Genomic DNA, 54,737 nt, shown 5'->3' with positions numbered 1-54,737 from the left:
GTCGAGGGGATAGTGGCCAGCGCTACCTACCGACTAAACACCTCTGTTCTGGAGGGCATGAACAACCGCATCAAGGTGATCAAGCGCACGGCCTACGGATACCGGGACAACAACTACTTCTTCCTAAAGATCAAAGCCGCGTTTCCCGGTAAAGTGCGATGAACCTTTTTTATTGCAGCAAATCGAATCAGCGGCGCGGGCGACCGCGCCCGCCGCCGTGACCGCCCCCGCGGCGCCCGCCGCGGCTGTCCCGGTCACCGTGGCTGCGCTGCACCTTGACCTTCGGCGGCGCCGCCAGCAGTTCCTCCGGCGGCACCTCGCATTTCAGCTTCTGGCCCAGCAGTTTCTCGATCGGCTCCAGGCGCATGGCGTCGTCCTCGCAGGCGAAGCTGATCGAGGTGCCCGTCTTGCCGGCGCGGCCGGTGCGGCCTATGCGGTGCACATAGTCTTCCGGCTCCTCCGGCAGCGTGAAGTTGACCACGTGGCTGATACCGTCGATATGGATACCGCGGCCGGCCACGTCGGTGGCCACCAGCACCTTGGTCACACCGGCCTTGAAGTCCTCCAGTGTGCGCACACGCTTGTTCTGCGCGATTTCGCCGGACAGCAGGCCGGCGGAGATGCCGTGGGCGATCAGGTTTTCGTGCAGGCGGCGGCACTGGTCGCGGCGGTTGGCGAATACGATCAGGCTGTCCACGGCGTCGCTCTGCAGTATGTTGTACAGCAGCGGGTACTTCTCCTCACTCGCGACCAGATACACACGCTGCTCGACACTGTCGGTGGCGACCCGCTCCGGCTCGATTTCGACAATCACCGGATCGTCGGTCCACTGCTCCACCAGGGAATCCACTTCCGGCGTAAAGGTGGCGGAGAAGAACATCGTCTGGCGGTGGGTCTTGCGCGGTGTCTGGCGGACGATGCGGCGCACCTGGGGGATAAAGCCCATATCCAGCATGCGGTCGGCCTCGTCGATCACCAGTATCTCCACCTGATCCAGGTAGCAGTCGCGGTTGCTGGCGAAGTCCAGCAGGCGGCCGGGGGTCGCGACGAGGATATCCACCAGGCGCTCGTTCAGGTTGCGCTGCTGCTTCTGGTAGTCCATGCCGCCCACCAGGGTGTGGATCTCCAGATCGGTGTATTTGCACAGGGCCTTGGCGTCGTCGGCGATCTGCATCACCAGTTCGCGGGTCGGTGCTATGATCAGCGCGCGCGCCTCGCCGGCGTAGCGCTCGCCCTCGAAGGGGTTCTTGAGCAGGTCGTCGATGATCGTGATCAGGAAGGCGGCGGTCTTGCCGGTACCCGTCTGGGCCTTGCCCACCAGGTCGTGGCCGTTGAGGGTGTGCGGCAGGGAGCGACCCTGGATCGGCGAGCAGTACTGGAAGCCCAGGTCGTGGATAGCGCGCATCAGCGGCAGCGGCAGATCCAGGTCGTGGAAGCGTACCTTGCCCTCCTGCTCCGGGACCTTGAAGTCGTCCAGGGACCAGGGCGCGCCCCGATCGGCCTTGGCTTTCGCGCCCTTGCCGGTGCGGCGGGAGCGGCCCTTGTCCGCACCGGCCCGGGCCGCCTTCTCGCCCCGGGGCTCGGCGCCTTCGGGCTTCCGGCTCTTTTCGGGCTTCTGGCCCTGCTTGCCTTTAGGCTGGGGCTTTTTCTCCCCCCGCTGAGGGCTCTCTTCCCGGCGCTGAGGGCTCTCTCCCCCCCGCTGAGGGCTCTCTCCCCCCCGCTGAGGGCTCTGCTCGTCTTTGGACGCGGATCGGCGGAACAGCTTTCCTATCAAGTGCAATACTCGCTCAAATGCTTAATTAATCGGCGAGTATACCACCTATCCCGTAAGGTTCAGCTTTCTGTCCGGCCGCAGTGGCGGCAGATCCAGTAGTCCAGGCTGAAGAAACGCCCGGCGCCGCTGAACAGCAGAGACAGCAGCATGATGAAGTAGGTGGCGGCGAACTCTATGCCGTTCTTCAGTATCGTGAAGTTACCGGCCTCGGTCAGCCAGTCGTAGTGACCGTACTCCTTCAGCAGTTCCACCGCCTTCTCCTTGCGCACCGCGGCCTCCGCGATCAGGTCCTTGCGCCACTCCCAGGGCATGACCAGCGTCTGGTCCGGCAGCGCGGACCAGCCGTACTGCCAGTGAGCGGTTGCCGCCGCCACCGCCATCACGAACATCAGTGGTATCGCCGCCAGGCGCACCCCCAGGCCCAGCAGCAGCGCTATGCCGCCGAGCAGTTCCGTCAGCGCCGCCAGCCAGGCCATCAGCAGCGGCGCCGGCAGCCCCAGCCCCCAGTCCGGATTGCCAAACCAGGCGGCCACATCGCCGATATGCTGGACCTTGTTCATGCCGGAGAGAATGAATATCGGTGCCAGATAGATGCGCAGCGCCAGCGGCCCCAGCCAGTCCACCTTGCGCACCCAGCGCAGAAAAACCCCGTACAGCCGATTGAACCAGCCCATTGCCGCCTCCATAATTCGCTCCTCATCGTTAGCGTCGTTTTCCCTTTGTCGGCGCGACGCTCCAGCAGTTACACATCCCTATGCCGAAACTCTTCCGCCGGGCCACCGCCACCGAACTCTCACACCTGACAACGTTGGGCGGACCACTGGTGGTCAGCAACCTGGCCGTGGTGAGCATGGGTGTGACCGATACTATAGTCGCCGGCCGCGCCGGCGAGGTGGATCTGGCCGGACTGGCGCTGGGCTCCAGCATCTGGGCGGTGTGCGCGGTGACACTGATCGGCCTGCTGGCGGCGGTATCGCCGCTGGTGGCACACCTGCGCGGCGCACGCGACGAGCAGGGCTGTGCCACGCAACTGCAGCAGGCGCTGTGGATTGCGCTGGTGGGCGGCCTTGTCGTCGTTGGCGCCCTGCTGGCGGTGCCCTGGTGGAGTCAGTGGATAGATACCGAGGAGCCGGTGCGCCGGGTGATGCAGCAGTATCTGCTGGCGCTCGCCACCGGCACCCTGCCCTTCGCCGCCGGCACGGCCCTGCGCGGCTACTGCGAGGGCATGGGCCAGGTGCGCCCGGTGATGCGCATCTACCTGACCGCGGCGGTGCTGAATATCCCCCTGGATATCCTCTTCGTGTTCGGCGCCGGCCCGATACCGGCCATGGGCGGCGCCGGCTGCGGCTGGGCCACGGCGCTGGTGAGCTGTTCCATCGCCGCGGCGCTCTTCTGGCACGCGGGCAGCGATCCCGTCTACCGCGCCCTGCAACTCCGGCTGCTGCCACCGCGGCCGCACTGGCCGACGCTGCGGCACCTGCTGGCGGTGGGCCTGCCCATCTGTGTCGGCGCGGCCAGCGAGGTGACCTTTTTCGCCAGCCTGACGGTACTGCTGGCCTCCTATGGCGCAACCGTGGTGGCGGCGCACCAGATAGGCCTGAATATCGGCTCCATCTTTTACCTGGTGGCGCTGGCGCTGGCGCAGGCGCTCTCCATCCGCACCGCGCAGCTGCTCGGCCAGGGGCGTCCGAAGCGGGCCCGCTTCGCCAGCTTTGTCGGTGTCGGCAGCGGGCTCGTCTACGCGCTGGGCACCGGGATACTGCTGATCGCCCTGCGCCACCCGTTTGTGCTCGCCTACACCAGCAACACCGACATCATCGCCGTGGCGGTCAACCTGCTGCTGCTGTGCGCCGCCTTCCAACTGGTGGACGTAGCCCAGGCCATGGCCTGGGGGGCGCTGCGCGGCTACAAGGACACCCGCATGCCCATGTACCTGCAGCTGTTCTCCTACTGGCTGGTGGGGCTGAGCTGCGCCTACTGGCTGGGGGAGAACTACTGGGGCGTCTACGGCTACTGGGTCGGCATCTGCATCGGCCTCGGCACCGCCTCAGTGCTGCTCGGTCTGCGCCTGTGGCGCACCAGTCGCAAGGCGATCGGAACCGCCCGACGGCACTGACGGCCATATTTCGTCGCCGGCGCCGGGAACGCTTTCGCTATAATCGCGCTCCAACCCCTACGACTGGCGCCAATTGCCGCCGATAGCCACAATCACCGGAGTCTTTGAATGTTGTTGCGCTCGCCTTTGAGCCGATTTCGCCACACCACGCCCTTCCCCCGACTGACATTGGCGGCCCTTCTGCTGATCTCCGCCCAGGCACTGGGCCTGACCGAGGCGGAGGAGGCCCAGGACACCCCCGAGCAGCAAACCGAAAGCCGGCAGCCGGACCGGCCTCAGGCGGAAACGCCGGAAGCGGCCGCTGCGGATGGGGATCAGGCGCTCCAGCAGGGCGCCACAGAGACGCTGCCCCAGGCGGAAAATCTGCAACTGGACCAGCCGATCGAGGAACTGGAGCCGGCGCCGGCACAGCCGGAGCCGCAAAAAGCGCAGGCCGCGGAGGAAAAGAAGGAGGAGCCAAAAGCCACCAGCGAACAGCGCCAGACCGACGCAGCCGCGGAGCAGGCCAAGCCCCTGCGCCTGCTCGGCGCCGAGGTGCCGCCGGCCACCGCGACGCGCCTGGCCTGGTCCCCGTCCCAGCATTTCGAGGGCGTCTACAGTTCCACCCCGGTACTGGTGGTCAACGGCGCCAAGCCGGGCCCGACCCTGTGTCTGACCGCGGCGGTGCACGGCGACGAACTGAACGGCATAGAGACGGTGCGCCGGGTCATGTACGACCTGGACGCCAACAACCTGAGCGGCGCCGTGATCGGCGTGCCCATCGTCAACCTGCAGGGCTTCCACCGCGGCTCCCGCTACCTGACCGACCGCCGCGATCTGAACCGGCACTTCCCCGGCGACCCCAACGGCTCCTCGGCGTCGCGCATCGCCTACTCGTTTTTCCACGAGGTGGTCAGCCACTGCAACGCGGTGGTGGACCTGCACACAGGCTCCTTCTACCGCACCAACCTGCCGCAGCTGCGCGGCGACCTGAAGAACCCCAAGGTGGTCAAGCTGACCAAGGGCTTCGGCTCCACCGTGGTACTGCACAGCGACGGCGCCAAGGGCACGCTGCGCCGCGCCGCGGTCGAGGCCGGCATTCCCACCGTGACCCTGGAGGCGGGTGCGCCGATGGTGCTGGACGAACCGTCCGTCAGCCACAGCGTCAAGGGTATCCGCACCCTGCTGAACCAGCTGGGCATGGTGGCCAAATTCCGCCTCTGGGGCGATCCGGAGCCGGTCTACTACAACTCCACCTGGCAGCGCGCCACCACCGGCGGCATCATCTTCAGCGAGGTGGAACTGGGCGAGTTTGTACGCAAGGGCGATCTGCTCGGCACCGTCACCAACCCGATCACCAATGTGCGCACCGAGATCCGCTCCCAGTACAACGGCCGCATCCTCGGCATGGCCATGAACCAGGTGGTGCAGCCGGGCTTTGCCGCCTACCATATCGGCATTCAGGCGCCGCAGGAGCAGATAAGCCCGCCGGAGGAAGTTACCGCGGAGAGCGAGCAGACGGAATCCGCCGCGGACGCGGCGCCGGCGGAAGACGAGAGCCTGTCCGACGAGACCGCGAACGGGGCCGAGCCGCTCGAGAGCGAGTCATCCGACAGCGACGGCAGGGACGAAGACTGACCGGAATTGGCGTAACGAGACTTGCACAGGCTGGGCAAAGCCCATTCCCAGGCTGCTGACAAAGTCCGGAAACCGGAATTGAAGGCAAAGTGCTAGGGAACCTCTGATTAAGTCCGTGATGTCTCTGCGGGGCTTTCAGAGGTTCCCTAGGACGGGTATTTCGAACCGTCGCCGACGGAACGTACAGGGATGTATTTACAGCGTTTCGAAATACCCGTCCTAGCGCTTTGCCGCCACAGCCCTGCCTGGAGCGACGGGAGTCATTTATCAACGCCCAGAGGATAAGCAAAGCCCATCCCCCATTCACGCCTCGGTGAGCGCGGTCAGCCGGATCGGTTCCGGCTGCAGCGTGATATGCTCGATATCGAAGCGTTTGATCAGCGTCTCGCGCAGCCGCTCCAGCACCGCCGGCCAGGCCTGTAGATCGTCGACGACGATATGCGCCGACAGGGAGATGGTGCTGGAATCGAGGCGCCAGATATGCAGGTCGTGCACCGAGCGCACCCCGTCCACCGCCGCCAGCGTCTCCCCCACCACCGGCAGACTCAGCTCCCGCGGCACCCGCTCCATCAGCACGTCCACCGCGTCGCGCAGCAGGCGAAGGCTGGAAAACAGGATCAGCAGGCAGATCAGTATTGACAGCAGCGGGTCCACCGGCAGCCAGCCGGTGAAATAGATCACCGCGCCGGAAACCAGTGCCGCCACGGAGCCCAGCAGGTCGCCCATCACATGCAGCAGCGCACCGCGGATATTCAGCGTCTGCTCGCCGCGGTGCAGCGTCCAGGCCACCAGCAGGTTCACCAGCAAACCGATAAACGCGATCAGCATCACCGTGCCGCCGGCAACCGGTCGCGGGTCGCGCAGGCGATCGACCGCCGCAATGCAGATACCGATCACGATCAGCAGCATAAAGACCGCGTTGACGATCGCCGCCAGTACCTCGGCCCTGCCCCAGCCGAAGGACATCTCGCGGTCCGCCGGCTTCTGCGCCAACAGCGCAGCCACCGCCCCCAGGGCCAGCGACAGGGAATCGGTGGCCATATGGCCGGCGTCGCCCAAGAGCGCCAGGGAGCCGGACAGCCAGCCGCCGACCGCCTCCACCATCGCAAACGCAAAGGTGATGACGAGCCCCCAGACCAGCGGGCGCAAATGGCCGCTGCCGCGGCGGTGGTGGACGTGATCGTGCACGAATTCCCTCCCGGTGAGTTCAGTTTTTTGTAGGAGCGGCCCATGGCCGCTCCTACGGGATGCATTTCCGGCCCAGTGCCAGCCGCTCCCAGCCGGAATAGTCCCTGCGGCTCTCGATATTCTCGAACCCGGCAGCGGCAAAAATATCGCGCACAGCCTGCGCCTGCTGCCAGCCGTGCTCGACCAGCAACCAGCCGCCGGGCGCCAGATACTCAATGCTCTTTTGCGCGATCAATTCGATATCCGCAAGCCCCTGACGCCCCGCCACCAGCGCCGAGCGCGGCTCGAAGCGCACGTCGCCCTGGCCCAGGTGCGGGTCCGCGGCGTCGATATAGGGCGGGTTGCTGACAATCAGGTCGAATTGCTGCGGCGCTATATCGGCGAACCAGTCGCTCCGCACCATCTCGACATTGTCGAAGCCGAGCACGCGGCGGTTCTCCCGCGCCAACGCCAGTGCTTCGGGGGACTTTTCCGCGGCGACTATCCGCCAGCCCGGCCGCTCCGAGGCCAGCGCCAGCGCGATCGCGCCGGTGCCGGTACCCAGATCCAGCGCGCGCAGTTTTTCCTGCGGGCACAGCGCCAGCGCGGTTTCCACCAGCAGTTCGGTCTCCGGGCGCGGTATCAAGGTGGAGGGGTCTACCTTCAGCGGCAGCGACCAGAATTCCCGCTCGCCGGTCAGATGCGCCACCGGCTCGCCGTTCTTGCGGCGCTCGAGCAGCGCGTCGAACCGCTTCTGCTCGCTTTCCGTCAGTTCGTATTCCGGCCAGGTATAGAGCCAGGTGCGCGGGCGGCCGAGGATGTGGCCGAGCAGGATTTCCGCATCCAGGCGGGCGCTGTCGCTTTCACTGAGCTCCGCGCTGCGGGCGAGGTTTTGTTTAACGTTGGCCATATTGGTTCTGCAGGAGCGGCCCGCGGCCGCGATCGGATTTTCAGTAATCGGCAAGCTCAGATCGCGGCCAACGGCCGCTCCTACGTGGTGTGCATCCGGTCACTGACCCAGCGCCGCCAGCTGATCCGCCTGGTGCTCGGTGCGCAGCGGCTCTATGACCTCTTCCAGCGCGCCCTGCATGATTTCGTCCAGCTTGTACAGGGTCAGGCCTATGCGGTGGTCGGTGACGCGGCCCTGGGGGAAGTTGTAGGTGCGGATGCGCTCGGATCTGTCGCCACTGCCAACCAGGTTGCGGCGCGCGTCGGAGATCTCCCGGGCTGCGGCGGCCTCCTGCTCGCTGGAGAGCTTGGCCTGCAGCAGCGCCATGGCCTTGGCGCGGTTCTTGTGCTGGGAGCGCTCGTCCTGACACTCAACCACTATGCCGGTGGGAATGTGCGTCAGGCGCACCGCCGAATCCGTTTTGTTCACATGCTGGCCGCCGGCGCCGGAGGCGCGGTAGGTGTCCACGCGCAGGTCCGCCTTGTTGATCTCGACGGCGTCGCGTTCGTCCGGCTCCGGCATCACCGCCACGGTGCAGGCGGAGGTGTGGATGCGCCCCTGGGACTCGGTCTCCGGCACCCGCTGCACCCGGTGCGCGCCGGATTCGAATTTCAGCTTGCCGTAGACGCCCTCGCCGGCCACGCGGGTGATGATCTCCTTGTAGCCGCCGTGTTCGCCCGGGTTCTCGCTGATAATCTCGATGCGCCAGCCCTGCTTCTCGGCGTAGCGGGAGTACATGCGAAAGAGATCGCCGGAAAAGATGGCCGCCTCGTCGCCGCCGGTGCCGGCGCGAATCTCCAGGAAGACGCTCTTGCGGTCATTGGGGTCCTTGGGCAGCAGCAGCGTCTGCAGCTCCCGCTCCAACGGCTCCAGCTGCGCCTCGGCCTCGCGCAACTCCTCCTGCGCCATCTCGCGCATCTCGGGGTCGCTCTCGTCGAGCATCTCCCGCGCCGCGGCCATATCCTCCTGCAGCTGCCGGTAGCGGTTGTAGCACTTGACCACCTCCTCCAGCTCGGCGTACTCGCGGGACAGATCGCGGAACTGCTCCTGGTCGGAGATGACACCGGCGTCGCCGAGCAGTGCGGACACCTCCTCGTGGCGCTCCACCAGGTTGTCCAGTTTGTTTAACAGCGAGTCTTTCATCCGTCTTTCTTCTCAAATTCGATCTCGGGGAGCGGTTCCAGCCCGACGATTTCCCGTGCGATGCGCAGCCGCTCCAGATCCCCTTCGGCGGTGGCGCGCTTGAGGCTGACCGTGGGCGCGTGTATCAGCTTGTTGGTCAGCGAGCGGGTCAGCTGCTCGAGCAACCGCCGCGGGTCCTCACCTTTTTCCAGCTGCGCCAGCGCCCGCTCCAGCTCGGCGCCGCCGATCTCCTGGGCGCGCCGGCGATAGGCTCGAATGCTGTCCACGGCGCCCAGGGCGCGGTGCTCGCGCATATAGTCGGCGGCGGCGGCCTCGACGATGGCGTGTGCGGCCTCGGCGGCCTTCTCCCGCGAGCGCTTGCCCTCGTCGATCACGCCGCGCAGGTCGTCCACGGTATACAGGTAGACGTCGTCCAGCTGGCCCACCTGCGGTTCTATATCCCGCGGCACGGCAATATCCACCATAAACACCGGGCTGTGGCGGCGCTGCTTCAGCGCCGATTCCACCGCGCCCTTGCCGAGAATCGGCAGCTGGCTGGCGGTGGAGCTGATAACGATATCCGCGCGCGGCAGATGCTCGGGGATATCCGCCAGCAGTATCGCCTCGGCGCCGAAGTTCTCCGCCAGCTGCTGGGCCCGGTTCAGAGTGCGGTTGGCGACGATCAGTTGTTTGACCCCCTGCTCCAGCAGGTGGCGCGCCACCAGCTCGATGGTCTCGCCGGCGCCGATCAACAGCGCCGTCTGCTGGCCCAGGTCGGTGAAGATACGCGAGGCCAGGGACACGGCCGCGTAGGCCACGGACACCGGGTTCTCGCCGATGGCGGTCTCGGTGCGCACCTTCTTCGCCACCGCAAACACCTGCTGGAAGACACTGTGCAGCAGGCTGCCGACGCTGCCGCTCTCCCGCGCCACCGCGTAGGCGGACTTGATCTGGCCGAGGATCTGCGGCTCGCCGAGCACCAGCGAGTCGAGCCCGCAGGCCACCCGCATCATATGGCGCACCGCGGCTTCGCCGCTGTAGCTGTAGCTGCAGCCCTGCAGCTGCTCCCGCGGCACCCGGTGGTAGTCGGCCAGCCAGTCCAGCAGCCGCTCGCGGTCCACCTCGCCGTAGATCTCGGTGCGGTTGCAGGTGGACAGTATCGCCAATTCGGAACAGTTCAGCGCCTTGCGCGCGTCCGCCAGGGCGCCGGGCATCACCTCGGGGGCAAAGGCCACCCGCTCGCGCACCTCGATCGGCGCGCTGTCGTGGTTGATACCCAGGGCGAGGATAGGCATAGATTCCCGTCGCGTTAAATCTCGAGGTGCGAATAGACCCGGAAACCGCACAAAGCGCCCGCTGTGCGCGCTGGAACCGCCCCGCCGGGGGCGCTGGTGAGAATTCCGGGCCGACGTTGGGGGCGCATTTTCCCGGGCGGCCGCGCCGCTTGCAAGGTCGGCGGGCGGTTTAATTTGACGCAGACTTGGCTGCGGCACCGCCGCCGGTCGGCCGGCGCAGGCAAATCGCGACTAGAATTATACGGCGATAAACGCCACTCTCGCCGCGCAGGGGCCCGCGCGCCGCCAAAGTACGGATACAACGCTATGCACCCTTCTCTTCGCCGGCACTCCGCCGGCCAGACAGTTCCATCCCTCCCGTCGCGCAAATTGCTGGCCGCCGCCCTGTGCCTGCTGGCAGGCGCCTGCGCGCAGCAGCCGACGCAGGACCAGCCGCCCGAGACACAGAGCGCGCCGCAGGCTCTGGCCGCAACGGAAGCGGCGGCCGAGGTCCAGGCGCGCCCCTTCCCGATCGATACCTTCTACACACTGCTGGTCGCCGAGGTGGCGGGCAATCGGGAGCAGTACGACGTGGCCCTGGCCAACTACTTCCACCAGGCCGAGCGCACCCAGGACGCCGGCGTCGCCGCCCGCGCCACGCGCATAGCGCGCTTCCTGAACGCGCGCCGGGCCGCCCTGCGCACCGCACAGCTGTGGGCGCAGCTGGAACCCGAGGACCCCGAGGCGCAGCTGGCCGCCACCGCGGAGCTGACCCTGGCCGGGGAGCTGGACACCGCCCTGGTGCACGCCGCCAAGGCCCTGGCGCTGGGCGGCGACGCGCCGCTGCAGTCCCTGGCCGCCACCGCCGTCTCCAACCGGGAGCAGGCCGAACGGGTGATGCCGGAGTTCCGGCGCCTGGCGCAGAAGTACCCGGAAAACGGCGAAGTGGTACTCGCCTACGCGATGATGCTGCGCGCCACCGAGCAGTACCCGCAGGCGCTGTCCCTGGTGCGCAGGGTACAGGAACAGAGCCCGGACCTGCTGGACGCCCCGCTGCTGGAAACGCACCTGCTGGTCGACCAGGGCCGGCGCAAGGAAGCCATCCAGCTGCTGGAAAAACTGGTCGCCATCCACCCGCGGGAGAGCCGCCTGCGCCTGCAGTACGCGCGCCTGCTGATACGGGAGGACCTCGGGCTGGCGCAGCAGCAGTTCGCGGAGCTGGTGAAACAGCACCCGAACGACGGCAACCTGATACTGTCGCTGGCGCTGATCCGCTTTGAGACCGACAGCCTGGGCGAAGCCAGGCCGCTGTTTGAGCGGCTGCTGCACCTGGACCAGCACCAGTCCGCGGCCCACTTCTACCTGGGCGCCATCGCCGAGCGGGAGGAGGATATCGCCACCGCCGTGACCCACTACCGCAAGGTGGAACCCGGCAACGACTACGTCGAAGCCATCACCCGCGGCACCAAGCTGTTGGCCGCCGCGGGCCGGGTCGACGACAACCGCGCCTGGTTTGCCGAGCTGCGCCAGCGCCACCCCCAGCAGGCGGAGCACTTCTACCTGATGGAGGCCGAGCTGTTGAGCGACAACGACCACCACCGGCAGGCGCTGGAGCTGGTGAACCAGGCCCTGGAAAGCAACGCTGACAGCGGCCGCCTGATCTACACCCAGGCCCTGCTCAGCGAACGACTGGGCAACACTGCCGCCTTCGAGCGGGGCATGCGCGCGCTGCTGCAGCGGGATCCGGACAACGCCACGATACTCAACGCGCTGGGCTACAAGCTGATCGAGGACGAATCCCGCCACGAAGAGGCGCTGGCACTGATCAGCAAGGCCCTGGAACTGCGCCCCGACGACCCGGCAATCATCGACAGCATGGGCTGGATACAGTACCGTCTCGGCAATTACGACGAAGCGGTCAAATATCTGCAGCGGGCACTGGAAAAACTGCCGGACCACGAGATCTTCGCCCACCTCGGCGAGGTGCTGTGGATGCAGGGCAACCGCGAGAAGGCCCGGGAGATCTGGCAGCGGGGCCTGAAGGTCAACCCGCAGAGCAAGATAATCCCGGCCGCGATGAAGCGCCTGCAAATCAACGAATCACTGGAACAGCATGTATCCGACAACTGAACCTTTCCGCGCGGCCGAGCGCCTCCGACTTCTCACACTGGCGGTGCTGGCCGCTTTGCTGAGCGCCTGTGCCGGCCAGCAGCCACAGCCCCCCACCAGCGCGGAATCCCCGGCGGCCCAGCTGCAGCACTGGACCATCAAAGGCAAACTCGGCGTGCGCTCGCCCAGTGACAACGGCAGCGCCAACCTGACCTGGCAACAGCAGTCGGCCCCCAACTACCGCATTCACCTGAGCGGTCCCCTCGGCGCCGGCGCGACGGTAATCGCCGGCTCCCCGGGCGGCGTCAGCCTGCAGCGCGGCGACGAACCGCCGCTGCAGGCGCGCAATCCGGTCGAACTCACGATGCAGACACTCGGCTGGCCGCTGCCGATCAACGAAATGTTCTACTGGGTGCGCGGCCTCCCCGCCCCCGGCCCCGCCGCCCAGCAGCAGCGCAACGCCCAGGGGCAGCTGCAGAGCCTGCGGCAGGCCGGCTGGCAGCTGAATTTCAGCGGCTACCAGAACCGCGGCCCCTATGTGCTCCCCACGCGCATCAACGCATCGACGCGCGGCGCGGCGGGGCCGGTGACGGTGAAGCTGGTGATCAAGGAGTGGCTCTTCTGAATGATGAATGATTCGGAAACATTTATATTCCGCATTCAGCATTTGCCACTCTGCATCAACTTATGTCTTTTCAGCTTCCCGCTCCCGCCAAACTCAACCTGATTCTGCGCATCCTCGGCCGCCGGCCCGACGGCTACCACGAATTGCAGACGCTGTTTCAACTGCTGGATTTCGGCGACTGGCTCGAATTCGAGCGGCGCGGAGGCAGTGAAATCAGCGTGGATGCCGGCAGCCTGGATATTCCGCTCGAGGAAAACCTGATCTATCGCGCCGCGCGGCTGCTGCAGCGGAAAACCGGCTGCGATAAGGGCGCGCATATCCGCCTGCAGAAAAAGCTGCCCCAGGGCGGTGGTATCGGCGGCGGCAGTTCGGACGCGGCCACTACACTGCTGGGGCTCAATCACCTGTGGGGCTGCGACCTGTCTCTCGACGCACTGGCGGAGCTGGGCCGGCAACTGGGGGCGGACGTACCGGTATTTGTGCGCGGCCGCACCGCCTGGGCCGAGGGTGTCGGCGAAAAACTGACGCCGGTGGTGACCGAGCCGCGCCACTACCTGGTGCTGGTGCCCGGCTGTCAGGTCAGTACCGCGGCAGTTTTTGGCCACCCGCGTTTGACAAGAGATTCCGCCGCAATTACATTAGCGCACCTTCGCGAGGGGGGGCTGGAGCAACACGCCGGCAACGACTGCCAGGCGCTGGTCGAAAGCCTCTACCCGGAAATCCGCGCAGCCAGAGAGTGGCTGCAGCAGTTCGCCAAGGCGCAACTGACCGGTACCGGAGCCTGCGTTTTCGCAGCTTTTGACTCGGCACAGGCAGCCAATTGCGCGCTCGCCGAACTGCCGGCGAAATGGCGCGGCTTTGTCGCCGCCGGGGTGCAGGAATCCCCCGCCCACCGGCAACTCGCGAAGATTGCGTCCACCACTTGAGGCGCAGACTTTACTGGGGCGTAGCCAAGCGGTAAGGCAGCGGGTTTTGATCCCGTCATGCGTAGGTTCGAATCCTACCGCCCCAGCCACTCTTTTAGTTTTGCCGGATTCATCCGTGAATCCGGCAAAAGCGCCAAGCGCGGCGCATGTCCGCACTTGGCTCGCGACAAATCAACAGGTTGATTTGCGGGCGACACATCCCTGTGCCGCTGTGAGCTCCGAATCGGGCTTGTATCAATTTTCCTTCGCGGCCGCCTGTGCCGCCGGCATAAAGGTGACGCAAACGCGCGCTAAGGAACCTTTGAAAAACGTAGCGAGCGGGCGGCTGGTGGTGGCCGCCGGAGCGCAGGAAGCGGAATGTACTTTTAGTACATGAGCATTCCGAGCACCGCCGGACGCCGCCAGGCGCACGCGCAGTAGTTTTTCAGAGGTTCCTCAACAGCTTTCACAATCGCAGGCATCTACACTTCACTTCCAGACAGAACCAAAGGAACTCTCAGTGGCTGACTTAATGGTCTTTACCGGCAACGCAAACCCGGAACTGGCACAGAAAATTGTCGACCATATGGCGATCCCCCTGGGCGAAGCGGTGGTCAAGCGCTTCTCCGACGGCGAGATTGCGGTGGAAATCACCGATAACGTGCGCGGCCGCGACGTCTTCGTGGTGCAGTCCACCTGTCAGCCCACCAACCGCAACCTGATGGAACTGATCCTACTGGTGGACGCCCTGCGCCGCGCCTCCGCCGGCCGCATCACCGCGGTGGTGCCCTACTTCGGCTACGCGCGCCAGGACCGCCGCGTGCGCTCCCAGCGGGTGCCGATCTCCGCCAAGGTGGTAGCCGACATGATGGTCAGCGTCGGTATCGACCGGGTACTGACCGTGGACCTGCACGCGGAGCAGATCCAGGGTTTCTTCGACGTGCCGGTGGACAACGTCTACGGCTCCTCGGTGCTGCTGGACGACATCGAGCGCCAGAAGTACGAGAACCTGGTGGTCGTATCCCCGGATATCGGCGGCGTGGTGCGCGCCCGCGCGGTGGCCAAGAGCCTCGACTGCGACCTGGCCATCATCGACAAGCGCCGCCCGGCGGCCAACGTGGCCGAAGTGATGAACATCATCGGTGAAGTCGACGGCCGCACCTGCCTGCTGGTGGACGATATGGTCGATACCGCCGGCACCCTGTGCAACGCCGCCAATGCGCTGAAAGAGCACGGCGCCACTAAGGTGGTGGCCTACTGCACCCACCCGGTACTGTCCGGCAACGCCATCGAGAATCTGAACAACTCAGTGCTCGATGAATTGGTGGTCACCGACTCCATCCCGCTCGGCGACAAGATGGAAAAGGCCCCGAAGATCCGCCAGCTGACCCTGTCCGCCATGCTGGCCGAATCCATGCGCCGCATCAGCAACGAGGAATCCCTGTCGGCGATGTTCCGCTGACCCCACTTTCCCCCCAAGGGCGAACCTTGCGTTCGCCCGGGGTGGGGCAACCCCACGCCCAATTCCTTGGCGGCTCTGCTACCGGGCTTGCGGGACACGCCGTGAATACATCCCTGTACGCTATCCACGGCCATCCTTGGCCGTGAAAGGTCCCGCAAACGAATACCGGCATCAGAGCCTTCGCATCAATCATACGAACTCTATCGGGCTTCCTCGTGGAAGCTGGATAAGTATCGGGACTAGATGCGAAGCCCCTGATGCCGATGGCTTTTTGCGGGACTGTCTGCGAGAGGGACCTCGCAGACAAGCCTACAGGGATGTATTCACGGCGTGTCCCGCAAAAAGCCATCGGTAGCAGGGGCGCCAGGGAGCTGACTGACTGCTGACTGGAGGGAGCGAAACCCGAGAACGCCCCACTGGCGCCAGCCCGCCACATCCCGTAGAATACGCGCCCGCCCGGCAGCAGCGCCGGGCTTTTACTATTGGATCGAAGCAATCCAATTTACAGCAACGCCAGGGCGGTCCGGTCGCAGGTCGCTCTGGGCAGACAACCCGAGGTTTACCCCATGTCTGATATCAAACTGAACGCCAGCGTCCGCAGCGACGAAGGGAAAGGTGCGAGCCGCCGCCTGCGTCGCCTGGAAGGCCGTGTCCCGGGCATCGTTTACGGTGGCAAGGCCGAGCCGCAGTCCATCTCCGTACTGCAGAAAGAACTGTTCAAGGCCCTGGAGAACGAAGCCTTCTTCTCCTCCGTCCTGAGCCTGGACATCGACGGCAAAGAAGACAAAGTGATCCTGCGCGATCTGCAGCGCCACCCGGCCAAGCAGCAGCTGCTGCACGTCGACTTCCAGCGCGTTTCCGCCAACACCAAGGTGCACATCAAAGTGCCGCTGCACTTCCTGAACGAAGACACCTGCAAGGGCGTCAAGGCTGGCGGCATCGTGTCCCACACCCTGACCGAGCTGGAAATCAGCGCTCCGGCCTCCAAGCTGCCCGAGTTCATCGAAGTGGACCTGGCCGACCTGGAAATGGACGGCGTGCTGCACATCTCCGACATCAAGCTGCCGGCCGGTGTCGAGTCTGTGGACCTGAGCCACGGCGCCGATCACGACCTGGTTGTAGCCTCTGTACACAAGCCGCGCGGCGCCATCGAAGCGGAAGCCGAAGGCGAGGCCGCTGAAGGCGAAGGCGAAGAGTAAGGGTCAACACCTTGACCAAGGCACCGGACACGCCAATCCAGTTGATCGTGGGCCTGGGCAACCCCGGCCCCGAATACGACCGGACACGCCACAACGCCGGTGCCGACTTTGTCGCCGAGTTGGCGCGCCACTACGGCGCCCAGCTCGCGCCGGACAGCAAGTACCGCGGCCTCAGCGGCCGCGTACGGATCGGCGGCCAGGAAGTGCGCCTGCTGATTCCGACCACCTATATGAATCGCAGCGGCCAGTCCGTCGGCCCGCTGGCAAACTTCTTCAAGATTCCCGCCCAAGCCATACTGGTCGCTCACGACGAGCTGGACCTGCCCCCGGGCACCGCGCGCCTGAAAGCCGGCGGCGGCCACGGCGGCCACAACGGGCTGCGGGACATCATCTCCGCGCTGGGCAACAATCGCGACTTTATGCGCCTGCGCCTCGGCATAGGCCACCCGGGCAGCGCCCGCGAGGTGGTCAACTATGTACTGCAGCGCGCTCCCAGAGCGGAACAGGAACAACTGGCCGACGCCATCGACCGCGCCGTCGATGTGATGCCCACTGCCGTATCCGGCGACTGGGGCGCGGCCATGAAAACACTGCACACCAACAGCAAATCGTAGGATGGCGTAACCGCGCGGCGGCCTTCCCCATCCATTCAACAGGATTCAGACCATGGGTTTTACTTGCGGTATCGTCGGCCTGCCCAACGTGGGCAAATCCACGCTGTTCAACGCCCTGACCAAGGCGGGCATCGACGCCGAGAACTTCCCCTTCTGCACCATCGAGCCAAACGCCGGTGTGGTACCGGTGCCGGACCCGCGCCTCGACAAGCTGGCGGAAATCGTCAAACCGCAGAAGGTGATCCCCACCACCATGGAGTTCACCGATATCGCCGGCCTGGTCGCCGGCGCCTCCAAGGGCGAGGGCCTGGGCAACAAGTTCCTGGCCAATATTCGCGAGACGGACGCCATCGCCCATGTGGTGCGCTGCTTCGAGGACGACAACGTCATCCACGTAGCCAACCAGGTGCACCCGGTGGCGGATATTGAGGTGATCAATACTGAACTGGCACTGGCCGACCTGGACACGGTGGAGAAGGCGCTGCAGCGCTACAGCCGCGCCGCCAAGGGCCAGGACAAGCACGCCATCAAGATGAAGGCGCTGCTGGAGAAAATCCTGCCGCACCTGGACGAGGCCAAGCCGCTGCGCTCCTTCGGCCTGTCCGACGACGAGCTGGCCGATCTGCGCGAGCTGAGCCTGCTGACCATCAAGCCGACCATGTATATCGCCAACGTAGACGAGGACGGTTTCGAGAACAACCCGCACCTGGACGCGGTGGCCGCCATCGCCGCCGAGGAGAATGCGGTGCTGGTGCCCATCTGCAACAAGCTGGAGGCGGAGATCGCCGAACTGGACGACGACGAGAAACAGGAGTTCCTCGAAGAGCTGGGCATGGAGGAGCCGGGCCTCAATAGAGTCATCCGCGCCGGCTACCAGCTGCTGGGCCTGCACACCTACTTCACCGCCGGCGTCAAGGAAGTGCGCGCCTGGACCATCCCTGTCGGCGCCACGGCGCCGCAGGCCGCAGGCAAGATCCACACCGACTTCGAGAAGGGCTTTATCCGCGCCGAGGTGGTCAGCTACGCCGACTTCGTCGCCCACAAGGGCGAGGCCGGCGCCAAGGAGGCGGGCAAGTGGCGCCTGGAGGGCAAGGACTATATCGTCGCCGACGGCGACGTGATCCACTTCCGCTTTAACGTCTGATTCAGATCGCGGCCATGGGCCGCTCCTACACCGATTCAAAAAAACTTGTAGGAGCGGCCCATGGCTGCGATCAATCCCGGGCAGCCCGCCCTGACCGTCACCTCTATTTTCGCGCCCCATCGATGACCCAATCCAACTGGAAAATCGGCCTCCCCCTGGCCCTCGTCACCGCCTTTATGTGGGCCCTGCTGCCCATCGCCCTCAAGGGGCTGCTGGACAGCATCACCGCGACCACAGCCACCTGGTACCGCTTCGTCGGCGCCGCGGTGCTGGCGGGTGGCTATTACGGCTGGACGCGGCGCCTGAACCTGCGCCAGCTGTTCGACCGCGCCCTGCTGCCCTTCACGCTGCTGGCCGTGGCCGGTCTGCTGACCAATTACCTGACCTACGCCACCGGCCTCGGCTATATCACCGCCGGAGCGGCGCAGATAGTGATCCAACTGGCGCCCCTGATGCTGCTGACCGCCAGTGTGCTGTGGCTCGGCGAACACTTCTCCCCGCGCCAGTGGCTGGGCGTGGCCATGGTCGTCGCCGGCCTGCCGCTCTTTTTCAACCAGCGGCTGCCCGAACTGGCGAGCGGCGAAGGCGGCGACTACCTGCTGGGTCTCGGCTTTATCGTCGTCGCCGCGGTCGGCTGGGCCCTGTACGGATTTTTCCAGAAAAAACTCCTGAGCCGCGCCTCGTCCCAGGATCTGCTGGTACTGATCTATATCGCCGGCACCCTGTGCTTCCTGCCGAAAGCGGATCCGCTCAGCGTGATCGGACTGGACTGGCTCGACTGGGCGCTGCTGATCTTTCTGACCGCCAACACCCTGATCGCCTACGGCGCTTTCAGCAAGGCCCTGGCCAACTGGGAGGCCTCCCGCGTCAGCGCCACCCTGGCCCTGGTGCCGCTGATGACCCTGGCGCTGAGCGCGCTGATAGGCGCCCTCTGGCCCGGCTATATTGAAGTGGAGCCCCTCAACTGGATCAGTTGGCTGGGGGCTGCAGGAGTGGTCTGCGGCTCGCTGTTCGCCGCTATCGGCAAAGGCCGCTAACGGCGGCGGAGGGCGCTTCCGCCGCCGCCGGCACGAGTGCGAAGAAAATCGCTAACTTACTGAAAAGACAACGAAAACAGGGGTTGACAGCCCCGCCCCAGCGCCCGATAATGCGCGCCCTCGGTAAGGCCCCAAGGGCAGTAATTATCGGGAACAAAAGTGGCAAGGTAGCTCAGCCGGTTAGAGCGCAGCACTCATAATGCTGAGGTCGGGAGTTCAAGTCTCCCCCTTGCTACCATTTTCAACTCGCGAATCTTCGATTCGCAGTCCTACTGGGGCGTAGCCAAGCGGTAAGGCAGCGGGTTTTGATCCCGTCATGCGTAGGTTCGAATCCTACCGCCCCAGCCATTTCCCCCTAACCCAGACAAGACCCGGGCCGCGACAGAACCAGGCACTAGGCCGTGCCAGACAGCTCCGCACGCCCTCCGGGCAGCTCCCGATCCGCCGCCTTGCCGGCGGCCATACGCAGTCCCAGGCGCCGCAAACGCTCGAAGCCCAGCAGACAGACACCCACGGCGATCAGGGCCGCCAGCAAGCCCGCAGAACCCAGCGCCTGCCGCTCAGCCACACAGGTCCAGACAAACTGCACCACGCACAGTACGGCCACGACCAGCAGCGTCGGCCGCCGCCCTATCAGGCCGACAATAAACACACCCAGCGGCGCCCCCAGGGCCACCACCGGCGCCGCCGCCAGCCAGTTGCCGAACACCTGCGGCTGCCAGTCGCCGGCCAGACTCTTGACCACAACCCCGACCAGCGAAGTGAAGGCCATAATCACCACCGAGGTCGGAATCGCAACCTTCAGGTCCACCCGACACAAAAGCACCAGCGCCGCGTAGATCACCATATCGATTCCGACACCGGTCACCGCCGCCGCAAAGGCAGCCGCCAGCACCCCGAGCAGCAGGCCGACGCGAAAGTCCCGCAGCGGGCACTGCCCCGCACTTTCGCTGTGGGAGGTGATCTCGCCGAGGCGGTACAGGTGCAGAACGCCGAAACTGCCCCAAATCACCGCGAACGCCAACTTCACCCAGAGCTCGGGGACCAGCGGCGCGACAAACAGAATCCCGAGCGGCGTCCCGACCAGAGCCCCCAGCATAGCGCCGCGCAGCATCGACCAGGCCAGCGGCTGCCGGCGACAGAGGATAAAGACACTGGCGCTGACCATGCCGATGGACTGCACCGCGAAACTGAAGTCGCGACCGAGGCTGGCCGGGGTATCGAAGAGCAGCACGAGGACCGGGAAGCCCACGGTGCCGCCGCCCATGGGCGTGGAACCGGCGGCATAGCTACCGATGGCCATGGCGAGGGCCATGGGCCAGTTTTCGCGGGCCATATCCCAATAGCCGAAACCCGCCACCAGAATCAGCCAGGCGCAATAAAATGCAGTCAGAAAAAGCAGCCACACCCACAGAGGGTTGCGCGTAAATCGATGCTGGAAACGGGACAGGCGGTGCATGAGATGAGAGTTGCGAGCTTTGCCGAAAGCGGAGCGCTTCAGGCGGGCGCGCCGCAGTCAGCGACTGCGGCGCGCAGACTCAAACCGGACTCAGGCGCCGGCCTGCATCTTTGCCAGCTTGGAGAACTGATGCAGGGAACCCAACTGCGCGTACAGCGGCGGCAGGAAGCCCCGCTTGCGGAAGTCGGCGAACTCCTCTTCGCTCAGCTCGCCCAGCTTCTTCTCGTCGACAATGTACAGGCCGCTCAGGTTGATCTTCTCCTCACCGGCGTTGACTGTCACCGTCTGAGAGGTCAGCAGCTCCTTTTCCGCCAGGACATTGACGAAAGCCTTGGTCATCTGATCGCTCTCGAGGAAGCTCACCAAGGTCTCCTTCTTGGCCTTCAGGTAGTCCGTCTCCTCGCCGGAGTCGGAGAACAGCGCATTGCCCTCCTCCTCACTGACCAGCGGGCTGTTTTCGATCAGACCGACCATCAGCTGATCGCTATCCTTACCGGCCGGCGCCAGCACAAACGGGTGGTTGCGGATACTGCCCGGCACAAAGACCCCCTTCCACTTGTCGCCGTCGACGAACAGGTTCTCGCCGACCTTGAGGCCCAGCAGGGCCACGGACTGGAACTGACCGGTCTCGGAATTCTTGACAAAAACGATCGGATATTCGGCACCCAGGCGGGAGAACTCGTGGGCAGTCACGGGTACCATATGGGCGTTCTTGACGTGCTCGAAGGAGCCGAGTTCGCGGATCTTCAGTTTTCCGTGGACGTCACTGCGCAGGGGGACGATTTTGGGGGGCTGGTTATTACTCATAGACTACAGCTCTTATAAACCAATTATTATGTGCAAAAAACAACCTGCATTTTCACAGAATGATGCGTCGACCACAAGTCCCGGCGACCGCTCCTATCCCGAGCGCCCCTGAGCGACCGCCCCCTCCGGCAGCGAGCCCACCCCACAAGCCGCCCATAGGGAACAGCCGCCATCCGTCAAATCCGTGGAAACCCGAACTTGTACACTTTCTCCACCAACTCACGCTGAGTAGGCAATTCGTTTTTCAGAACGTCGTTCAACTTCTGAATATCGGCAAAGCGCTTTCTGGCCTCACTGACATCAGGGTAGGCGCTGCGGTTGTATTCAATATCAGTGCCGAACTGCATGCCGTAGAGAACGAACAGATAGCTGTCGAGCACAAAAGGCTCATAAGCGTAGTCGAAATCATACTTTCCGGGCGGGTGGTAGCGCCAGTGTTCCAGGCGCTCCTTAAGTGTTTCCGGCACAGTGCGCATGTCACAATTATCGATCCAGTAGTCGCTGTCGCGACGGCGGGAGATGCAGTAGTGCAGCTTGATGAAATCCACCGTTTTGTTCCAGCGCAAGGCAAAGGTGCTGTTATATTTCTTCGCCACCAGCGGTATCGCCTCGCGGCGTCGCGGAAACTGTTCCGCCAACATATTGGCGCCGGCCTCGATCAGGAAAATGGCCGAGGCCTCGAGCGGTTCAATAAAGGCCGCAGACATACCCATGGCCACGCAGTTGTTCTTCCAGAACTGGTCCCGATAACCGAGATCGAAGCGAATTTTTCTCGCCTCCAGTGAATCGGCCACCGGCCCAACGTAGCTTCGCAGCGTTTCCTCCGCTTCGTCGTCATTGCAATGATCACTGCTGTATACGAATCCCACGCCACGTCGCTCATGTAGACCGATATCCCAAGTCCACCCTTTCTTGTGCGCGGTGGCAATGGTGTGAGTAGCAATTGGGGCGTCTTCGGTTTCGTAGGGCACCTGCATCGCCATGGCGGTATCGTTGAAAACCTGATCGCGCACGCTCTTCCAGGGCACGCCGAGGGCCCCGCCCAGCAGCAATGCACGGGATCCGGAGCAGTCCACAAAAAAGTCCGCCGGCAATTGCGAACACTCTGCATTATCAGTATTTACCGAGCGGATAAAGCCGTCATCTCCCACCAGCACTTCGGTCACATTGGCCTTGATGTGGCGGACACCGAGTTGTTCGGTACAGTGCCGAGCGAGGAAGTCGGCAAACCTGTGTGCGTCCAGATGATAGGAGTAATTCTGGATAGCCTCGTAGGCCGGGGTCGTAATTTTCTTTGGTGCCAAGCCTTGCTGACAGGCAAATACCTGGCTCGCAGTAGCCTCATCGTATGGCAACCCATCCGCTTCACCCAGCAGCCAGTAGGGCAACAGGTTGAATTCGTACGCTGAATGGAAAACAGCGCTCAGCGGGTGGTAGTAACTATGCCTTCCAGACACCGCGGGATCATCCAGCCAGTTTACAAATTCGGACCCCTGCTTGAAGGTAGCTCCGCACTCGCGCATAAACACACCTTCATCCACACCGATGGTACGCAGGGTGTTTCGCATCGTGGGCCAGGTGCCCTCCCCGACCCCCATAATGGGGACATTCGGAGATTCGACCAGGGTGATCTTTACGGCACCCTCATCCCGGGAGTTCAGGCGGGCGGCCAGAATCCCTGCGGTCAGCCAACCCGCAGTACCGCCCCCGACAATCAGCACCTCATCGATTCGTGAAATCATGGCCCACTCGCACCTTCGATCAGTTCGCCTGCTTCCTGCGAATCAGGCTCTGCACCTGTACTGAAGACATCATGGCGGCATAAATAGCCGGCAGGACACCTTTCTTGCGCAGTTCCAGAAAATCGTCGTCAGAAAGCTGATTGAACTTCTCTTCGTCGATGACGTAGAAACCTGTCAGGTCATAGGGTCTATCTTCCTCGGCGATACGCAGAGTGAGCTTCTTCTGCACCAGCAGCTCCATCGACACCAGCTGTTCGATGAACTGGTCGGTAAGCGGGACCCGCTGGGCCACATCTACGACTGTTTGGGTGCGATTCTTCAGGTACTCTGTCTGCTCACCCTCATCGGTGAACAGCGCCTCGCCATTGGATTCACCAACCATTTCGGAGCTTTCATCGATACACAGAACCGCTTCATCTTCATTGTTGGGGTTTCTGGCTAACACGAAAGGATAAGTACGCACCTGCAGCGGTACATAGTTGCCATCCCACCCCGCCTTTCCAGAAAAGAGATTTTCACCAGGGCGAAGACCTACCAGGGCCACAGCTTTGAACTGGCCGGTGCTCTGATCCTTCACAAACAGGATCGGGTAGCTGCGGCTCGCCTGAACCATCTCGTGCAAAATCAGCGGCAGTATGTGGTTGGACTCGACATGAGAAAAAGTCGGGTCCTGCTGAACTTTGAGCTTCCCGTGAGCCTCTTTACTCAATGCTTTGATCTGCGTCATCTGTGCAACTCCTGATGTAGATTCTTGCTATTTATACTTTTGGGATACCGTAACGTATCACCTTATTTATCAATTCACGGTGGGGGATCAGTTCTTTCACCACAGACTCAGTAATCTTGTTTACCTGAGAGAAGCGCGTCTTGGCCTCTTCCATTCTCGGCAGACGTGCGCGGAAGGCCTCGGCAAATTTATTCCCCTGCATCCCGTAGAGCACATATTGATAACTTTCCTGGGGAAACGGCTCGTATGCGCTGGCAAACTGGTACTTGCTCACCGGGTGGGATTTCCAATATGCCAGCTGCTCTGCCAGGGACTGCGGAATGGTTTCCGGCAAACGGTTGTCTCGCCAGAAGGCTCCCTCGCGTTCGGAGAGGACATAGTGCATCTTGATGAAATCGATGGTCTTCTGCCAGCGGAAAAGAAAAGACTCATTGAAGGCATCGCGCACATAGCTCATGGATGCGCGGTCATCCGGCAGCATTTCCGCGAGCATATTGGCCGCGGCTTCTACAAGGAAAATAGCCGATGCCTCGAGAGGTTCCACAAAGGCGGCGGAAAGGCCGATCGCGACACAGTTGCGGTGCCAGAATCGCTCGCGGTAGCCGATATTCATCTTGAGGAAGCGGGCGTCCAGCGTTTCCGCACCCGGGCCCAGATAGCGCCTCAAGGCAGCCTCCGCCTCGTCCTGACTCATATGGGCGGAAGAGTAGACATGGCCGGTGCCGCGACGGTTCTGCAGGGAGATATCCCAGATCCAACCCGCCTCTTGCGCCGTCGAAGATGTCAGGCACGGAATCGGTGCATTCTCGCTGGCATAAGGCATCTGAATGGCAATGGCGGAGTCCGTCAGCAACACATCGCTGACACTGTTGAAATTTACCCCCAACTCCCGGCCCAGCAACAGGCTTCTGAAGCCGCTGCAATCCACGAACAGGTCGCCTTCCAGCCGCTTGCCGTCGTCCAGCTCAAGGGCAGCAATATCACCGGACTCGGCCATAACCACTCTTTGTAGATTCGCGCTCCGATGGGCTACACCGAGGGTTTCCACCGCGTGACGGGCAAGGAATTTGGAAAACTTGCCGGCATCCAGGTGGTATGCATAACTCATGATGCCGTCGTACTGGCGTGTAGTAACCAGCTTAGGCGCCAGCCCCAATTCGCACACGCGCCCCTGAGCGCTTACCGCGGCAGCATAGCTAAGCTCCCCCGCTGCACCGGCAAGCCAATAGGGCGCAAGGTTGAAATCCGCCGGGTCGTAGATGGAGCTGAACAGGTGGTAGTAATGGTTTCCAGCGCCTTTTTCGGCGCCGTGCTTCCAGTTGACGAAACGGGTTCCCTGCTTGAAGGTTGCACCACACTCGCGGATAAAATCGGCCTCGTCAATGCTCAGCTCGGACAGAGTCTTGCGCATGGTGGGCCAGGTGCCCTCCCCCACGCCGATAATGGGAATATCCGGAGATTCCACCAGTGTGATCCGATATTTACGCTCCCGGGATTGAGACTGCTCCTTGAGATTGAGCTGTCTGGCGAGTTTGGCGGCGGTGATCCAGCCGGCGGTACCCCCACCGAGAATGACGATCGATCTGATTTTAGAACTGGTTTGATCTTGCCTTGGGTCCAACCTGCACCTCTGACGGCTTTATTTATCGTTATTCCCGAAGGATTTTCGCGGTTTTCAGCATTTCAAACAAGCTGATAAAGACAAAACGGCAAGACCGCCGTTTTGCACAGCCGAAGGCTGCCCGCAGGGTGAGGACCAGGGACGGCCCGAATGAAAAAGGAAGGCACTGTGCCTTCCTTTTCCATTCAGCATAGGGATGGCTATCGCCATCCCGGTCCTTGCCAGCTATTACAGGCGGTAGCTGGCTTTCAGGAAATAGCGGGTACCGTTGTCGTTGGATACCCGCATGGTTCCCAGGCCGTCACCGTGCAGCTCGCGGGTCACCTCACCGAGCAGGTTCACACCTTCCAGGCTGATATCGAGATTCTCCAGGGCGTGCCAGGTCAGAGAGCCATCCAGGAATGCCTGGTCGGCAAACACACTGCTGCCACCGATACCCAGACCTTCCGCCAGGAACTCATCCCGGTAGGTATAGGCCAGGCGCGCGGAGATCAGGTCGTTCTCGTAGTAACCGGTCAGGTTGTACGAGTTCTTGGAAGTACCCGGCAGATCGATGGAGTTGCCGTTGGCATCTTCACCTTGGCCGTCTACATAGGTGTAGTTCGCAACGACACCGAAGTCACCGAAGTTCTGCTGGTACTGCAGCTCGACACCCTGCAGTTTACCGCCGCGACCTTGCGTCGGCACGCCCACCTGCCAGGTGCTGCCGTTGATTTCCATCGGCATGGTGGACTGCACAATAAAGGACTGGATATCCTTGGAGAAGATGGCCGCGGATGCCAGAGCCTCCTCCGCAAAGTACCACTCCAGGCCGATATCGGTCTGGGTTGCGCGGAAGGGATCGATGGCGATGTTACCGGAGTTGGCCTGCTGAGTGACGATACTGCTGATGCTGACTACAGGGGTCAACTGTGAGTAGCCGGGACGACTCATTACACGTGCCGCGGACATACGCATAATCAGGTCTTCAGACAGGTCGATCGCCAGGTTCAGACTCGGCAGCCAGTCGGAGTAGTCGGAGCTCAGAGACTCCTTGAAGTCGTCGTAGACAGCCACGGTAACTTCTTCGCCGTCAATCGTCCGCGTCTCGGGATGGAAAGCGTAGCGGGTGCCTGTCACGTCGGTGCCGACATAGCGCATACCGACGTTACCGCGATAGCCTTCACCTTCGAAGTCGGCCTGGACGTACAGAGCGGTAATGTCTTCTTCCACTTCACCCCATGCGGCGCGATCGAAACCATCAAAGAAATTCAGACCGTTATGCGTCGCCGAGGAGTTCGCATCGACGTAGGATTTATACGCATCTGCGTCCAGGCGGGCGAAAGAGGTGAAAGAGCCGAACAGACCTTCACCAGAGTGTTCGACGGCGCCGTCCGCGAAGTCGGCCAGACTATCAATACCCGACAGATCTGCATCGCGAGAGTAGAGAGAAGTGGAAAAAGAATGCTGACGTAGCTTCAAACCGGTTTTAAAGCTGTTGATAGCACCCCACTCCACGTCGAAGTCGAGATCCACCTGGCCGTAGGTCTCTTCATCAGTCAAATCCAGTTCAGTGACGCCCCCCCAAACAAACTTCTGCCAGCTGGGATCCGTCGGATCAACGCCTTCCGGGGCAATCATCATGCCGCTGGTACCATCCAGGTTGTAGTCGATGGTAACACCATTGGCCGCGAGGGCGTTGATCCCCCAACCACCGTTGTAGTTACCGCCGTTACCACCGTTGGCCTCAGTCATGCCCAGGGCGCCATGTACGGTAAAGCCGTCACCCGTATAGTCAGCGGTGAAGTCGACAACCTCGGAATCCATAACCGCGTTGCGGCTATTGGTGTCCTGAACCAGCCAGAAGTTATCAGTAGCGGTGCCTATTGTCGGGTATCCACCCGGAGTTGTGCGAGAACCGGAAGCCGCAGTGATTTCCGAGTCGGGATTCGGAATAACCAGGAAGTTCTGGTTGGTATTTTCCGCATCGATCTCAGTAGTGAAATAGTGCGCGCCGAACTCCAGGCTATCGTTCGGACGGAACTGAGCGGTAATATCGAAGGCCTCGCGCACGCGGTCCTGATTGAACTCGGCGATACCGGCACCGGCCCAACCCTCTTCCCAGTAGTTTTCACCCTTGTGGGCGCGACCGATAGTTTCAACGCTGGAAATCGCAGCCAGAATACCAAAGGTTTCGCTGTCGTTTTTCCAGCTGGCCAGACCGCTGATACCCAGGCCGGTTTCTTCGTCATCGATGCTGTTGGTCATCATCTCGGAAGAGGCGTATACAGTCAGCGGATCCAGATCGAGCGGCTTGCGGGTGTTCACCACTACAGTACCACCGACACCGCCCTCATCCAGGGAGGCGACCGGAGACTTGTAAACTTCAACACTGGAAACCATCTCTGACGGCATCAGATCCATATTGAAGCTGCGCTTGTTGGCCTGCTGGGAGAACCAGCCGGTAGAGGCCACGAACTGGCCGTTCAGCAATACCTGGGTCAGCTCGGGGTTGGTACCGCGGATGGAAACCTCGTTACCCTCACCGGTAAAGCCGCGGTTGATGGATACGCCGGACACACGCTGCAGAGATTCAGCGATGTTTTTATCCGGGAATTTGCCGATGTCCTCGGCGGAGATTGCATCAACGACCGCGTTGGCATCGCGCTTCACATCGATAGCTTTATTGAGAGCACCGCGAATCCCGGTAACGGTGACCTCTTCGAGAGCCTCGCCGGACTGGGCAACCGCCAGTGGAGCCACCAGGCCACCGGTCAGGACGGCCGCACTGATGGAGAGTGCGAGTTTGTTGCGCTTGAGCATCGATTTCCCCTTCCTTTTTTATTGATATAAAGGTTTGGTTAGAAATTTTTTTTCACCTTGTACCGCCAAATGATAGCGCTGTCATTTGTTTTTATGATAGCGCTGTCATTCTCACCGTCGACAATACACAGAAAAAAAACAAAAAGCTACTGCTCGGAGGGCAATTTACCCCGACATAAGCGCGACTCGGCGCGACGAGCCCCGCGCGCTTTTTCGGAAAACCGAAAAAACCTTAATAAACAATAAGTTACGAAATCAGCCGACTTTCGGTTTCCGCGCGAGAAATAGTCACGAATGACAGCGAGAGGGCGTGTTGGCGCGGCACGGCGGGAGGAAAAACGATCGAAATGGGGAGGGCTTAGCAGCGGAGGGATAGATTTAGAACTTTGGTTCACTCCCTGGCACTGCGCCGGGAGCGAACCAATCGGCTAAAAATCACTCGATTTCTTTGATGCGCATCGAGCTGGTGTGGCCGCCGACGTTCAATCGCTCGCCCTGGGTGATCAGGATGCGCTGGCCCTTTTTCAGGTCCAGGCGTGAGCTCAACACTTCGATGATCGACTCGGTCAGGTGGCCGAGGGGCACCGAAGCCGGGTCGAAGGCCACCGGCTCCACGCCGCGCAGCAGCACCAGTTGACGCGCGACGCGCGGGTGGCGGGTCAGGGCGTAGATCGGCAGCCGCGTGGTGGCGCGGGACATGATGCGCGGCGTGCGGCCGGACTCGGTCAGTGCCGCCACGGCGCACAGGTTTTCGACCCGCGCGGCCACGTCGATAGCCGCCTGGGCGATCACCGTGTCGATGCGGTCGGACGCGCTCTGGCTGGCCGCCGGGCGCGGCACGCTGCCCAGGTACTGCTCGGCACCAATGATCACCTCGCTCATGGATTCCACCGCGGCCACCGGGTAGTCGCCGGCGGCGGTCTCCGCGGACAGCATCACCGCGTCGGTGCCGTCGAGCACGGCGTTGGCTACGTCCATCACCTCGGCGCGGGTAGGCGTGGGACAGGTGATCATCGACTCCATCATCTGGGTCGCGGTGATCACGCCGCGGTTGAGCGCATTGGCGCGGTTGATCAGTTTCTTCTGCACGCCGATCAGTGCCGCATCGCCTATCTCCACACCCAGGTCACCGCGGGCGACCATGATTGCGTCCGATGCGAGAATCAGGCTGTCCATCTGTTCGTCGCTGGCGACGGCCTCGGCGCGCTCCACCTTGGCGACGATGGCCGCCTGGCTGCCGGCTTCCTGCATGGCGCGGCGCGCGGTTTCCAGGTCGGAGTCCGAGCGCGGGAAGCTGACCGCGAGAAAGTCCACTTCCAGCTCCGCGGCCAGTTTGATGTCGCGGTAGTCCTTTTCCGTCAGCGCCGGCGCGGAGAGACCGCCGCCGAGCAGGTTGATGCCCTTGTTGTTGGACAGCTTGCCACCCTGCAACACACGACAGTAGAGCTTGCTCGGTGTGGTGCCGGTCACTTCGAGGCGGATCTTGCCGTCATCCAGCAGCAGTATGTTGCCTGCCTTGCAGTCGTTGATCAGGCTCGGGTAGTCCACGTTGACCCGGTGCTGGTCGCCGCCGTCCGGCGGGCAGTCCAGGTCCAGGGCAAACTCGCTGTTGTTTTCCAGCCAGATGCTGCCCTCGGCGAAGCGGGCTATGCGGATCTTGGGGCCCTGCAGGTCCCCCAGCACCGCGACCATCCTGTTCTGCGCGTCCGCGGCGCGGCGCACCTCCTCTACCCGGCGGCGGTGGTCCTCGGCGGAGCCGTGGGAGAAGTTCAGGCGCACTATATTGACGCCGGCGCGGATCATGTCCTCGATAACGCGGGGTTTGTCGGTGCCGGGGCCGAGGGTGGCGACGATTTTTGTGTGGCGAATCATAGGGTCCTGTCGGGAATTATTCTGTGCGAAAAGTTGCGGGAGGGACTGTCCTGTTGCCGCCCCATCCACGCGGGAGGGGGCGGCCGGATGATAGCTTAAGCGGTTTCGGCGGTTTGCTCACTGAGCTGCAGCGCTTCCGCCATGGCCAGGCTGGTGTCAAGCATGCGGTGGGAGAAGCCCCACTCGTTGTCGTACCAGGCCATCACCTTGACCAGATTGCCGTTGACGCGGGTGTGGTTGGCGTCGAAGTGGCTGGAAGCCGTGGTGTGGTTGAAGTCCGCGGACACCAGCGGCTGGTCGCAGTAGGTCAAGACTCCGCCACTGGCTTCGGCGGCCGCCTGCATGATGCGGTTGACCTCTTCGGCACTGGTCTCGCGGCTGGCGATAAACTGGCAGTCCACCAGGGACACATTGTTTACCGGGACACGCACGGCCATACCGTCCAGCAGGCCTTTCAGTTCCGGCAGCACCAGGCCCACGGCCGCAGCGGCGCCGGTCTTGGTCGGGATCATATTGTCGGCGGCGGCGCGGGCGCGGTAGATATCCGCGTGCACGGCGTCCTGGGTGTTCTGGTCGTTGGTGTAGGCGTGCACCGTGGTCATAAAGCCGCGCTCTATGCCCAGCTCGCGGTGCAGCGCCTGGGCCACCGGCGCCAGGCAGTTGGTGGTACAAGAGGCGTTGGACACCACCTTGTGATCGGCGGTCAGTTTGTTGTCGTTTACGCCGTATACCACGGTCAGGTCGGCATCCTTGGACGGTGCCGAGATCAGCACCGCCTTGGCGCCGGCGGCGATATGTGCGGAGGCGGAGGCCTTGTCGGTAAAGCGGCCGGTGCACTCGAGCACCAGGTCCACCTCCAGCTGTTTCCACGGCAGTTGGGCCGGATCCCGCTCCTGGCAGACCTGCACGCGATCACCGCCAATCAGCAGCGAATCGCCCTCCACCTGCACTTCGGTGTTGAAGCGCCCGTGAATGGTGTCGAAGCGGGTCAGGTGCGCATTGGACTCCACCGGTGCCAGGTCGTTGATCGCAACCAGCTGTACGCGATCGCGGTAGCCGGACTCGTAAATTGCGCGGGTGACGTTGCGTCCGATCCTGCCATAGCCGTTGATGGCAATTCTGATTTTCATATCGCTATACCCTCGTTATTTGAATCTGGTCATTCCCTTTCGACTTGGCCGCCCGGCCATCGCCGCAGAGTCCCAAGCTATTTCAGAGCGGATGCCTCTCTCGACAGGCGGGTGATCTCCGCCCAGTTTTTTTCCCGCACCAAATTCGCCGCGGCCATCCAGGAACCCCCTACGCAGACCACGTTCGGCAGCGCCAGATAGTCCGCCGCGTTGCCGGGGCCTATGCCGCCGGTGGGGCAAAACCTGACCTGCGGCAGCGGACCGCCGATGGATTTCAGCATCGGCACGCCGCCGGCGGCCTGGGCCGGGAAAAATTTCTGGTAGCGGTAACCGCGCTCCAACAGGCGCATCACCTGCGACGGATCGGTGGCACCGGGCAGCAGCGGCACCTCGGTTTGCTCCGCGGCGTCCAGCAGCTGCTCGGTCGAACCCGGGCTCACCATAAAGCTCGCGCCGGCATCCACCGAGCGGCGCAGGTCGTCGGCGTTCAGTACGGTACCGGTGCCCACGTGGGCATCCGGCAGGTGCTTCGCAATCTGCTCGACGGCAGCGAGCGCCACCTCAGTGCGCAGGGTGACCTCAAGCACGTTCAGGCCGCCCTCCACCAGTGCCTCGGCCAGCGGCAGCGCATCTTCGAGCTTCTCAATGACCAATACCGGTACGACGCCGGCCTGTTCCAGTACTGCGGGGAGATTTTTTTGCATCTTCAAATTCCAGTTGTTCGCCTGTGTGCAGGCTCCTAGGGCGGGCCTCTGCGGAGCCGGAGCCGCGGCTCCGCGCGCCCGGGTTACGGCGCCCAGTAGACGGTCACCGGCTTCAGCCCCTGCTTGAGGATGCTGCGCACCGGCATTTCCAGCTCGTCGCTGCCAAGCAGAGCCTCGCGGTAGACCTTCAGTTTTTCTTCGCCGGTGATCAGCAGCTTGATATCTCTCGCCTGCAGGATGGCCGCCAGGGTCAGGGTCATGCGCTCGGTGTGGGCGCCAGTGACTTCGCTCTGCCGCGCGCTGATGGCGCTGCACAGTTTTTGCGAGTTCGGATCCAGCGCCGCCTGCAGGCCCTCGGCGTGGGGGAACAGCGAGGCGGTGTGGCCGTCGCTGCCCATGCCGAGTACGCAGACATCGAAGGGCTTCGGCAGCTCGCCGTAGGTGCGCTCGCAGTCGGCCTCACCCTCGGCGGCGGTGGCGTGCGGGGTCTTCATCCCCAGCAACGGCGCCTCGGCGGCGCAGTGCTGCAGCAGGCTCTTCTCGATGAAGGCCTGGTTGCTGCCGCTCTCGCCCCTGTCCACCCAGCGCTCGTCCACCAGGGCGACGGTAATCTGCGCCCAGGGCAGCGGCCGCTTCGAGAGTTCGCGATACACCGGCTCCGGTGTGCTGCCGCCGGAGACCAGGAAGCTCGCCTGGCCGCGCTCCTTGATCCCCCTCTGCAGTTCGCAGGCGCAGTCGTGGGCCAGGGCCTGTACCAGGCGCGCGCGATCGGGATAAAACTTTTCTTCTACCATTGCGCTCTCGTTCCTTTTTACTGGGCGTTGAACCAGTGGCGCCCGTCGCGGGCCAGCAGTTCGTTGGCGGCCTGCGGGCCCCAGCTGCCGGCGCGGTACAGGTGCGGCTGGTTGTTGGTCTCGCGCCAGCGCTCGATGATCGGATCCACCCAGGCCCAGGCCGCGGCCACTTCGTCGCGGTGGATAAACAGCGCGGAGTTGTTGGCGGCCGCATCCAGCATCAGGCGCTTGTAGGCATCGCTCCTGAAGCTGTCGTAGGTGTCGGACAGCGTCAGATTCAGCTCCGCCGGCTGCAGCTCCATGGTCAGGCTGTCCATCTTCTTCGCCATCAGCACCAGCTTGATGCTCTCTTCCGGCTGCAGGCGGATCACTAGGCGGTTGGGGATGACTTCGCCGGCGGATTCGTCGTAGACGCGGTGGGAAACCTTCTTGTACTGGACCACTATCTCCGCGCAGCGCTTCTCCATGCGCTTGCCGGTGCGCAGATAGAAGGGCACGCCGGCCCAGCGCCAGTTGTCGATATGTGCGCGAATCGCGACGAAGGTCTCGGTGCTGCTGGCAGCCGCGCCCAGCTCCTCCAGGTAACCGGGCACCAGCTGGTCACCGAGGCCACCGGCCACATACTGGCCGCGGACGATGTTGTCATCCACCGCCTGCCCCACCAGCGGGCGCAGCGCCTCCAGCACCTTGATTTTTTCCGTGCGGATATTTTTCGCCGACATGCGGTTCGGGGATTCCATCGCAATCAGGCACAGCAGCTGCAACAGGTGGTTTTGCACCATGTCGCGCAGCGCGCCCGTCTCGTCGTAAAAGCCCGCCCTGCCCTCGAGGCCGACGGTTTCGGAAATGCTGATCTGGATATGGTCTATCGTGCTGGCGTCCCACAGGTGCTCGAACAGCACATTGCTGAAACGCAGCGCGAGCAGGTTCTGGACGGTTTCCTTACCCAGGTAGTGATCGATGCGGAAGATATTCTGTTCGGGGAAGTAGGTCGCTATCTTGCCGTTGATCTCGTCGGAGGTCTGGGCGTTGTAGCCCAGGGGTTTTTCCACCACGACCCGGGACTGATCGTGGATCAATCCTTTTAGCGACAGGTTTTCGCAACAGGGGCCGAACACCGCCGGTGGAATCGCCAAATAGAAAATACGCACCCGCTCGGCTTCCGCGCCGAGGACGTCCGCCAGTTGGTCCCACTGCTCGTTGGGTTCGGCGATATCCAGCGCCACGGCGCGCAGCAGCAGGCTGAACTCCGCCCAAACCGAATCGCTGTATTCGCCGTCGCGCAGGTGTGTCTTCAGCGCGTTCTGGGCGGTTTCCAGATATTTATCCGCGTCCTCCTGGCGGCGACACACCGGCAGAATACGACAGCCCTCGGCCAGGCTGCCCTCCCTGTGTGCGCGATAGAGCGCCGGAATCAGCTTGCGCAGAGCCAGGTCACCGCCACCGCCAAACAACACCATGTCGAAAGGATTTGCCATAAATTTGCTCGAATGTTTTTCCAGGTTCTGGCGCGCAGGGCGCGCCGCAATGCATCAGTAGAGGATGCTGGCACCGCTCTCGGCGCCGCTGGCCAGCGCGCGCATATTGGCGAACAATTCGCGGCCCATACCGCGGGCACTTTCGGAAAGATCGCACTGCGCCGCTTCGCGCGCCGCCAGCTCCTCGTCGTCCACACAGACGCGCAGAATGCCCGCCTCGGCATCCAGCTCGATCAGGTCGCCGTCGCGAAGCTTGGCGATGGGCCCGCCCTCGACGGCTTCCGGCGACATATGGATGGCCGCCGGCACCTTGCCGGAAGCCCCGGACATGCGTCCGTCGGTAATCAGCGCCACCTTGAAACCGCGGTCCTGGAGCACGCCCAGGGTCGGCGTCAGCTTGTGCAGTTCCGGCATACCGTTAGCGCGCGGCCCCTGGAAACGCACGACCGCGATAAAGTCCCTTTCCAGTTCGCCGGCCTTGAAGCGCTCCAGCAGTTCGTCCTGGCTGTTCAATACCAGCGCCGGCGCCTTGACCTTCAGGTGCTCGGGCTTGAGTGCGGAAACCTTGATCACACTGCGGCCCAGATTGCCCTCGAGCAGCTGCAGGCCGCCGTGATGGGAGAAGGGGTCGCTCACCGGGCGAATCACATCGGTGTCACCGCTCTGTTCGGGTGTCGGGCGCCAGACCACACCGCTCTTGTCCTCGTTCAGGAAGGGATCGAAGCAGTAGGGCTTGAGGCCGGAGTCGCCGAGCACCGTGTGCACGTCTCCGTGCAGCAGGCCGGCGCCGAGCAGTTCGCGGATCAGAAACTGCATACCGCCGGCGGCGGCGAAGTGGTTGATGTCGGCGGTGCCGTTCGGGTACACGTGGCAAAGCAGCGGCACCACCTCGGAAAGGTCCGCCATATCCTGCCAGGTAAGCTGGATGCCGGCGGCGCGCGCCATGGCCACCAGGTGCAGCGTGTGGTTGGTTGAACCCCCGGTGGCGAGCAGGCCGACGATACCGTTGACGAAGGCTTTCTCGGTCAGAATTTTCGCGATCGGCGTGTGCTGGCTCGGCTCTGTGATCTGCACCAGCTGTTTTACCGCGGCTTCGTTCAGCGCGTCGCGCAGCTCGGTACCGGGGTTGACGAAGGAGCTGCCCGGCAGCTGCAGCCCCATGATTTCCACCAGCATCTGATTCGAGTTGGCGGTGCCGTAGAAGGTACAGGTGCCGGGGCTGTGGTAGGAGGCACACTCCGCTTCCAGCAGCTCCTTGCGGCCCACCTTGCCCTCGGCGTACAGCTGCCGCACGCGCACCTTCTCCGCATTGGAGAGGCCGGTGGGCATGGGGCCGGCGGGCACGAACACCGCCGGCAGGTGGCCGAAGGCCAGCGCGCCTATCACCAGGCCGGGCACTATCTTGTCGCAGATGCCGAGGTACATGGCGCCCTCAAACACATCGTGGGACAGGGCGATGGCGGTGGACATCGCGATCACGTCGCGGGAGAAGAGGCTCAGCTCCATGCCGGCGCGCCCCTGGGTGACGCCGTCGCACATAGCCGGAACACCGCCGGCCACCTGCGCGGTGGCGCCGTTGCGCGCGGCGGCCTCCTTCAACAGCTGCGGGTAGGCGCCGTAGGGCTGGTGCGCCGACAACATATCGTTGTAGGCGGTCACTATCGCCAGGTTGGGGCCGCGCCCGGCGGCGATCAGATTCTTGTCCTCCTGCGGCGAGGCGGCGATGGCATGCGCCAGGTTACCGCAGGAAAGGCGGCTGCTCGCGCGCCCCTCGAAGTGGGCCCGATCGATCTGCGCCAGATACTGCGCGCGGGTCTCCTCGCTGCGCCGGATAATCCGCTCGGTAACTGCCTGAACCTTGCTGTGTACCATAACCCTTCCGTTTTTTAATCAGCCGGCAAACTCCAGCGCCGCGGCGCCGGCCTTTGCCCGCTGGTAATAGTCGATCAGGCGCGCGGTGGACGCGTCCTGACTGCTCGATTCGCCGCTCTCCAACTGTGGTTGTAGTGCGGCGGCCAGCCCCTTGCCCAGTTCCACACCCCACTGGTCAAAAGAATAAATTTGTAAAATCACGCCCTGGGCAAATATCTTGTGCTCGTATAGCGCGATCAGCGCGCCCAGCGAATGCGGATCCAGCTTTCGCAGCAGGATGGTGTTGCTGGGCCTGTTGCCGCGGTGCACCTTGAAGGGCGCCAGTCTTTTTATTTCCCCGGCCTCGAGCCCCCGGGCGGCCAGTTCTTTTTCCACCTGCGCCCGGTCGACGCCGTTCATCAGCGCCTGGCTCTGGGCGAACATGTTCGCCAGCAGTGTCTCGTGGTGGCCGGCCAGTGTGTGCCCCGGGGCGACGCTGCCGATAAAGTCCACCGGCACCACCTGCGGGCTCTGGTGCAGATACTGGTAAAACGCGTGCTGGCCATTGATACCGAGCATGCCCCATATTAGGGGGCCGGTTGCGTAGCCCGCCTCCTCCCCCGCCCTGGTGGTAGATTTGCCGTTGCTCTCCATCTCCGCCTGCTGCAGGTAGGCCGGCAACCTATGCAGCGCCTGCTCGTAGGGCAGTATCGCGTGGGCCGGAAAACCCATAAAAGTGCAGTACCAGAGGCTCACCAGCGCCATCAGCACCGGGGCATTCTTTTCCAGCGGCGCCTCGCGGAAATGCCTATCCATACCCGCGGCGCCGTCGAGCAGTGCGCGGAAGCCCTCGAAACCTACCGCAATCGCGATCGGCAGCCCTATCGCCGACCAGAGGGAGAAGCGCCCGCCGACCCAGTCCCAGAAGCGGAATACGCGCTGCGACTCGACGCCGAAGGCGCGCGCCCTGTCCGGGCTGGCCGTCACCGCGACAAAATGCCGCCGCAGCACCTCCTCCCGCGGCGCCAAACTTCCGAACCAACGCAGCGCGCTGCGCGCGTTGGTCATCGTCTCCGCAGTGGTGAAGGTCTTGGACGAGACCACGAACAGCGTGGTCTGCGGATCCAACTTCGCCAGGGTGTCGGCCAACTGGGCACCGTCGACATTGGAGACGAAGTGCACACCCACATCGTCGCGCCGGTAGGCGCGCAACGCCTCTATCGCCATTTCCGGCCCCAGATGCGAGCCGCCGACCCCGAGATTGACCACATCGGTGATACGCCGCCCGGTACAGCCGCTCAGGCCGCCATTATGTAGTAAATTTACAAACTTTTTCAAGCGCGCCAGTTCGGCTTCCACCAGCGCATCGACCGGCGTGCCGCCGATCTCGACCGGCGCAGGCAGGCCGCCGCGCAGCGCCGGGTGCAGAACCGGACGCCCCTCGGTGCGATTGATCGGCTCCCCGGCGAACATCCGCGCGCGCCAGCCCTCGAGATCCGCGTCCCGCGCCAACCGTAATAAATTTACAAGGACTTCGTCGTCGATCAGATTCTTGGAGTAGTCAAACAGGAACTCCGGCAGCTCCACGGAATAGCGCATCGCGCGCGCCGGATCTTCGGCGAAGAGCTGGCGCAGCGGCCGCTCGCGCATGCGCCCAGCCAGGGATTGGAGTCGCTGCCAACTGGAAAACTGGGTAATGGTCATTGAGCCCCCTAGAGTGCGGGCGCCGACGGCGAAAGTCGGACACCGGTTTATTCTTCTCGACGACGCCGGCCGCCGATTTGCGACGATAATGACAGCGTTGTCATTGGCAAAAAAGACTCCCACACAAGGACAGCGCTGTCAATTTAAACTGTAGTAAATTTTCACCGGATCTCCGGCGCGGTATCGGCGCAGTGCGCGGCCAGGCCGATACCGCGCAAAATGACCGCCAATTGCTGGTAATATCCCGCTTTCGGCCGCAAACCTTCGCACCGGCCCGCGCCGGGCGAATGCGGAGGCGCCACAACAAGGACCTGTGCCACAGATGAAAGTCACCATCAACGATGTCGCCGCCCGGGCCGGCGTCTCCATCAAGACAGTTTCCCGCGTTATCAACAACGAGCCTTCGGTACGCCCCGCCACCCGGAAGAAGGTGATGGAGGCGGTGGAAGCGCTCAACTACCAGCCCAACCTGGCCGCGCGCAACCTGGCGGGCACCCGCTCCTACACCATCGCCTTTATTTACGACAACCCGAATGCCTACTATGTGATCGATATGCAAAACGGCATTCTCGAGGCCTGCAAGGCGCGCGGCTACGAGCTGCTGATTCACCCGAGCAATTCCAAATCCGACGCGGTGCACGACGAGCTGAAAAATCTGGTGGAACACTCGAGGATTGCCGGCCTGGTGCTGACGCCACCCTTCTCCGAGACCCCGGCGGTGATAGATACCGTCAAATCGCTGGATGTGGACTATGTGCGCATCGTCTCCGCCGCGGCGGCGGAGGAGGACGAGGAAAACTGCATCCAGATAGATGACAGCGCGGCCGCCTACGACCTCACCCGCCACCTGCTGCAGCTGCAACACAAACGCATCGGCTTCCTCTGCGGCGGCGAGGAGCACGTCTCCACCCACGCCCGCCTGGACGGCTATCGCCGCGCGCTGCGGGATGCAGGTCTGCCGATCGAGGAAGGCCTGATATTGCAGGGCGAATACTCGTTTGATTCCGGTGTCGAGGGCGCCAAGAAACTGCTGCAGTCCCCGAATCCCCCCACCGCCATCTTTGCCAGCAACGACGAAATGGCCGCGGGCGCCCTGTTCGCCGCGCGCCTGATGCATATCGAGATTCCCGAGCAGCTCTCCATCGTCGGCTTCGAGGACAGCCCCTTCTCCCGCCAGACCTGGCCCAAGCTGACCACCGCACACCAGCCCAACAACGAGATCGCCAAGTGCGCCGCGGCACTGGTGCTGAGCAAGGCGCGCGGCAAGGGCGCGACGGAGAGCGGCAAGGCCCACAAGGAGGCGGGAATTGTGCGGGAGTTTACGCCGGAATTGGTGGTGCGGGATTCGAGCGGGCCGGCGCCAAAGTAATTCACAGAGTAGTAGGGGCGAGCCTTGTGTTCGCCCGCACGAACCTACAACTTACTCCCAGCTTTAGGCAAAAAAAGCCCTCACGAGGAGGGCAAAGATGACGAGAACCAACGAGAGAACAACAGACACACGTCAAACCAAAAGCGTTACTTCCAGCTGCGCAGCTTGTGCCCCTTGAGGGCGTAGAAGAGGATATACAGGTAACAGGGCAGCGCGACCCAGTAGCCGCTGCGGGTGTTTTCCGCCATATCCCCCACCTGGCCGAACAGCAGCGGGATAATCGCGCCGCCGGCGATACCCATAATCAGCAGTGCGGAACCCTGCGCGGTGAATCTGCCCAGGCCGTCCAGCGCCAGCGGCCAGACGGCCGGCCAAACCAGCGCGTGCGCCAGCCCCATCAGCGCGACGAAGGTCACCGTGTCGGGCACCACCGGAACACCGGACCAGCCCCAGAGCACAGTCGCGAGCGCGCTACTTTCCGAAGAAGCGAAGACCACGCCCAGCACACACAGGGAGCCGGCGATGGCGGATCCGAGCAGCGCCTGCTGCTGGGAAATAAAACGCGGAATACAGGTGACGCCGATCAGGTAGCCGATCACCATAAATACCATGGTGTACGAAGTGAGCGACGCGAAGTTGGCTACCCCGAGCCCCTCGCCGTAGAGGCCGATGGTGTCGCCGGCAATCACTTCCACCCCCACATAGGCAAACAGTGCCAGCGCGCCCAGCACCACCTGCGGAAACTGCCAGACGCCGGATTTGGGTTCATCGTCCGCGCCGGCCTCCTCCTCGATTTCCGGCAGGCCGGAGAACTTCACCAGCCCCACCAGCAGGAACAGCAGCGCGGCCATATAGATGTAGGGCATCACCAGGCGATTGGCCACTTCGCTCAGCTTGGCCTCGCGCTCGGCCTCGCCCAGCCTGGCGATGGCCTCGGTATTGAAGTCGGCGAGACCGGACAGCACCAGCGCGGTGAACACGATCGGGGCCAGTACGCCGGCACCTTTATTGATGATGCCCATCACCGCGATGCGCGTGGCCGCGCTCTCGGCGGGGCCGACTTTCACCACATAGGGATTGGACGCGGTCTGCAGGATGGTCAGGCCCGCACCGAGGCCAAACAGGGCCAGCAGGAAAACCGGGTAGCTGCCGGTCTGCGCGGCGGGAATAAAAATCAGTGCCGCCACACCCATGATTCCCAGGCCTATGGCCATGCCGTCGCGGTAGCCGGTGCGGCGTAAAATAAAGGACATGGGCAACGCCATCACCGTGTAGGCGATATAGAAGGCGAAGGTCACGAACAGCGCCTGAAAGTCACTCAGGTCGCAGAGAATCTTCAAAAATGGGATCAGGGAGCCGTTCAGCCAGGTCACAAAGCCGAAAATAAAAAACAGCATGCCGATAATCGCCATCGGCAACAGGCTGCTTCTGGACTCACTCCGGGTTGCTATTGCGGTTTCCATAGGAGCACCTTTTTATCGTTTTATCGTTATCGTGGTTATCGAAAGTAATTTTCTACGCCTGCTGCGAAAAAACTTCCCTGCCGCCTATCCAGGTCTTTTTCACCTGCAATTTCTCGTCCAACAGAATCAGATCCGCCTCAGTGCCGATCCGGATGCGCCCGGCATCCCTGCCCAGAAATTGCGCCGGGTACAGCCCCCCCATGCGCAGCGCCTCCTCGACTTCCACGCCGCACCAGTCGCGGATATTGCGCACGGCAGAAATCATATCCAGGTGCGAGCCGGCCAGCTCGCCGGTACTCGAAGTCAATCTGTCGCCCTCCCGGGTCACGACGCGATCGAACAGCGGGAAGCTGGTCTCGTCGCTACCCACCAGGGACATGGCATCGCTCACCAGCATCAACTTGCCGCGCGGCTTGGCCTTCAGCGCCAGGCGCATGGCTTCGGCGCAGACGTGGTGGCCGTCGGCGATCAGTCCGCACCAGGCTTCGTCGCTGATCAGCGCCGTGCCCACCATGCCCGGCTCGCGGGACTGCAGCGGCGACATGGCGTTGTACAGATGGGTGAAACCCGTCGCGCCGGCCGCCAGCGCCGCCGCGGCGGTGGCACCATCCGCATCGGAGTGGCCGAGACAGACCTTCACCCCCAGCGCCACCAGCTTGCGGATATCCTCCGCGGACACGTTTTCCGGCGCCAGTGTGACCACCTTGATGCCCAGGTCGTCGCGGGCGTAGATCGCCAGCTCTCCGTCACTCAGCGGGCGGATAAATCGCGCCTCGTGGGTGCCCTTCTTGGGCCCGCTCAGGTGCGGCCCCTCGAAATGCACACCGATCACGCCGGGCACCCCTTCGCGCAGCGCGGCGCTGACCGCGTCCGCGGCCGCGCGCATCACGGGCAGTTCGTCGGTAATCAGCGTGGGCAAAAATCCGGTGGTGCCGAAGCGCGCATGGGCTTCACTCATCCTGACCAGCGCGTTGACGCTGGGGTCGTTGTTAAACAGCGCGCCGCCGCCGCCGTTGACCTGCACATCCACCAGGCCCGGCGCCAGCAGCCCCTCGAGGCGCTCCGCATCCGCCGGAGCCACGCCGCCCAGGGCCTGGATGCGGCCGTCCCCGCCGATCGTCAACGCCACATCCGGGCGGACCCGTTCGCCGTCAAAGAGCCTTTCCGCTATCAGTGTGCGCCCCACAAGCATCTCCCGCTTCACCGCTCAAACGGTCTGAGTAACTTTCTTCAGGCCGGCGGGCTCGTCCGGATTGATGCCGCGGCTGACCGCCACATGGGCGACGTCGATATAAAAACGCTGCAGTAGCGCCAGCGGCGCCACGCGCGGGTGCACGCCCTTGCTCGGCACATGCAGATTCACCAGGGTGCCGCCGCGGCGGACGATATCCGCTATCTGCCCGCTGTGGGCTTCGAACGACTCGTCCTCGATGGGCACATTGACCACAGTCAGCTTCTGCTCCACCAGGGTTACCGGGCCGTGCAGGAACTCGGCGCTGGAGAAGGACTCCGCGTGGATATTGCACACCTCCTTCAGCTTCAGCGCCAGCTCGCGGGTGATGCCGTAGCCGGGACCGCGGCCGAGCACCACCAGGTTTTTCACATTGGCCAGATCTTCCGGGCGCAGCTGAATCTCGGAATCCACCGCCTCGGCCAGGGTCTGCGGCAGTGCACTGACCGCGCCGAGCAGCCCCTCGTCCCGGGTCCAGTTGGCCACCAGCTGCAGCACCGCGGACAGGGTGGCGAGGTAGCTCTTGGTGGCGGCCACGGCCTTTTCCGGCCCCGCCTTCAGCGGCACCATCAGGTCGACGACCTCCTTGATCGGCGCGCTCTCGTCGTTGACCAGCGCCACCGTATAGGCACCCTGCTCCTTGGCCATTCTGGCCTGGGCCAGTATGTCCGGGCTGCGGCCGGACTGGGAGATCACCAGCACCAGCGCGCCCTCGAGCTTCAGCTTGCGCCCGTAAACGCTGGAAACCGACGGCGCCGCCGCGAAGGTGGGCGTGCCCGTCTCTATCTCGATCAGATATTTGGCGAAGACGCCGGCGTGGTCGGAGGAGCCGCGCCCTACGATCATCACAAACCTGGGCGGTTCGCGGCGCAGGCGCTCGCCCAACTGGGCCATGGTGTCGGCGTTGCTCTGCAATTGCTCGGCGATGCGCTCGGGGGCCTCGCGGGCTTCGCTTTCCATCACGGTGGTGGCCATACCGCTATCTACCTGTGTTGCCTCGGCGGGAGTTACTGCAGTCATAAAATCTCGGGTTCCATTTTCCAAGCGGGCGCCCCTGCGGGCCTTACCCGAACAGGGCTTTTGAATCGGCTTCCTGAGCGGCCGGGCCGGTTTCGCCGGCCTCGCGCGCCAGGGACTGCTGGGCGAAGTAGACACAGCCGATCTCCGGCGCATCCAGCGGCTCCGCCAGGCGCTCCACCACATGGGGCGCCAGCCAGGCGCGCAGGCGCGGCGCCAGGCCGCCGATCATCGACAGGCGCGGCGGCTTCAGCTCCATCAGCTTGTCCGCCAGGTCGCTGATATAGGCCGCGCCGTCGCGCACTATGGCCACCGCCACCGGGTCGCCGGCCTCGGCGCACTCGATCACCGGCACCGCCAGACGCGCATAGTGGCTGGAGGACTTGCCGCCGATCTTCTCGAACACCTCGTTGGCATCCCCGGCGTCCAGGGCCTTCAACACCTCCCCCTTGAGGCGGGAATCCTCGGCCAGGCCATCCAGGGCCATCAGCACATACTTGACCGCCTCCATACCCATCCAGGCGCCGCTGCCCTTGTCCCCGTGGGGGAAGCCGTGGCCGCCGATCAGCTTGCTGCGACCTTCGACCCAGGCGTAACCGCAGGAGCCTGTGCCGGCGATGATGACGGCGCCGTCGCCGCCGCGATGGGCGCCGAGACAGGCGGAGTGCTGGTCGGTGGTGAGGTACAGCTTCTTGAAGGGATGGGCCCAGGAGGCCATTTCACTGTAGAGGCTCGGCATATTGACGCCGGCGAGGCCGGCGCCGGCCACCAGCTCACCCAGGGTCTCCGGGGGCAGTTTGGCGTCAGCCAGGGCCAGGGCGGCGGAGCGCACTATGGAGTCGATGGTCTGGGCATAGCCGTGCAGTGGGTTGGCAGGTCCGGCAACACCGGTACCGAGGACGCGACCGCCCGCGTCCACGATAGCGGCCCGGCACTTGCTGCCGCCGCCGTCGATACCAATAAAAAGTGTATCCCTGTCTCTCAAAGCAACCATCTGTACCGGCCTCTAAGATTTTGTATTGTTATGTGTCTTTACCGAGCTTCCCACTAGGGAACCTCTGAATAATTCCGCAATGCCTCTGCGGGCCCTGAAGGCTGCAGCTGCTGTTAGGCGCAGCTCGCCGCGAATGGTCCGGCCCTTTGCAAGAGCTGCAACGCCGCAGATGCGGCCTTCAGGGCCCGCCCTGCGGGGCTTGCAGAGCGATCCACACCCTGCGTTGCGGCTTCTTGAAAGGTCTAGACATTCCTGCGAAGCCGCGCCTTGATTGTGAACCGCTCTGCAAGCCAGAGGTATCGCGGAATTATTCAGAGGTTCCCTAGATTTCCCCCGGGAAACCGGCCGGCGCCAGAGGGCGCCAGTGCCAATATGGGAGGAATACTACACCAGAAATGACAGCGTTGTCATCTCATTTTCCAAAAAAATGCCAGTGGAAGGACCGGCGGGCACAGCTGCCCAAAAAACACACAACTAACCTGTGACGACACAAAGTATATAGGCGGATTCGCATTTCGCCCACCGACGCCCCGGGCCCCGCCCGGCGGCTGGCAAGGGCGTCGGCGACCCGAGACCCCGACTCCGCGGTCCCACTGAAATATTTTTGTCATATTTATTTGCGATAAAGCCCCCACCCAGAATGGCGCCGTCCACACTCTGCGAACTCGCCTTCCGCAAGCGACATCACTGCAGCCCGCGGCACTCCGACTATGACAGCGACCAGGTTCGTTGCAAAAAACACCAATACACAACCGCGCGACCGGTCACAGGCCGGCGCGATCCCGTGAAATGGCGGCAGATCCGTGCATCTGCGCCGGTATTTTGCGGGCGATCATCAAATACAAGGTTATCGAAATGGGGGCTTATCCATGCGCGCTTTGTTGATTGCGCTTCTGTGTTGCCAATTGTTGGGCCTGCCGGCCCAGGCGGCGGAAACCAAAACACTCTTCCGCCTGACCGGATCCAATACCGTCGGCGCCGAGCTGGCGCCGCTGCTGGTGAAAGGCTACCTGCAAAGTCTCGACGCCAGCGATATCGCGCAGCGCAGCGCCGGCGAGCGCCACTGGATCAGCGCCCGGCTGGAGGGCCAGCCGGTGGAGGTCCCCATTGTCGCCCTCGGCTCCAGCACCGGCTTCAAGGCCCTGGACAACGACAGCGCCGATATCGCCATGGCCTCACGCCGGGTCAAACAGAAGGAGGTGAAGCTGCTGGCGCGCTTCGGCGACCTCTCCGGCGCCGAGGCGGAGCATGTGATCGGCCTGGACGCCCTGGTCGTGGCGGTGCACCCAAGCAACCCGATCACCCAACTCACGCTGGCGCAGCTGCGGCAGATCTACAGCGGCGAGATAGTGAACTGGGCGGAACTCGGCGGCGCCGACCTGCCGATACGGCCGCTGCACCGGGACGGTGAATCCGGCACCCGGGCCACGTTCGACGAAGAAGTATTCGGCACCGGCCTGCCGCCGGCACCCCGCGCCCGCGTCTACGAAGTCTCCGGCAACGCCGAGACCCGCCACATAGTACAGCGCCAGGCGGGCGCCATCGGCTACCTGCCCTTCGCCGATGCCGAAGGCGTGAAAAAGGTCGCGATCAAGGCCGGCGATCTGGCCGCCGTGGTACCGGACCGCGGCATTATCGCCACCGAGGACTTCCCGCTGACACGGCGGCTGTACCTGTACAAGAATCCCGGCCGCTACAAGCCCCATGTGGACGCCTTCCTGCACTTCGTCGAGTCGCCGCAGGGGCAGCAGCTGGTGGCCGAATCCGGCTTTATCAACCTGACGCCGGTGACACTCAAGATGGCCCCCTACCCCAACGCGCCGCAGGCCTACCGGGAACTGATGGAGAGGGGGGAGCGGCTCAGCATCTCCTTCCGCTTCGCCGACGGCAGCTCGGAGCTGGACAGCCGCGCGCTCAAGGATCTGCGCCGCCTGAAGGCCTTTGTCGCGACGTCGGAGCGGGACCTGAACCTGACCCTGGTGGGCTTCTCCGACCGGAAGTCCAACAGCAATATCTCCGATATCATCTCCCGCTTTCGCGCCCTCAAGGTACAGGGCGCGCTGCTGCGGGAGCACCAGTTGGGCGACAGCCGCATTCTCGCCCTCGGCGCCTTCGCCCCGCTGACCGCCGACCGGGAACGGGCGCCGGTCAAAAACAGCCGCGTCGAGGTGTGGATAAACTAGGAACCTCTGAATCACTCCACAGCCTCTCTGGCTTTCATAGGTTCCCTCGGCCCTTGTCTATAGTGAGAATTGGCCCGTCATAGTTTGGCGGCCGGATTTCACAGGGAAGGACGGATGGCGACGGCGGAACCTCTGAGACGGATACTGGGCGCGGCGGCGCTGGTTTCCACACTGCTGCTGTTCGCCAGCTGCTCCAGCATCCAGTTCGCCTACACCCACCTGGACCGCTGGATGCGCTGGCAGATCGACGACTATGTGGATTTCAGCGGCGCACAGAAGGCTCAGCTCAAGGCCGCCCTGGACAGTTTCCACGCCTGGCACCGCCAGACCCAGCTACCCCATTACGCCGATTATCTGGAACGGCTTGCAGACCGGGTCGAACAGGGCCAGCTGCAGCAGCTGGAGCTGGAATCGGTGGAGGGTCGGCTGCAGGAATTTCTGCATACCGCCAGCGTGCAGCTGTACGACCTGCTGCTGCCGCTGGCCGCAACCCTGAGCGATGTCCAGATAGACCAGCTGCAGCGGACCCTGGACGAAAAGCGCGAGGAATCCCTGCAGAAATGGCAGAAGTCACCGGAAAAAATCCAGCGCCGCAGGAAAAAGCAGATACGCAGACAGAGCGAGCGCTGGCTCGGCTCCCTGAGCGAAGAACAGGAGCAGCTGATCACCGCCTGGGTGGCCCAGGTGGAATACAACCCGCTGCTGCGCGACCAACAGCGGCAGGTCTGGCAGGCGCATTTTATCGACCTGCTGCGCCGCAAGCCGGACGGCTACCTGGAAAAGATGCGCGACCTGATGCTGAACCCGCAGCAGCTGTGGCCGGAGGACTACCGGCAGATGCAGGCGCGGCGCGAGCAGCAGGCGCGCGAACTGGGTGAAAAAATCCTCGCCAGTACCACCGAGCAGCAGCGGCTGCACCTGACCAGAACCCTGCGCGAATACGCGCGGGACTTCCGCACCCTGGCCAGCCAGTCGCCGTGAGACTATTCCCCATCCGTTTTTGCCCATAGACAGCTGACGAATCCCGCCCCCGGCTGCTAAGCTCGCCGCTTCCATACACCAGACAGGGGGATCACCGTGCGTATCGACTCCGCTACACGCGATCAGTTGCAGGAATGGGAAAAAGAGCTGAGCGCGCAATACCAGCGCATCTGCCAGCACGAATTGAGTCTGGATATCACCCGGGGCAAACCCTCGGCGGAGCAGCTGCACCTGTCGGATGGGCTGGACGGCATTCTGAACGGCGACTACCGCGCGGCAGACGGAACCGATACGCGCAACTACGGCGGCCTGGAGGGGCTGATCTGCGCCCGCGAGCTGGGCGCGGATATCCTGCAGGTGCCCACCGAGGAGGTGATCGCCGGCGGCAACAGCTCCCTGAGCCTGATGTACTGCGCGGTGCTGACCGGCTACCTGTTCGGTTTCGCCGGCAACCCGCCCTGGCGCGAACTGGCCGCCCCCAAGTTTCTGTGCCCGGTGCCGGGTTACGACCGCCACTTCTCCATCTGCGAGCAGCTGGGCATCGGCATGGTCAATGTGCCCATGACCGACACCGGCCCGGACATGGACGCGGTGGAGGAACTGATCAGAACAGATAGGGACATCGTCGGTATCTGGTGCGTGCCCAAGTTCTCCAATCCCACCGGCGTCACCTACAGTAGGGAGACCGTCGAGCGCATGGCGCAGCTGGGCCATATCGCCAACCCCGGCTTCCGCATCTTCTGGGACAACGCCTACGCGATCCACGATCTGGGCCAGCAGGTAAACCTGCACAGCATCCGCGCCGCAACCGTGGAAAACGATACCGCCGACTCGGTGATCCAGTTCGCCTCCACCTCCAAGGTCACCCACGCCGGCGCCGGCGTGGCCTTCGTCAGCGCGAGCAGAGACAACCTGGCGTCGCTGAAAAAACAGATGCAGGCCATGACCATAGGCCCGGACAAGGTGAACCAGCTGCGCCACTCGCGCTTCTTTGCCGAGTTCACCATGCTGAAGGCGCATATGCAGAAGCACGCACAGATACTGCAGCCGAAATTCGACTGTGTGCTGAATCACCTGCAGAGCGCCTTCGGCGATTCGGACCTGGGCGAATGGGAAAAGCCGCAGGGCGGCTACTTCGTGTCTTTCAATACCCGCCCCGGCTGCGCCAGCGCGGTGGTGCAGCTGGCCGCGGACGCCGGTGTCAAACTGACCCCGGCCGGCGCCACCTTCCCCTACGGCAAAGACCCGCAAGACCGCAATATCCGCATAGCGCCCAGCTTCCCGCCGCTGGAGGAACTGGATACGGCCATGTCGGTGTTTGTGTTGTGCGTGAAGCTGGCGAGTGTGCGCAAGCAGTTGGAAATGCTGTAAGCGCCGAGCGGAAATATCCCCTTGTAGGAGCGGCCGTTGGCCGCAATCGATCTCACAGTCATTCGGCAATATTGATCGCGGCCAACGGCCGCTCCTAGCAGGTTGTTGAAAAAGGCCATCCCGGCCTTTTTCCCCCGGGTTTGCGGCGCATGTCCGCAAACCCTCCGCGACAAATCAAGCACTTGCGCGCTTGATTTGCGACCGGGCCGTCCCTGGCCCGGACTGGCAGGCTGTTTTTCAACAGCCTGCCAGATAGGATAGGGGTTTCTATCAGGCGCCGAGATAGCGCCGGGCGAATTTCGGATCCACCTGCTCCAGGTCCACCACCACCAGGCCGTCCACCGAATCGCAGAAATCCGGATCCACGTTGAACGCGTGAAAGCTGGTGCCGCCGGGCCTGGTCACCGCGGTGTACTTCTTGAACAGCGGCGGCAGCATCACGCCCTCCTCCTTCAGTATCCGCTTCAGTTGCACCATATCCTCGCCGGCATCGCCGCAGAGCGCCGGCAGGTCCTCGCGCGCCTCCGCAAACGGCAGGCGCGCGTCGCCGAGCGGCTTGTCGGTAGCGAAGTGGTGCAGGAAGTAGCGCACTATGGCCGACTTGGCGCGCGCGGAAAAAGTGCCGGGCATGGACACGGGGCCGAACAGGTAGCGCACATTGTTGCGCGCAATCCACTGGCCGATACCACACCAGAGCAGGTCCAGGCCGCGGCCGCGCCAGTACTCCGGCAGCAGGAAGCTGCGCCCCAGCTCCGCGGAGTCCGGCAGGCTCTGCCGGGGCGGGCGCGGGTAGTTGAACAGGGTGCTGCTGTAGATCTGCTCCGGCGCCAGGCTGTCGGTCTTCGCCAGGCGGTAGGCGCCGGCGATCTGCCGGCGTTCGCCATCCCACAGCAGCAGGTGGTCGTAGTGGGCGTCGAAGGCGTCCCAGTCGCGGCTCCGGCCGGTGCCCTCGCCCACGGCCCGGAAGGCGACTTCGCGCAGCCGCGCCAGCTCGCGCATCGCCGGGCAGTCGACCCGCTGGCGGTACAGTACAACGGAGAATCCGCCCTGCGCCACCAGGGTGTCGCAGCTTTCGATCACCGCGGCCACTTCCTCCACCGGCTCGGCGGCGGCGATGGGCTCCGGGCCCAGCGGGCGCGGGGACTTGTGCAGCCGGTACACATGCCGGCGCCAAAGGGCCGCCTGGGCGCGCGGCGTCAGTGGCCAGTTGCGGAAGTGCGCCGCCTCCACCGGGCTGCCGATACGGATATCGATGCTGCGCCTGGTCTGCTTGAACATCTCGCGGATCAGCCACAGGGTCGACAGCGGCTTGTTGACCATCGACAGGCCGTAGAACCAGAGGGAATTGCGCCCGCGCACCTGCACCGGCAGTATCGGCGCGTTGGTTTTTTCCGCGAAGCGGGCGAAGCCGGGATTCCAGCGCCCGTCGCGCACCCCCTGGGGGGTGAGCCGGGAGACCTCGCCGGCGGGAAATACGATGACGGCGCCGCCGCCGTGCAGGTGGCGGTAGATGCCCTCGATGTCGCCGCGGCGGGTGCGGCCGTTGAAATTGTCCACCGGCAGCAGGTAGGGGCGCAGCGGCTCGATATTCCACAGCAGCTGGCTGGCGACGGCGCGCACGTCCCGGCGCACCCGCGCCACCATATCGATCAGCGCCAGGCCGTCGAGGCTGCCCAACGGATGGTTGGAGACGATCACCAGCGGCCCCGCCGGCGGTATCCGCTCCAGCTCCGACGGATTCAGGTCGTAGCGGAAATCGAAGTGGGCAAAAATCTGGCGGATAAAATCGAGACCGCCCAGGTGCGGGTAGAGGCGGCCGAACTCCTGGATCCGCTGCTCGCAGCAGATTTTCTTCAGGGCCGCGGACACCAGTTTGCGCGTCGGCCTTTGCGGCGCCGCGCTGTACCAGGCATTTTTCTGCAACAGGTTTTCCAGCTGGATCATGCCGCCACCGCCTCGGTCATGATGCGCGCTATCTTCGGCGCGCGGTGCCAGTGCAGCAGCTCCAGGCTGCCATCGTGCCGCTCGACCACCGCGCTCATCGAGTCCACCCAGTCGCCGCAGTTGGCGTAGGTCAGGCGCCCTGCGCCGGCGCCGCTGTGGCGGATCGCGGCGCGGTGGATATGGCCGCAGACCACGCCGTCGAGGCCGCGGCGGCGCGTCTCGCGTATCGCGATCTCCTCGAAACTGTCCATCAGGCGCCTGGCCGCCTGCATGCGGTTTTTCACATGGTTGGCCAGCGACCACCAGGGCTTGTCAAAGCGGCCGCGCCAGTAGTTGATCCAGCGGTTCAGGCGCAGCATCAGGTAATAGCTGTGGTCGCCGATGTGGTAGCTGATGGGGTTGATATTGATCTGATGCTCGAACTGGTCGCCGTGGGTGACCCAGTAGCGTTTGCCATCGCCCGCCGTGTGCACCCACTCGCGTTCGATGCGGATATTGCCGAGGCTTTTACCTGCCCAGCTGCGCATAGGCGCGTCGTGGTTGCCCGGCACATAGATGACTTCCGGGGTCTGGCTGGAGAGCTCGGAGAGCATGCCGAGCAGTAGGCTGGAGTCCCGGCACCAGCTGCCCTTGCCCTGGGCCAGCGCCTTCATATCGAAGATATCGCCGACCAGGTAGACGGTGTCGGCGCGATTCTGGGCGAGGAAATCCGCAAGGCGCTGCGGTTCGCTGTCCCTGCTGCCCAGGTGCACATCGGAAATCCACAGTGCGCGGTAGCGGTTGCTCATAGCAAAGCCCCAATGATTCGTTGGGCAAACTTTGCCTCAGCTTTCTTACAGGAAAGCGGCTGTTTATTGAAGCTTATATTGCAGCAGTCGAGAAATCTGTCGCGCAATCCCACACATTTTATATTGCACACAATAAAAACAAAGTGTAGCTTTATTTTGCTTTAGCACCCAATAACAAAAATGAACTCCACAACAATAACGACAGGAACCCGCTATGTTGCAACCCACTCTCCGCGACAATTCGTTCGCAAGATCCACCCCCACAGCAAAATGCAGTCTCGCCGCACTGGTCCTGGCCGCCCTGACAGCTACCGCCGCCGCGGCGCCGCCCAATGGTGGCGGGGGCGGCGACGCCGATATCGATCAGGTACTGCCAATCCAACACACCTGCAGCAGCACCCTGCGAATACGCGCCCAGGACATGAGCGGCAGCCAGCTCAACGATACCTGTGCCAAGCTCACCGCCAAGGAGACATTGTTCCACCAGCGGCTCCAGACCGGGGAGGTACCGGTGCCGGACGACTACAATACCGACCTGCGTGTGGTCGTGTTCGACGATTACAACCAGTACGACTCCTACGGTTACGATCTCTTCGGTATCAACACCAATAACGGCGGTATCTATTTAGAGGGCAACCCGGCCGATCCGAGCAACCAGGCCAGCTTCTACGCCCACGAGGCTTCCTGGCTGCGCCCGGAGTTCTCCATCTGGAACCTGGAGCACGAATATGTCCACTATCTGGACGGGCGCTTTGTCTCCTACGGCGGCTTCAACCACTACCCGGGCAATATGGTCTGGTGGGCTGAGGGGCTGGCGGAATATCTGTCTCTCGGCAACGACAATCCCGACGCCATCAACCTGGCGCGCAACTACAAGCCGCGCCATCGCAAACCCAGCCTGGCGAAGATCTTCGACACCACTTACAGCGACAAGGTGGACCAGGTCTACCGCTGGAGCTACCTGGCGATCCGCTTCCTGTTCGAGCGCCACTACGACGAGGTGATCGCCATGACAAACTCGCTGAAAAGCAACGACTTTGGCAGTTACAGCAGCTACCTGAGCAGTTGGGAAAGCCGCTACGAGAGCGAATACCAGGCATGGCTGTCCGCCCTGATCGCCGGTGGCAGTTCGGGTGGCAGCTCCGCGGAGCGGAAGGGCAAGCGCGATCTGATGCTGCAACAGCACTCGGAAGCCGAGGCCAGGAAACGCGGCCACAACCGCTAGCCCGAAAGGAACGGCGGGCCCCCAGAGGTTCCCTAGTTCCTGACCCTTTCAATCTGTTCAAAGCGGGAGACGCTGGCCAGGTAATCCTCCCAGCTGCTGGCCAGCTCGTCGGTCTGGTAGCGCTTGTATTTCTCCCGGTCCAGCCAGAAGACTTTAGTCCGCGCGCGGCGCAGGTCGATCGCCGGCAGGCGCTCGATCGCCTCGGAGCCGCTGCTGAACACGGAGGCGGACCTGGAGTTCTGGATCATATCGCTGACTATGGTCAGGTTGACTTCCCCCGCGCGCAGGTCGATCCGCTCCAGCGACGCCAGGTCCGACAGGGCCTCGTAGATGGGGGACACCTCCTGTTCGCCGGCGGCCACGACGGAGGCAATGGCCCGCTCAAACGGTTCCCGGAACCTGTCCCGGTACAGCTTTTCCACGAACAGGCGGTTGGAAGTCAGCGCGTCGACATCGCCGGCGGCCTTCGGTTTGCACAGATCGACCACGGGCTCGGACAGGCCGTGATAGCGTTCATCCAGTACGAATATCGTAAAGCGATCATTCGCCCTCGAGCCTTCCAGCAGGCTCGACAGGCGGCTGTGCAGAAACCTGCGCTGGTAATCGGACAGCGCATCCGACACATCGATGATAAATATGTTGTGCGCAGACCGGGGGAGGCGTTCGTTGCACAGTGTGATGCTGTCGTAGTCGCGCTCGGGCGAGTGGATCTTTGTCACCACCACGAAGACGAGACACAACAGGACCAGTGCGCCGGCGATAAATATCGCGATTCCGCGCTTGTCCTCCGCTGACAGACGGCCCGGAGAAGTTTTCATCACAGCCCGCCCAAACCGTTTTCCCGCTCGATCTTTGCGATCGCCGCGCGGATATCCTCCTGGAACTCACCCCACTTTCCGCTGACCAGCTCCATCGCATCCGCGTACTCCCGGTCGAGCTCCGCCATCACCTGATCGAAGTAGGCGAGATCCTCCTTGTGCTGTTCCAGCCCCACGGTGTTCAGCTTCGGCAGCTTGTCCAGCTCGAAGCGCAGCAGTTCGCCGAAATAGGCCGCCCGCCGGTTCATCATTCTGGCCGAATAGGACTGGTAGTACCTGACCAGTTCATCCAGCAGCCCCTGGGCCTTGACGATATCCTCCTCGTACTCGCGCCGAATATCCTCGCTGCGGTCGATACTCGACTTGAAGCCGATGTACTGAGAGCGGATCGCCTTCTCCCGCTCGGAGAGCGCCCGCTGGGCCTCCTCAACCACTGCGCCGATTTCCTCAAAGGCCGCGGAGCACCCCCTGATCCAGCGCTCCCGCCGCTCCCTGGCCCTGCGCGCGACCGCGGTGTAGCCCGGATAGTGGTCCTCGACGATAAAAAACTTGGCCGTCAGCAGTATCAGCGCCATGCCACTGACAATGACCATGATCCAGGAGTTGAAATCGTGGATACCCAGCGGGGCGCCCCACAGGTTCATGACCGCGACCTTGGAAGCCGTGAACGGGTGCAGCTCCAGCGCCTCGCGGTAGTGGCCGACGCCGAGAATAAAAAATACGGATATCGCGCCGACAAACACGAACAGTCCCAGGAACAGCGCTTTGCGCAAGGCGCTGATATGGAAACTCTGGCGCAGCGCGAAGGCGGCAAAGGCGGCGAGGCCCAGGTTGACCAGGGAGATGATCAGCGCCTGGAAGAAGCCGCCGACGAGCCCCAACTCGCTGCCCTTCGCCAGGAAGAAGGCGTTCAGGGCCGTCTCGACGATAACGATAAAGAACACCACCGAGTAGTGGAGTATCCGCGACTCGCGGTAGACCGCCTCCCGGGTCAGGCCGTTCCTGTGCCGGAAGCTTTCCAGATCCATGCGGGCAGTGGAAAAGTCCCGCGCCAGTCTCTGCAGCTCCCGCACGATGGCGGAGAATTTAGCGGAAACCTGTTTGTTGAGTGTGGCCTCGGTATTCTTGATCTGCTGGTACAGCTGGCGGATCTCGACTTCGCCGCGGGTATCCGCCTGCGCGTCTATCTCCTCCTGGCGCCCCTGGTGCACCCTGCCGATGATCTCCCGGACCACATAGGAGCGGAGGCTCTCCTCGCTTTCCGTGTGGCTGTTTCGATCTATCTCCGGAATACCAGCCTTCACGTCGCGCTCCACGCGCTCTTCAATTTTCAGTGCCGAAATAGCAGCCCTTGTCGCTGGTATAGAGCTCATTGCACTCACCTAAAAAAACATCCAAATCCTTTTAGGGAACCTCTGAATAACTCCATAGCCTCTGTCCCCCTGTGTCAGCATAGATGTCGCGCCCACTTTTTAATCAACAGTGTATGAGGGGGCGGTAATCGAGTGGAAAATGCCGCGTTACAGTGAAGGCTTCAAAGAAAGAGCC

At 63.2% G+C, this 54,737-nt stretch carries 43 protein-coding genes and 3 tRNA genes; 19 read left to right on the top strand and 27 right to left on the bottom strand.

What is annotated here, in order from left to right:
• On the top strand, positions 1-162 hold a 162-nt coding region (locus ACXAF3_RS16065), incomplete at its 5' end, for a transposase (protein WP_475113313.1).
• Between the two features lie 25 nt (positions 163-187).
• On the opposite strand, the gene rhlB is transcribed toward ACXAF3_RS16065, so the two are convergent.
• Together rhlB and ACXAF3_RS16055 are read right to left on the bottom strand one after the other, a co-directional pair.
• Positions 188-1,780 carry an ATP-dependent RNA helicase RhlB gene (gene rhlB, locus ACXAF3_RS16060; RefSeq protein ID WP_475113311.1) on the bottom strand — a complete coding sequence of 531 codons (1,593 nt, stop codon included), beginning with the start codon at positions 1,778-1,780 and terminating at the stop codon, positions 188-190.
• Between the two features lie 53 nt (positions 1,781-1,833).
• Positions 1,834-2,448 carry an HvfX family Cu-binding RiPP maturation protein gene (locus ACXAF3_RS16055; RefSeq protein WP_475113310.1) on the bottom strand — a complete coding sequence of 205 codons (615 nt, stop codon included), beginning with the start codon at positions 2,446-2,448 and terminating at the stop codon, positions 1,834-1,836.
• 80 nt (positions 2,449-2,528) lie between these two features.
• Here ACXAF3_RS16055 and ACXAF3_RS16050 point away from each other — a divergent pair, with 80 nt between their 5' ends.
• Both ACXAF3_RS16050 and ACXAF3_RS16045 read left to right on the top strand, forming a co-directional pair.
• Complete coding sequence (locus tag ACXAF3_RS16050) at positions 2,529-3,890, top strand: MATE family efflux transporter (protein WP_475113309.1); 1,362 nt, start codon at positions 2,529-2,531, stop codon at positions 3,888-3,890.
• A 108-nt stretch (positions 3,891-3,998) separates the two neighbouring features.
• Complete coding sequence (locus ACXAF3_RS16045) at positions 3,999-5,507, top strand: succinylglutamate desuccinylase/aspartoacylase family protein (protein ID WP_475113308.1); 1,509 nt, start codon at positions 3,999-4,001, stop codon at positions 5,505-5,507.
• A gap of 303 nt (positions 5,508-5,810) precedes the next feature.
• Here ACXAF3_RS16045 and ACXAF3_RS16040 read toward each other — a convergent pair whose 3' ends face one another.
• The 4 genes from ACXAF3_RS16040 to hemA form a co-directional block, all read right to left on the bottom strand.
• Entirely contained in the window at positions 5,811-6,695 is an 885-nt protein-coding gene (locus ACXAF3_RS16040; protein ID WP_475113307.1) for a cation diffusion facilitator family transporter, read from the bottom strand.
• A 52-nt stretch (positions 6,696-6,747) separates the two neighbouring features.
• Entirely contained in the window at positions 6,748-7,584 is an 837-nt protein-coding gene (prmC, locus tag ACXAF3_RS16035) for a peptide chain release factor N(5)-glutamine methyltransferase (RefSeq protein WP_475113306.1), read from the bottom strand.
• A gap of 99 nt (positions 7,585-7,683) precedes the next feature.
• Positions 7,684-8,766 (bottom strand): peptide chain release factor 1, encoded by a 1,083-nt coding sequence (prfA, locus tag ACXAF3_RS16030; RefSeq protein WP_475113305.1) that lies wholly within the window; start codon positions 8,764-8,766, stop codon positions 7,684-7,686.
• Positions 8,763-10,040, bottom strand: a complete 1,278-nt coding sequence (gene hemA / locus ACXAF3_RS16025; RefSeq protein WP_475113304.1) for a glutamyl-tRNA reductase — start codon at positions 10,038-10,040, stop codon at positions 8,763-8,765. The genes prfA and hemA overlap by 4 nt, the downstream gene beginning before the upstream one ends.
• Positions 10,041-10,346: 306 nt before the next feature.
• Here hemA and ACXAF3_RS16020 point away from each other — a divergent pair, with 306 nt between their 5' ends.
• The 11 genes from ACXAF3_RS16020 to ACXAF3_RS15970 all read left to right on the top strand — a co-directional run bounded on the left by ACXAF3_RS16020 (position 10,347) and on the right by ACXAF3_RS15970 (position 19,462).
• A complete protein-coding gene (locus tag ACXAF3_RS16020) occupies positions 10,347-12,149 on the top strand; it encodes a tetratricopeptide repeat protein (protein WP_475113303.1) in 1,803 nt (600 codons plus the stop codon).
• On the top strand, positions 12,133-12,753 hold the full coding sequence (gene lolB, locus ACXAF3_RS16015; RefSeq protein WP_475113302.1) for a lipoprotein insertase outer membrane protein LolB: 621 nt from the start codon (positions 12,133-12,135) through the stop codon (positions 12,751-12,753). Before ACXAF3_RS16020 ends, lolB begins: the two co-directional genes overlap by 17 nt.
• A gap of 62 nt (positions 12,754-12,815) precedes the next feature.
• Complete coding sequence (ispE, locus tag ACXAF3_RS16010) at positions 12,816-13,679, top strand: 4-(cytidine 5'-diphospho)-2-C-methyl-D-erythritol kinase (protein ID WP_475113301.1); 864 nt, start codon at positions 12,816-12,818, stop codon at positions 13,677-13,679.
• A gap of 14 nt (positions 13,680-13,693) precedes the next feature.
• A tRNA-Gln gene (locus tag ACXAF3_RS16005) sits at positions 13,694-13,768 on the top strand.
• A 422-nt stretch (positions 13,769-14,190) separates the two neighbouring features.
• Positions 14,191-15,120 (top strand): ribose-phosphate pyrophosphokinase, encoded by a 930-nt coding sequence (locus tag ACXAF3_RS16000; RefSeq protein WP_475113312.1) that lies wholly within the window; start codon positions 14,191-14,193, stop codon positions 15,118-15,120.
• Between the two features lie 566 nt (positions 15,121-15,686).
• Positions 15,687-16,319 (top strand): 50S ribosomal protein L25/general stress protein Ctc, encoded by a 633-nt coding sequence (locus ACXAF3_RS15995; protein WP_475113300.1) that lies wholly within the window; start codon positions 15,687-15,689, stop codon positions 16,317-16,319.
• Positions 16,320-16,330: 11 nt separating this feature from the next.
• Positions 16,331-16,933, top strand: coding sequence for an aminoacyl-tRNA hydrolase (gene pth, locus ACXAF3_RS15990; RefSeq protein WP_475113299.1), 603 nt, complete (start codon positions 16,331-16,333; stop codon positions 16,931-16,933).
• A gap of 52 nt (positions 16,934-16,985) precedes the next feature.
• The gene (ychF, locus tag ACXAF3_RS15985; protein ID WP_475113298.1) at positions 16,986-18,077 is read left to right on the top strand and encodes a redox-regulated ATPase YchF; all 1,092 of its coding nucleotides are present in this window, start codon (positions 16,986-16,988) and stop codon (positions 18,075-18,077) included.
• Between the two features lie 122 nt (positions 18,078-18,199).
• Positions 18,200-19,114: a DMT family transporter gene (locus tag ACXAF3_RS15980; RefSeq protein ID WP_475113297.1), complete on the top strand. Its 915-nt coding sequence runs from the start codon at positions 18,200-18,202 to the stop codon at positions 19,112-19,114.
• Positions 19,115-19,275: 161 nt separating this feature from the next.
• Positions 19,276-19,352, top strand: a tRNA-Met gene (locus ACXAF3_RS15975).
• Between the two features lie 35 nt (positions 19,353-19,387).
• Positions 19,388-19,462: transfer RNA gene (locus ACXAF3_RS15970), tRNA-Gln, on the top strand.
• A gap of 46 nt (positions 19,463-19,508) precedes the next feature.
• Here the strand turns inward: ACXAF3_RS15970 and ACXAF3_RS15965 are convergent.
• The 13 genes from ACXAF3_RS15965 to pgi form a co-directional block, all read right to left on the bottom strand.
• Positions 19,509-20,450, bottom strand: a complete 942-nt coding sequence (locus ACXAF3_RS15965; RefSeq protein ID WP_475113296.1) for a sulfite exporter TauE/SafE family protein — start codon at positions 20,448-20,450, stop codon at positions 19,509-19,511.
• A 213-nt stretch (positions 20,451-20,663) separates the two neighbouring features.
• A complete protein-coding gene (locus tag ACXAF3_RS15960; RefSeq protein WP_475113295.1) occupies positions 20,664-21,380 on the bottom strand; it encodes a SapC family protein in 717 nt (238 codons plus the stop codon).
• Positions 21,381-21,556: 176 nt separating this feature from the next.
• Positions 21,557-23,122, bottom strand: coding sequence for a tryptophan halogenase family protein (locus ACXAF3_RS15955; RefSeq protein WP_475113294.1), 1,566 nt, complete (start codon positions 23,120-23,122; stop codon positions 21,557-21,559).
• 19 nt (positions 23,123-23,141) lie between these two features.
• Positions 23,142-23,849 carry a SapC family protein gene (locus ACXAF3_RS15950; RefSeq protein ID WP_475113293.1) on the bottom strand — a complete coding sequence of 236 codons (708 nt, stop codon included), beginning with the start codon at positions 23,847-23,849 and terminating at the stop codon, positions 23,142-23,144.
• 31 nt (positions 23,850-23,880) lie between these two features.
• Positions 23,881-25,470 (bottom strand): tryptophan halogenase family protein, encoded by a 1,590-nt coding sequence (locus ACXAF3_RS15945; protein ID WP_475113292.1) that lies wholly within the window; start codon positions 25,468-25,470, stop codon positions 23,881-23,883.
• Positions 25,471-25,698: 228 nt separating this feature from the next.
• Complete coding sequence (locus ACXAF3_RS15940) at positions 25,699-28,272, bottom strand: TonB-dependent receptor (protein WP_475113291.1); 2,574 nt, start codon at positions 28,270-28,272, stop codon at positions 25,699-25,701.
• Between the two features lie 435 nt (positions 28,273-28,707).
• Positions 28,708-30,144 (bottom strand): pyruvate kinase, encoded by a 1,437-nt coding sequence (gene pyk, locus ACXAF3_RS15935; RefSeq protein WP_475113290.1) that lies wholly within the window; start codon positions 30,142-30,144, stop codon positions 28,708-28,710.
• A gap of 95 nt (positions 30,145-30,239) precedes the next feature.
• Positions 30,240-31,274 (bottom strand): type I glyceraldehyde-3-phosphate dehydrogenase, encoded by a 1,035-nt coding sequence (gene gap, locus ACXAF3_RS15930; protein ID WP_475113289.1) that lies wholly within the window; start codon positions 31,272-31,274, stop codon positions 30,240-30,242.
• 77 nt (positions 31,275-31,351) lie between these two features.
• A complete protein-coding gene (locus ACXAF3_RS15925; protein WP_475113288.1) occupies positions 31,352-31,978 on the bottom strand; it encodes a bifunctional 4-hydroxy-2-oxoglutarate aldolase/2-dehydro-3-deoxy-phosphogluconate aldolase in 627 nt (208 codons plus the stop codon).
• An 83-nt stretch (positions 31,979-32,061) separates the two neighbouring features.
• On the bottom strand, positions 32,062-32,772 hold the full coding sequence (pgl, locus tag ACXAF3_RS15920; RefSeq protein ID WP_475113287.1) for a 6-phosphogluconolactonase: 711 nt from the start codon (positions 32,770-32,772) through the stop codon (positions 32,062-32,064).
• 17 nt (positions 32,773-32,789) lie between these two features.
• Positions 32,790-34,250 carry a glucose-6-phosphate dehydrogenase gene (zwf, locus tag ACXAF3_RS15915; RefSeq protein WP_475113286.1) on the bottom strand — a complete coding sequence of 487 codons (1,461 nt, stop codon included), beginning with the start codon at positions 34,248-34,250 and terminating at the stop codon, positions 32,790-32,792.
• A 54-nt stretch (positions 34,251-34,304) separates the two neighbouring features.
• On the bottom strand, positions 34,305-36,122 hold the full coding sequence (gene edd / locus ACXAF3_RS15910) for a phosphogluconate dehydratase (RefSeq protein ID WP_475113285.1): 1,818 nt from the start codon (positions 36,120-36,122) through the stop codon (positions 34,305-34,307).
• Positions 36,123-36,140: 18 nt separating this feature from the next.
• Positions 36,141-37,805, bottom strand: a complete 1,665-nt coding sequence (pgi, locus tag ACXAF3_RS15905; RefSeq protein WP_475113284.1) for a glucose-6-phosphate isomerase — start codon at positions 37,803-37,805, stop codon at positions 36,141-36,143.
• 322 nt (positions 37,806-38,127) lie between these two features.
• On the opposite strand from pgi, the gene ACXAF3_RS15900 reads away from it, so the two are divergent.
• Positions 38,128-39,174 carry a LacI family DNA-binding transcriptional regulator gene (locus tag ACXAF3_RS15900; RefSeq protein ID WP_475113283.1) on the top strand — a complete coding sequence of 349 codons (1,047 nt, stop codon included), beginning with the start codon at positions 38,128-38,130 and terminating at the stop codon, positions 39,172-39,174.
• A gap of 146 nt (positions 39,175-39,320) precedes the next feature.
• Here ACXAF3_RS15900 and ACXAF3_RS15895 read toward each other — a convergent pair whose 3' ends face one another.
• The 4 genes from ACXAF3_RS15895 to nagK are packed head-to-tail and all read right to left on the bottom strand — an operon-like array spanning position 39,321 to position 43,879.
• Positions 39,321-40,637 (bottom strand): sugar MFS transporter, encoded by a 1,317-nt coding sequence (locus ACXAF3_RS15895; protein WP_475113282.1) that lies wholly within the window; start codon positions 40,635-40,637, stop codon positions 39,321-39,323.
• 52 nt (positions 40,638-40,689) lie between these two features.
• The gene (nagA, locus tag ACXAF3_RS15890) at positions 40,690-41,823 is read right to left on the bottom strand and encodes an N-acetylglucosamine-6-phosphate deacetylase (RefSeq protein WP_475113281.1); all 1,134 of its coding nucleotides are present in this window, start codon (positions 41,821-41,823) and stop codon (positions 40,690-40,692) included.
• Between the two features lie 21 nt (positions 41,824-41,844).
• A complete protein-coding gene (gene nagB-II / locus ACXAF3_RS15885; RefSeq protein ID WP_475113280.1) occupies positions 41,845-42,888 on the bottom strand; it encodes a glucosamine-6-phosphate deaminase NagB-II in 1,044 nt (347 codons plus the stop codon).
• 43 nt (positions 42,889-42,931) lie between these two features.
• Positions 42,932-43,879 (bottom strand): N-acetylglucosamine kinase, encoded by a 948-nt coding sequence (nagK, locus tag ACXAF3_RS15880; protein WP_475113279.1) that lies wholly within the window; start codon positions 43,877-43,879, stop codon positions 42,932-42,934.
• Between the two features lie 869 nt (positions 43,880-44,748).
• Here nagK and ACXAF3_RS15875 point away from each other — a divergent pair.
• From ACXAF3_RS15875 to ACXAF3_RS15865, 3 genes are all read left to right on the top strand, one after another.
• On the top strand, positions 44,749-46,062 hold the full coding sequence (locus tag ACXAF3_RS15875; RefSeq protein WP_475113278.1) for a substrate-binding domain-containing protein: 1,314 nt from the start codon (positions 44,749-44,751) through the stop codon (positions 46,060-46,062).
• 114 nt (positions 46,063-46,176) lie between these two features.
• The gene (locus tag ACXAF3_RS15870; RefSeq protein ID WP_475113277.1) at positions 46,177-47,043 is read left to right on the top strand and encodes a DUF6279 family lipoprotein; all 867 of its coding nucleotides are present in this window, start codon (positions 46,177-46,179) and stop codon (positions 47,041-47,043) included.
• 96 nt (positions 47,044-47,139) lie between these two features.
• Positions 47,140-48,414, top strand: coding sequence for an aspartate aminotransferase type Ic (locus ACXAF3_RS15865; RefSeq protein ID WP_475113276.1), 1,275 nt, complete (start codon positions 47,140-47,142; stop codon positions 48,412-48,414).
• Between the two features lie 270 nt (positions 48,415-48,684).
• On the opposite strand, the gene olsF is transcribed toward ACXAF3_RS15865, so the two are convergent.
• Both olsF and ACXAF3_RS15855 read right to left on the bottom strand, forming a co-directional pair.
• Complete coding sequence (gene olsF, locus ACXAF3_RS15860; protein WP_475113275.1) at positions 48,685-50,358, bottom strand: bifunctional ornithine lipid synthase OlsF; 1,674 nt, start codon at positions 50,356-50,358, stop codon at positions 48,685-48,687.
• The gene (locus tag ACXAF3_RS15855) at positions 50,355-51,146 is read right to left on the bottom strand and encodes a UDP-2,3-diacylglucosamine diphosphatase (protein ID WP_475113274.1); all 792 of its coding nucleotides are present in this window, start codon (positions 51,144-51,146) and stop codon (positions 50,355-50,357) included. The genes olsF and ACXAF3_RS15855 overlap by 4 nt, the downstream gene beginning before the upstream one ends.
• A gap of 214 nt (positions 51,147-51,360) precedes the next feature.
• Between ACXAF3_RS15855 and ACXAF3_RS15850 the strand changes: the two genes are divergently transcribed.
• Positions 51,361-52,371, top strand: coding sequence for a collagenase (locus ACXAF3_RS15850; RefSeq protein WP_475113273.1), 1,011 nt, complete (start codon positions 51,361-51,363; stop codon positions 52,369-52,371).
• A 32-nt stretch (positions 52,372-52,403) separates the two neighbouring features.
• On the opposite strand, the gene ACXAF3_RS15845 is transcribed toward ACXAF3_RS15850, so the two are convergent.
• Both ACXAF3_RS15845 and ACXAF3_RS15840 read right to left on the bottom strand, forming a co-directional pair.
• Positions 52,404-53,189, bottom strand: a complete 786-nt coding sequence (locus ACXAF3_RS15845) for a hypothetical protein (RefSeq protein WP_475113272.1) — start codon at positions 53,187-53,189, stop codon at positions 52,404-52,406.
• Positions 53,189-54,562, bottom strand: coding sequence for a hypothetical protein (locus ACXAF3_RS15840; protein WP_475113271.1), 1,374 nt, complete (start codon positions 54,560-54,562; stop codon positions 53,189-53,191). Before ACXAF3_RS15840 ends, ACXAF3_RS15845 begins: the two co-directional genes overlap by 1 nt.
• Positions 54,563-54,737: the final 175 nt, after the last annotated feature.

The organism is Microbulbifer sp. ABF4_143, from assembly GCF_056160225.1.
The sequence above is the reverse complement of the archived record's forward strand: the minus strand, read 5'-3'. Positions and strand labels throughout refer to the sequence as shown.

Excerpts from the sequence above, each read along its gene's own strand:
- edd (WP_475113285.1), bottom strand. The coding sequence starts at position 36,122 with ATGGTACACAGCAAGGTTCAGGCAGTTACCGAGCGGATTATCCGGCGC.
- ACXAF3_RS16050 (WP_475113309.1), top strand. The coding sequence starts at position 2,529 with ATGCCGAAACTCTTCCGCCGGGCCACCGCCACCGAACTCTCACACCTG.
- prmC (WP_475113306.1), bottom strand. The coding sequence starts at position 7,584 with ATGGCCAACGTTAAACAAAACCTCGCCCGCAGCGCGGAGCTCAGTGAA.
- zwf (WP_475113286.1), bottom strand. The coding sequence starts at position 34,250 with ATGGCAAATCCTTTCGACATGGTGTTGTTTGGCGGTGGCGGTGACCTG.
- olsF (WP_475113275.1), bottom strand. The coding sequence starts at position 50,358 with ATGATCCAGCTGGAAAACCTGTTGCAGAAAAATGCCTGGTACAGCGCG.
- ACXAF3_RS15900 (WP_475113283.1), top strand. The coding sequence starts at position 38,128 with ATGAAAGTCACCATCAACGATGTCGCCGCCCGGGCCGGCGTCTCCATC.
- ACXAF3_RS15955 (WP_475113294.1), bottom strand. The coding sequence starts at position 23,122 with ATGATTTCACGAATCGATGAGGTGCTGATTGTCGGGGGCGGTACTGCG.
- gap (WP_475113289.1), bottom strand. The coding sequence starts at position 31,274 with ATGAAAATCAGAATTGCCATCAACGGCTATGGCAGGATCGGACGCAAC.
- ACXAF3_RS15845 (WP_475113272.1), bottom strand. The coding sequence starts at position 53,189 with ATGAAAACTTCTCCGGGCCGTCTGTCAGCGGAGGACAAGCGCGGAATC.
- ACXAF3_RS15925 (WP_475113288.1), bottom strand. The coding sequence starts at position 31,978 with ATGCAAAAAAATCTCCCCGCAGTACTGGAACAGGCCGGCGTCGTACCG.
- ACXAF3_RS15870 (WP_475113277.1), top strand. The coding sequence starts at position 46,177 with ATGGCGACGGCGGAACCTCTGAGACGGATACTGGGCGCGGCGGCGCTG.
- ACXAF3_RS15950 (WP_475113293.1), bottom strand. The coding sequence starts at position 23,849 with ATGACGCAGATCAAAGCATTGAGTAAAGAGGCTCACGGGAAGCTCAAA.
- ACXAF3_RS16020 (WP_475113303.1), top strand. The coding sequence starts at position 10,347 with ATGCACCCTTCTCTTCGCCGGCACTCCGCCGGCCAGACAGTTCCATCC.
- pgi (WP_475113284.1), bottom strand. The coding sequence starts at position 37,805 with ATGACCATTACCCAGTTTTCCAGTTGGCAGCGACTCCAATCCCTGGCT.
- ACXAF3_RS15855 (WP_475113274.1), bottom strand. The coding sequence starts at position 51,146 with ATGAGCAACCGCTACCGCGCACTGTGGATTTCCGATGTGCACCTGGGC.
- ACXAF3_RS15980 (WP_475113297.1), top strand. The coding sequence starts at position 18,200 with ATGACCCAATCCAACTGGAAAATCGGCCTCCCCCTGGCCCTCGTCACC.
- ACXAF3_RS15960 (WP_475113295.1), bottom strand. The coding sequence starts at position 21,380 with ATGAGTAATAACCAGCCCCCCAAAATCGTCCCCCTGCGCAGTGACGTC.
- lolB (WP_475113302.1), top strand. The coding sequence starts at position 12,133 with ATGTATCCGACAACTGAACCTTTCCGCGCGGCCGAGCGCCTCCGACTT.
- ACXAF3_RS16000 (WP_475113312.1), top strand. The coding sequence starts at position 14,191 with ATGGTCTTTACCGGCAACGCAAACCCGGAACTGGCACAGAAAATTGTC.
- ACXAF3_RS15965 (WP_475113296.1), bottom strand. The coding sequence starts at position 20,450 with ATGGCCCGCGAAAACTGGCCCATGGCCCTCGCCATGGCCATCGGTAGC.
- ACXAF3_RS15995 (WP_475113300.1), top strand. The coding sequence starts at position 15,687 with ATGTCTGATATCAAACTGAACGCCAGCGTCCGCAGCGACGAAGGGAAA.
- ispE (WP_475113301.1), top strand. The coding sequence starts at position 12,816 with ATGTCTTTTCAGCTTCCCGCTCCCGCCAAACTCAACCTGATTCTGCGC.
- ACXAF3_RS15875 (WP_475113278.1), top strand. The coding sequence starts at position 44,749 with ATGCGCGCTTTGTTGATTGCGCTTCTGTGTTGCCAATTGTTGGGCCTG.
- pgl (WP_475113287.1), bottom strand. The coding sequence starts at position 32,772 with ATGGTAGAAGAAAAGTTTTATCCCGATCGCGCGCGCCTGGTACAGGCC.
- ACXAF3_RS16045 (WP_475113308.1), top strand. The coding sequence starts at position 3,999 with ATGTTGTTGCGCTCGCCTTTGAGCCGATTTCGCCACACCACGCCCTTC.
- ACXAF3_RS15940 (WP_475113291.1), bottom strand. The coding sequence starts at position 28,272 with ATGCTCAAGCGCAACAAACTCGCACTCTCCATCAGTGCGGCCGTCCTG.
- nagB-II (WP_475113280.1), bottom strand. The coding sequence starts at position 42,888 with ATGACTGCAGTAACTCCCGCCGAGGCAACACAGGTAGATAGCGGTATG.
- hemA (WP_475113304.1), bottom strand. The coding sequence starts at position 10,040 with ATGCCTATCCTCGCCCTGGGTATCAACCACGACAGCGCGCCGATCGAG.
- ychF (WP_475113298.1), top strand. The coding sequence starts at position 16,986 with ATGGGTTTTACTTGCGGTATCGTCGGCCTGCCCAACGTGGGCAAATCC.
- ACXAF3_RS15840 (WP_475113271.1), bottom strand. The coding sequence starts at position 54,562 with ATGAGCTCTATACCAGCGACAAGGGCTGCTATTTCGGCACTGAAAATT.
- ACXAF3_RS15895 (WP_475113282.1), bottom strand. The coding sequence starts at position 40,637 with ATGGAAACCGCAATAGCAACCCGGAGTGAGTCCAGAAGCAGCCTGTTG.
- prfA (WP_475113305.1), bottom strand. The coding sequence starts at position 8,766 with ATGAAAGACTCGCTGTTAAACAAACTGGACAACCTGGTGGAGCGCCAC.
- pyk (WP_475113290.1), bottom strand. The coding sequence starts at position 30,144 with ATGATTCGCCACACAAAAATCGTCGCCACCCTCGGCCCCGGCACCGAC.
- ACXAF3_RS15850 (WP_475113273.1), top strand. The coding sequence starts at position 51,361 with ATGTTGCAACCCACTCTCCGCGACAATTCGTTCGCAAGATCCACCCCC.
- nagK (WP_475113279.1), bottom strand. The coding sequence starts at position 43,879 with ATGGTTGCTTTGAGAGACAGGGATACACTTTTTATTGGTATCGACGGC.
- ACXAF3_RS16055 (WP_475113310.1), bottom strand. The coding sequence starts at position 2,448 with ATGGGCTGGTTCAATCGGCTGTACGGGGTTTTTCTGCGCTGGGTGCGC.